Annotated in this window: 55 protein-coding genes (1 of these 55 running past the window's edge); 47 read left to right on the top strand and 8 right to left on the bottom strand. The window is 50.1% G+C overall.

From position 1 onward, the window contains the following. A protein-coding gene (locus tag HK25_RS08275) for a hypothetical protein (protein ID WP_143295980.1) crosses the window boundary here: on the top strand, nucleotides 1-382 show its 3' portion. It extends 179 nt beyond the left edge of the window; the window shows 382 of its 561 coding nt (coding positions 180-561); its start codon lies off the left edge, out of view; it ends in the stop codon at nucleotides 380-382. 9 nt (nucleotides 383-391) lie between these two features. Here the strand turns inward: HK25_RS08275 and HK25_RS08270 are convergent, their stop codons facing one another. Then, the gene (locus tag HK25_RS08270; protein ID WP_086635900.1) at nucleotides 392-3679 is read right to left on the bottom strand and encodes an AsmA-like C-terminal region-containing protein; all 3288 of its coding nucleotides are present in this window, start codon (nucleotides 3677-3679) and stop codon (nucleotides 392-394) included. Between the two features lie 38 nt (nucleotides 3680-3717). Here HK25_RS08270 and HK25_RS08265 point away from each other — a divergent pair, with 38 nt between their 5' ends. Continuing rightward, nucleotides 3718-6804, top strand: a complete 3087-nt coding sequence (locus tag HK25_RS08265) for a bifunctional [glutamine synthetase] adenylyltransferase/[glutamine synthetase]-adenylyl-L-tyrosine phosphorylase (protein WP_369824739.1) — start codon at nucleotides 3718-3720, stop codon at nucleotides 6802-6804. 27 nt (nucleotides 6805-6831) lie between these two features. Next, the gene (gene bcp / locus HK25_RS08260) at nucleotides 6832-7308 is read left to right on the top strand and encodes a thioredoxin-dependent thiol peroxidase (protein ID WP_086635899.1); all 477 of its coding nucleotides are present in this window, start codon (nucleotides 6832-6834) and stop codon (nucleotides 7306-7308) included. Nucleotides 7309-7333: 25 nt separating this feature from the next. On the opposite strand, the gene HK25_RS08255 is transcribed toward bcp, so the two are convergent. The 3 genes from HK25_RS08255 to HK25_RS08245 all read right to left on the bottom strand — a co-directional run bounded on the left by HK25_RS08255 (nucleotide 7334) and on the right by HK25_RS08245 (nucleotide 10414). Then, on the bottom strand, nucleotides 7334-7738 hold the full coding sequence (locus HK25_RS08255) for a hypothetical protein (RefSeq protein ID WP_086554412.1): 405 nt from the start codon (nucleotides 7736-7738) through the stop codon (nucleotides 7334-7336). Between the two features lie 110 nt (nucleotides 7739-7848). Then, nucleotides 7849-9129 (bottom strand): MFS transporter, encoded by a 1281-nt coding sequence (locus HK25_RS08250; RefSeq protein WP_086554411.1) that lies wholly within the window; start codon nucleotides 9127-9129, stop codon nucleotides 7849-7851. Nucleotides 9130-9151: 22 nt separating this feature from the next. Continuing rightward, nucleotides 9152-10414 carry a dicarboxylate/amino acid:cation symporter gene (locus HK25_RS08245; RefSeq protein WP_086635928.1) on the bottom strand — a complete coding sequence of 421 codons (1263 nt, stop codon included), beginning with the start codon at nucleotides 10412-10414 and terminating at the stop codon, nucleotides 9152-9154. A gap of 395 nt (nucleotides 10415-10809) precedes the next feature. Here HK25_RS08245 and HK25_RS08240 point away from each other — a divergent pair, with 395 nt between their 5' ends. The 44 genes from HK25_RS08240 to HK25_RS08025 all read left to right on the top strand — a co-directional run bounded on the left by HK25_RS08240 (nucleotide 10810) and on the right by HK25_RS08025 (nucleotide 48136). Further along, nucleotides 10810-13980, top strand: a complete 3171-nt coding sequence (locus tag HK25_RS08240; RefSeq protein WP_086554410.1) for an efflux RND transporter permease subunit — start codon at nucleotides 10810-10812, stop codon at nucleotides 13978-13980. Continuing rightward, complete coding sequence (locus tag HK25_RS08235; protein ID WP_086554409.1) at nucleotides 13980-15320, top strand: efflux RND transporter periplasmic adaptor subunit; 1341 nt, start codon at nucleotides 13980-13982, stop codon at nucleotides 15318-15320. The genes HK25_RS08240 and HK25_RS08235 overlap by 1 nt, the downstream gene beginning before the upstream one ends. 23 nt (nucleotides 15321-15343) lie before the next feature. Further along, a complete protein-coding gene (locus tag HK25_RS08230; protein ID WP_233127752.1) occupies nucleotides 15344-16888 on the top strand; it encodes an efflux transporter outer membrane subunit in 1545 nt (514 codons plus the stop codon). 128 nt (nucleotides 16889-17016) lie between these two features. After that, nucleotides 17017-17448: a 50S ribosomal protein L11 gene (gene rplK / locus HK25_RS08225; RefSeq protein WP_086635897.1), complete on the top strand. Its 432-nt coding sequence runs from the start codon at nucleotides 17017-17019 to the stop codon at nucleotides 17446-17448. 4 nt (nucleotides 17449-17452) lie between these two features. Further along, complete coding sequence (gene rplA, locus HK25_RS08220) at nucleotides 17453-18142, top strand: 50S ribosomal protein L1 (protein ID WP_244980436.1); 690 nt, start codon at nucleotides 17453-17455, stop codon at nucleotides 18140-18142. 280 nt (nucleotides 18143-18422) lie between these two features. Continuing rightward, nucleotides 18423-18947, top strand: coding sequence for a 50S ribosomal protein L10 (gene rplJ, locus HK25_RS08215; RefSeq protein WP_086554405.1), 525 nt, complete (start codon nucleotides 18423-18425; stop codon nucleotides 18945-18947). A 104-nt stretch (nucleotides 18948-19051) separates the two neighbouring features. Beyond that, nucleotides 19052-19423, top strand: a complete 372-nt coding sequence (gene rplL / locus HK25_RS08210) for a 50S ribosomal protein L7/L12 (RefSeq protein ID WP_086554404.1) — start codon at nucleotides 19052-19054, stop codon at nucleotides 19421-19423. Between the two features lie 211 nt (nucleotides 19424-19634). Next, nucleotides 19635-23813: a DNA-directed RNA polymerase subunit beta gene (gene rpoB / locus HK25_RS08205; RefSeq protein ID WP_086554403.1), complete on the top strand. Its 4179-nt coding sequence runs from the start codon at nucleotides 19635-19637 to the stop codon at nucleotides 23811-23813. A 102-nt stretch (nucleotides 23814-23915) separates the two neighbouring features. Beyond that, nucleotides 23916-28091 carry a DNA-directed RNA polymerase subunit beta' gene (rpoC, locus tag HK25_RS08200; protein WP_086635896.1) on the top strand — a complete coding sequence of 1392 codons (4176 nt, stop codon included), beginning with the start codon at nucleotides 23916-23918 and terminating at the stop codon, nucleotides 28089-28091. A gap of 337 nt (nucleotides 28092-28428) precedes the next feature. Beyond that, nucleotides 28429-28800 carry a 30S ribosomal protein S12 gene (gene rpsL / locus HK25_RS08195; protein WP_086554401.1) on the top strand — a complete coding sequence of 124 codons (372 nt, stop codon included), beginning with the start codon at nucleotides 28429-28431 and terminating at the stop codon, nucleotides 28798-28800. Nucleotides 28801-28814: 14 nt separating this feature from the next. Continuing rightward, nucleotides 28815-29291: a 30S ribosomal protein S7 gene (gene rpsG / locus HK25_RS08190; RefSeq protein WP_086554400.1), complete on the top strand. Its 477-nt coding sequence runs from the start codon at nucleotides 28815-28817 to the stop codon at nucleotides 29289-29291. 88 nt (nucleotides 29292-29379) lie between these two features. Continuing rightward, complete coding sequence (tuf, locus tag HK25_RS08185; protein WP_086554399.1) at nucleotides 29380-30570, top strand: elongation factor Tu; 1191 nt, start codon at nucleotides 29380-29382, stop codon at nucleotides 30568-30570. Between the two features lie 106 nt (nucleotides 30571-30676). Further along, on the top strand, nucleotides 30677-30985 hold the full coding sequence (rpsJ, locus tag HK25_RS08180) for a 30S ribosomal protein S10 (RefSeq protein WP_007282720.1): 309 nt from the start codon (nucleotides 30677-30679) through the stop codon (nucleotides 30983-30985). Between the two features lie 10 nt (nucleotides 30986-30995). Beyond that, a complete protein-coding gene (gene rplC / locus HK25_RS08175; RefSeq protein WP_086554398.1) occupies nucleotides 30996-31679 on the top strand; it encodes a 50S ribosomal protein L3 in 684 nt (227 codons plus the stop codon). A 4-nt stretch (nucleotides 31680-31683) separates the two neighbouring features. Further along, nucleotides 31684-32298: a 50S ribosomal protein L4 gene (gene rplD, locus HK25_RS08170; protein ID WP_086554397.1), complete on the top strand. Its 615-nt coding sequence runs from the start codon at nucleotides 31684-31686 to the stop codon at nucleotides 32296-32298. After that, the gene (locus tag HK25_RS08165) at nucleotides 32295-32630 is read left to right on the top strand and encodes a 50S ribosomal protein L23 (protein ID WP_086554396.1); all 336 of its coding nucleotides are present in this window, start codon (nucleotides 32295-32297) and stop codon (nucleotides 32628-32630) included. The genes rplD and HK25_RS08165 overlap by 4 nt, the downstream gene beginning before the upstream one ends. Before the next feature lie 16 nt (nucleotides 32631-32646). Further along, entirely contained in the window at nucleotides 32647-33477 is an 831-nt protein-coding gene (gene rplB, locus HK25_RS08160; RefSeq protein ID WP_086554395.1) for a 50S ribosomal protein L2, read from the top strand. A 13-nt stretch (nucleotides 33478-33490) separates the two neighbouring features. After that, entirely contained in the window at nucleotides 33491-33769 is a 279-nt protein-coding gene (rpsS, locus tag HK25_RS08155; RefSeq protein WP_025860199.1) for a 30S ribosomal protein S19, read from the top strand. Between the two features lies 1 nt (nucleotide 33770). Beyond that, on the top strand, nucleotides 33771-34181 hold the full coding sequence (rplV, locus tag HK25_RS08150; RefSeq protein WP_086554394.1) for a 50S ribosomal protein L22: 411 nt from the start codon (nucleotides 33771-33773) through the stop codon (nucleotides 34179-34181). Nucleotides 34182-34184: 3 nt separating this feature from the next. Further along, nucleotides 34185-34862: a 30S ribosomal protein S3 gene (rpsC, locus tag HK25_RS08145; protein WP_086554393.1), complete on the top strand. Its 678-nt coding sequence runs from the start codon at nucleotides 34185-34187 to the stop codon at nucleotides 34860-34862. Nucleotides 34863-34880: 18 nt separating this feature from the next. Then, nucleotides 34881-35297, top strand: a complete 417-nt coding sequence (gene rplP / locus HK25_RS08140; RefSeq protein ID WP_086554392.1) for a 50S ribosomal protein L16 — start codon at nucleotides 34881-34883, stop codon at nucleotides 35295-35297. A 1-nt stretch (nucleotide 35298) separates the two neighbouring features. Further along, nucleotides 35299-35535 carry a 50S ribosomal protein L29 gene (gene rpmC / locus HK25_RS08135; RefSeq protein ID WP_086554506.1) on the top strand — a complete coding sequence of 79 codons (237 nt, stop codon included), beginning with the start codon at nucleotides 35299-35301 and terminating at the stop codon, nucleotides 35533-35535. A gap of 13 nt (nucleotides 35536-35548) precedes the next feature. Then, a complete protein-coding gene (rpsQ, locus tag HK25_RS08130; protein ID WP_086554391.1) occupies nucleotides 35549-35821 on the top strand; it encodes a 30S ribosomal protein S17 in 273 nt (90 codons plus the stop codon). 18 nt (nucleotides 35822-35839) lie between these two features. Then, nucleotides 35840-36208: a 50S ribosomal protein L14 gene (rplN, locus tag HK25_RS08125; RefSeq protein ID WP_086554390.1), complete on the top strand. Its 369-nt coding sequence runs from the start codon at nucleotides 35840-35842 to the stop codon at nucleotides 36206-36208. Continuing rightward, nucleotides 36208-36528, top strand: coding sequence for a 50S ribosomal protein L24 (gene rplX, locus HK25_RS08120; RefSeq protein ID WP_086554389.1), 321 nt, complete (start codon nucleotides 36208-36210; stop codon nucleotides 36526-36528). Before rplN ends, rplX begins: the two co-directional genes overlap by 1 nt. A gap of 10 nt (nucleotides 36529-36538) precedes the next feature. Further along, nucleotides 36539-37108: a 50S ribosomal protein L5 gene (gene rplE / locus HK25_RS08115; RefSeq protein WP_086635895.1), complete on the top strand. Its 570-nt coding sequence runs from the start codon at nucleotides 36539-36541 to the stop codon at nucleotides 37106-37108. Between the two features lie 83 nt (nucleotides 37109-37191). Continuing rightward, complete coding sequence (gene rpsN, locus HK25_RS08110; RefSeq protein WP_086554387.1) at nucleotides 37192-37497, top strand: 30S ribosomal protein S14; 306 nt, start codon at nucleotides 37192-37194, stop codon at nucleotides 37495-37497. 9 nt (nucleotides 37498-37506) lie between these two features. Further along, the gene (rpsH, locus tag HK25_RS08105; protein WP_086554386.1) at nucleotides 37507-37905 is read left to right on the top strand and encodes a 30S ribosomal protein S8; all 399 of its coding nucleotides are present in this window, start codon (nucleotides 37507-37509) and stop codon (nucleotides 37903-37905) included. A gap of 10 nt (nucleotides 37906-37915) precedes the next feature. Continuing rightward, nucleotides 37916-38449 carry a 50S ribosomal protein L6 gene (gene rplF, locus HK25_RS08100; RefSeq protein WP_086554385.1) on the top strand — a complete coding sequence of 178 codons (534 nt, stop codon included), beginning with the start codon at nucleotides 37916-37918 and terminating at the stop codon, nucleotides 38447-38449. After that, on the top strand, nucleotides 38449-38811 hold the full coding sequence (rplR, locus tag HK25_RS08095; protein WP_086554384.1) for a 50S ribosomal protein L18: 363 nt from the start codon (nucleotides 38449-38451) through the stop codon (nucleotides 38809-38811). Before rplF ends, rplR begins: the two co-directional genes overlap by 1 nt. Before the next feature lie 15 nt (nucleotides 38812-38826). Next, nucleotides 38827-39405 (top strand): 30S ribosomal protein S5, encoded by a 579-nt coding sequence (gene rpsE / locus HK25_RS08090; RefSeq protein ID WP_086554383.1) that lies wholly within the window; start codon nucleotides 38827-38829, stop codon nucleotides 39403-39405. Beyond that, the gene (gene rpmD, locus HK25_RS08085) at nucleotides 39398-39583 is read left to right on the top strand and encodes a 50S ribosomal protein L30 (protein WP_206752255.1); all 186 of its coding nucleotides are present in this window, start codon (nucleotides 39398-39400) and stop codon (nucleotides 39581-39583) included. The genes rpsE and rpmD overlap by 8 nt, the downstream gene beginning before the upstream one ends. Nucleotide 39584: 1 nt before the next feature. Then, nucleotides 39585-40073 (top strand): 50S ribosomal protein L15, encoded by a 489-nt coding sequence (gene rplO / locus HK25_RS08080; RefSeq protein WP_086635894.1) that lies wholly within the window; start codon nucleotides 39585-39587, stop codon nucleotides 40071-40073. Nucleotides 40074-40220: 147 nt separating this feature from the next. Then, nucleotides 40221-41582, top strand: coding sequence for a preprotein translocase subunit SecY (secY, locus tag HK25_RS08075; protein WP_086554380.1), 1362 nt, complete (start codon nucleotides 40221-40223; stop codon nucleotides 41580-41582). Then, nucleotides 41579-42226 carry an adenylate kinase gene (locus HK25_RS08070; protein WP_086635893.1) on the top strand — a complete coding sequence of 216 codons (648 nt, stop codon included), beginning with the start codon at nucleotides 41579-41581 and terminating at the stop codon, nucleotides 42224-42226. Before secY ends, HK25_RS08070 begins: the two co-directional genes overlap by 4 nt. A gap of 144 nt (nucleotides 42227-42370) precedes the next feature. Next, nucleotides 42371-42748 (top strand): 30S ribosomal protein S13, encoded by a 378-nt coding sequence (gene rpsM / locus HK25_RS08065; RefSeq protein ID WP_086554378.1) that lies wholly within the window; start codon nucleotides 42371-42373, stop codon nucleotides 42746-42748. A 66-nt stretch (nucleotides 42749-42814) separates the two neighbouring features. Then, on the top strand, nucleotides 42815-43207 hold the full coding sequence (gene rpsK / locus HK25_RS08060) for a 30S ribosomal protein S11 (protein WP_086554377.1): 393 nt from the start codon (nucleotides 42815-42817) through the stop codon (nucleotides 43205-43207). Between the two features lie 108 nt (nucleotides 43208-43315). Continuing rightward, complete coding sequence (locus tag HK25_RS08055) at nucleotides 43316-44335, top strand: DNA-directed RNA polymerase subunit alpha (protein WP_086554376.1); 1020 nt, start codon at nucleotides 43316-43318, stop codon at nucleotides 44333-44335. A gap of 28 nt (nucleotides 44336-44363) precedes the next feature. Continuing rightward, nucleotides 44364-44789: a 50S ribosomal protein L17 gene (gene rplQ, locus HK25_RS08050; protein ID WP_086554375.1), complete on the top strand. Its 426-nt coding sequence runs from the start codon at nucleotides 44364-44366 to the stop codon at nucleotides 44787-44789. A 273-nt stretch (nucleotides 44790-45062) separates the two neighbouring features. Further along, a complete protein-coding gene (locus tag HK25_RS08045) occupies nucleotides 45063-46142 on the top strand; it encodes an ABC transporter substrate-binding protein (protein ID WP_369824738.1) in 1080 nt (359 codons plus the stop codon). Further along, nucleotides 46139-46903: an ABC transporter permease gene (locus HK25_RS08040; protein WP_086635926.1), complete on the top strand. Its 765-nt coding sequence runs from the start codon at nucleotides 46139-46141 to the stop codon at nucleotides 46901-46903. Before HK25_RS08045 ends, HK25_RS08040 begins: the two co-directional genes overlap by 4 nt. After that, on the top strand, nucleotides 46900-47664 hold the full coding sequence (locus tag HK25_RS08035; protein ID WP_086554504.1) for an ABC transporter ATP-binding protein: 765 nt from the start codon (nucleotides 46900-46902) through the stop codon (nucleotides 47662-47664). Before HK25_RS08040 ends, HK25_RS08035 begins: the two co-directional genes overlap by 4 nt. 13 nt (nucleotides 47665-47677) lie before the next feature. After that, complete coding sequence (locus tag HK25_RS08030) at nucleotides 47678-47905, top strand: hypothetical protein (protein ID WP_086554374.1); 228 nt, start codon at nucleotides 47678-47680, stop codon at nucleotides 47903-47905. Nucleotides 47906-47959: 54 nt separating this feature from the next. Further along, on the top strand, nucleotides 47960-48136 hold the full coding sequence (locus tag HK25_RS08025) for a DUF1328 domain-containing protein (RefSeq protein ID WP_086554373.1): 177 nt from the start codon (nucleotides 47960-47962) through the stop codon (nucleotides 48134-48136). Nucleotides 48137-48189: 53 nt separating this feature from the next. Here the strand turns inward: HK25_RS08025 and HK25_RS08020 are convergent, their stop codons facing one another. The 4 genes from HK25_RS08020 to HK25_RS08005 are packed head-to-tail and all read right to left on the bottom strand — an operon-like array spanning nucleotide 48190 to nucleotide 57504. After that, nucleotides 48190-49758: an efflux transporter outer membrane subunit gene (locus HK25_RS08020; protein WP_086554372.1), complete on the bottom strand. Its 1569-nt coding sequence runs from the start codon at nucleotides 49756-49758 to the stop codon at nucleotides 48190-48192. Nucleotides 49759-49784: 26 nt separating this feature from the next. Continuing rightward, a complete protein-coding gene (locus HK25_RS08015) occupies nucleotides 49785-53096 on the bottom strand; it encodes an efflux RND transporter permease subunit (protein ID WP_255406294.1) in 3312 nt (1103 codons plus the stop codon). Further along, entirely contained in the window at nucleotides 53093-56263 is a 3171-nt protein-coding gene (locus HK25_RS08010) for an efflux RND transporter permease subunit (RefSeq protein ID WP_086635892.1), read from the bottom strand. The genes HK25_RS08015 and HK25_RS08010 overlap by 4 nt, the downstream gene beginning before the upstream one ends. Then, nucleotides 56260-57504 (bottom strand): efflux RND transporter periplasmic adaptor subunit, encoded by a 1245-nt coding sequence (locus tag HK25_RS08005; protein WP_086635925.1) that lies wholly within the window; start codon nucleotides 57502-57504, stop codon nucleotides 56260-56262. The genes HK25_RS08010 and HK25_RS08005 overlap by 4 nt, the downstream gene beginning before the upstream one ends. Nucleotides 57505-57671 lie beyond the last annotated feature (167 nt).

Here is a 57671-nt window from a genome sequence, read left to right as displayed (position 1 = left end):
CCCTCTTATCATTCCTGCCGGTACAATATTTGCAGACGCAATATCCGACTACACTCCGGGTCAGGCATTTATTACAACACAGACTGTGGTGCTCACTGCTGACAGACCCTGTGACGTCGCCGATGCCTCTTCTGTCGTATCACATACGCGCCACTGGCTGACACCGCAGGTTCTTCCGCAGTTTGATACGCTGTTTCAGCCTGTGGGTGAAACAAGTGGCAATGGTGTTGATACAGGCTTTGAAGAGGAAGATATAGGTTTCCGCAGGCTTATTGCTTCAGGCGCTGTTACGGCGCATGTTCTTGATCGCCTGCATGATACAATTTATCTCACAGAAAGTAATGCCGACATAGAAGATCCGGATGCCCCTCCTGTTCCGTAAGGCATAATTTTAGTCAGGGAGAACCGCCCGCAGCGCGCCGGGTAACAGGATGGCATACGGGTTAACGTGGAAATCAGGGTTTTTAAGTTTCCCGGACAGTGAAAATGTTACTGCCAGCAGGCCGCCATTTTTTTCAGGGCTGAATAATTGTCCGATAGCCGGTATTTTACCAAGCAGACTGTTCAGGGCAAATAGCGGTACAACCGTACCATCAATATCCAGTGTACCCTGCTTCAGATTAATGTCTCCTTTCATCGTCGCCCCCAGTGCACCGTTACCAGCATTGGCATCATGAATATTGATAATGCCATCTGATAACGACACGGGCACCGAAAGGTGCGTAATTGCAAATGAAGAGGCCTTTTTACTATTAATCCAGCCATAGAGAGAGATGTTTCTCGCTGCGAGAACGATACCTGGTACTTTAGTTACTGAAAATGTGCTGACATTAATAACACCATCAAAAGGTGCTGCCGGCAAAGCGTCGTTAAATGTCCCTTCCAGGGTCGCATGTCCGCCCTCGACATCAGGAATAATGTTAAAGGCTTTGAGAAAACCACCGGCATCAGGGATATTCACAGATAAATGCCGGTTTTTAGGTGCGGGGGTCATCTGAATTGTAATGGGAGAGGGAGCTTTCATGGTGAAAAGCATTTTCTCAAGCCGCAGGCCATTATGAAAAAAACGAGCGTTAATGCTGTGCAGAGCAGGCTTGGTCTCATTATAAATCAGTGAGTCAGCCTGCAGATTTATTCTCCACGCATTCCCCGGAGGGCCATGTAATTTCCCATTCGCTGCTGTGGGGATAGAATATCCATCATTTTCTTTCTTTTTTGTATCAGGAGAAGAAGATGGCGCGGAGGCAAAAGCTGAGTCCAGCAGGGGGGAAAGATCCAGCTGTGAAGCAACAACGCTGACATCAATCGTTTTGTCTCTGGACAGAAAAGGAAGAGACAGTTCAGCGTGTCCTGAGGAACGCCCTATATGGAAAGAGGATACAACCAGCCTGGATGCTGTCTGAGAGCGCAGATTAATCTGCCCGCGAATATTCAGATCAGGTCCGTCCCCGGCGAGTTTATCGACACTGACCATATGACCATCAGCCATATTGAGTGTGGCAGAGAGTGTGGCAGGCTGCCCTGCGGCTTTATGCCACATGGGAATGAAGATGTTTGCATGTTTCAGGTCAAGGTTGAGGCTGACGATGGCGTGTTTATTAAAAAAACGCGTATAATCAACTTTCAGGTTAGCCATGCCCTCGAAATGGTTTCCCGTTACAACGCCCGCAGCCAGAGCAGAATCTGGTGTGATATGTGCATTCAGGTGGAGTGTTTCAGCAATATCAGTCGGGCTGCCAGGTACAAAATTCATCATGTAGGAAACGTCAGATGGCTGCTCACCAGCCAGTGCGTGCCCTGACAGGCTGAGTTTTTTTGTTGTGGCTTCGAGTTTAAACTGACCATCATTGACGGAGTGATGCAGCACAACGTTCTCAAGATGTACGTGTGACAGAGCTGCTCTGGCATCAACGATAAGCTGATCGGCTGTAATGTGACTTTCCAGAGGAAGACCCAGCATCAGCGAGATATCTGCACTGCCTGACGGGTGGCTGAAACTGAGCGGGTGGCGCGAGAGGAGGTGCATACGTGGCTCAGACAGCAGAGACAAAATATCCTGCACCTTGCCGTGCATACTGGCATTGATCACGCTCGTCTGATCTTTTTGATCAAGCCCGTTGATGACCATTGTACCGGAGTTAATTGTGATGCGTCCTGTTCCGGTTGTTGCCAGCGCTGCATTTTTGAGCGTTGCGATCTGGTAGCCCTGGGTAAACGTAATAGTGATGCTTTTAAGGTTATTAATTGCCAGATGTGCACTAACATCATGAAAAGGCGAAACCGGACGCAGCCAGTGAACAGTTAGCCCTGTGCCATCGACCCCGCCGTCAATATGTTTGACTTTCAGGGCACTCCAGCCGGTTTTGCTTTGTAAATCCAGAGAGACATGCAGGTTTCGGGCTGTGCCTGATGTAATATTTTTCATTACCCACAGGCGTCCGCCTTTGGCCGCACGTATAGGCCAGTAGTTACCTATCTGCGCAAATTGTAAGCCGGGGATAGAAAGCGTTGCTCCGCCTGACAGGCCTGTGGGACTTAACAGGTCGGAAATATCAAAATAACCCTGACCTGTGACCGTAAGGCCCTGATCGGGCTGGTCAGGTGCGGCAGGGTTAAGGAGGTTAAGGGTCAGTTCTTTTAATTTTAGTTTTGCTCCGACTGCGCTGGCTGAGTGATGAAGCAGGTCAGCATGCAGTGTGGCGGTACCGTGCGTGAGAAGATAAGGTAGTTTCTTTACTTCTATCGTGCCTGCACCAATATCAGTCGTCAGGTCAACTGCACCAGGTACTAGCCAGATGCTGTGCTTAACAGGTGAGAGAGTGATATCAGCACCCAGACTTACGGTGTTGTTAATCTGGGTCAGTTCTGGTGCAAGTGAAGCAAATGCCGAAGGACGGACCGGTGTGAGAGCAATATGCCATTTTGCATTATTATTTTTGGTAACAACGCCGCCTGCGTTTATAGCCAGGTGTGTCTGAGGTGTATCCTGACTGGTAATCTGTAAGGAGAGTGAACCGGTTACAGCGTTTTTTCCGTGCAGGGTTTGGACATTCAGATCGGCTTCTGCTGGGGAGAGTGTCCACCGTGTGTTTGTTTTATTGTCGTCGAGCTTAATAACAGTATCATGAAGCCTTACATGCCGGATGCTGCTGAAGCTGAATGAGTGTGAATGTTTTTTATTATGATGGTGTGTGCTGTTCGGTGCCCCGGTCAGGTTAATATCACCATCCGGTGTGCGGCTGAGATTCAGATGCGCACCTGTAACGGCAAGAGTATGTAATCTGATCTGACCATGTATTAATGATAGCGGGCTAAGTGTCGCTTCAGCCTCTTTAATAGTGTCGGCCGGTGCTGTCGGGGCACCGGGGATGAGACTGATGTTATAAATTTTAAGTCTGAGTGGAATGGCAAAACCATCGTGCAGGCTGTTCCACCTCAGCTCAATTCTGCCAAAGTCAAGGGTGGTTTTATTTTCAGGATGTGCTTTATCTTTTTGTAAGACCACAGGCAGAAAAGGTCTGGCCAGTGGTGTTATATTCAAAGGTTTAAAGAGCATATAGCACAGCAGGCTGGCCACTGCGCAGACCGGAGTAAGCAGGACAACAAGCGCTGTAACAAGCAGCGCAAAACGTAATTTTTTCTTTGCGGGACGAGGCAGGTCTTGACCAGTTGAAGTCAACGCAGCAACCCTTTGTTCTTCTCCAGGATGGTCATATGATACAACCCGCTCCACAAATTCTGTTTCATGATATCCGTCAGTTGCGTGGTTCCAGCGTCTGGCCCGATGCCAGGTGGCCGGCGGCAGCTGAACCGCAGGCCGCGGACCACTTTTGCACAGACATGGCTGATGCCCTGCGTGAGGCTGGTTATCAGGCTGTCCTTGATCAGCCGGGTGTCATGGCTTTGCTTGCCTGTCTTGGTGGCAACAGCCCCTACCTGTCTGATCTTGCCTTCCAGGATATCACATTCTTTGTGGCACTGATGCGGCAGGGGCCGGCAGAAAGTGCGGCACATGTTTTTGCTGAGCTCGATGCCTGTGACATTACCCGTGAGCGAGAGCATATTGCGGCTGTTCTGCGTCAGGCTAAGAAACGTATTGCGCTTCTGGCCGCAGTTGCTGATCTGGGTGGCTTCTGGTCGCTTGAAAAAGTTACTCAGACGCTGAGCCGTCTTGCAGACATGACTCTGGAGGTTGCTCTCAGGCATTTATTACGCGCTGCCCACTATTCAGGTCAGATAGAATTGAAAAACCCGGAGCGTCCGACCTTCCGCTGTGGAATTTTTGTTCTGGCAATGGGAAAACACGGAGCACGTGAACTTAATTTCTCCTCTGATATTGACCTTATGGTGCTGTATGATCCGTCATTATACAAGCAATCAGACGGTGTAAGACGCATTTTTATTCGCATGACCGGCGATTTAGTCAGTCTGATGGAAGCGCGCGATGCAAATGGCTATGTTTTTCGTACTGATTTACGTCTGAGACCCGATCCGGGATCAACGCCGCCTGCTGTGTCTGTGCAGGCCGCGATGGTCTATTATGAAAGCCTGGGGCAGACATGGGAGCGGGCGGCTATGATAAAAGCGCGCCCTGTTGCTGGTGACCTGGCTCTGGGGCGGTCATTTCTGGATGGGCTTCGTCCTTTTGTCTGGCGGCGCCATCTCGATTTCGCTCTGATTGATGATATTCACATCATGAAGGCCCGTATAGACCACTACCGCAAAACCGGGCGGACGGACCTTGCCTCACAGCCTGACACAATGATGGCAGATGCACAGGCAGGTATCAGCTGGCTGCTCGGGCACAACCTGAAACTGGGGCAGGGCGGTATTCGCGAAATTGAGTTTATTGTTCAGGCGATGCAGCTCGTCTGGGGCGGGCGGGACCCCGCCTTGCGGGATAAAACAACATTTGGTGCGCTTAAAAAGCTTGTGCGTTCGGCTTATCTGCCGCGTGAAGAGGCAGAGACACTGGCTCGTACCTATCGTCTGCTGCGTGACGCTGAGCACCGTCTGCAAATGCGCTCAGACCAGCAGACGCATTCTTTGCCAGATAAGCGTGAGGCGTTTGAGGCGTTCGCTATCTTTATGAATTACTCAGATGCTGAGACAATGGTGCTCGATCTGTTGCCACGCATGCGTGAAACGCGCCGTATTTTTGAACGCCACTTTGTGACGCATTCAGGAAGTCCCGAAGCGGAGGATGCACGTTTTCTGGTTGTTGACCCGAACGATCAAAAAACGGTTGATTATCTCAACCAGCAGGGCTTCAGTGCTGATCAGGCTGTTGAGGCTGCCCAGATTCTGGCGCGCTGGCAGAAACATAGTATGAGGGCTTTGCGCTCAGAGCGTGCCCAGGCGTTGCTGCGTAAGCTGCTGCCTGCTCTGCTGGGCAGCTTTGTAACCCGTAGCAACCCTCTGGCATGTCTGCGGCGTTTTGACACGTTGCTGGCGCGTCAGCATGCAGGGGTGCAGCTGCTTTCTCTTTTTGAGAAAAACCTTGTTCTGATTGATCGCATTGCAGACATATTTGATGCCTCGGCTTTTCTTGCTGATCATCTTGCCGATACCCCTTCTGCTCTTGAGGGTATACTGGAGCCTGAGCCTGAATCCGGGCGTAATGTTCGCGAGCGCCTGCATCAGCTGGCCCGTGAAGCAGAAGATACTGAAATGCTCGTGACAATGCTTCGTCCGCTTCTGCGTGGTGAGGAGTTTCGTCTTTCTGTTGCTGTTCTTGAAGGGCGGATGGATGAAGATGAGGGAGAGCGTATCCGCACTATTCTCGCTGATGCGGTGATGATTGCTTTGTGGCGTGCTGTAGAGAAAGACCATACTCGCCGGTATGGTCGTGTTCCCGGCGGCAGCATGGCAGTCATTGCAATGGGTAAAGCAGGCTCTCGTGAAATGATGCCTGGTTCAGACCTTGATCTGCTATTAGTCTTTGATCACCCGGAGGAAGAGCTAAACAGCATTATTCCTGAACGGGCTGCGGCAGCAGCAGAGGGTGCATTTTATTCTGCCCCCCGGAGTGTGACGGTATCACAATATTACACGAGGCTGGCCCACGCCTTTATTGCAGCACTGACAGCCCCGGGACCAGAGGGGCCGCTTTATGCTGTTGATATGCGGCTGCGCCCGTCAGGTGCCGCTGGTCCGGTTGCGGTGTCACGTGCTGCTTTTATGCGTTATCACCGTGAACAGGCATGGACATGGGAGCGTATGGCTTTAACCCGTGCACGCATTATCACGGCACCTCCGGCCCTGCGTCGTGTTTTGCAGGAGGACCTGAACCATATTCTTGATGGTTCGGTAAAGGAAACGCCATTCAGTGCGGGGAGTGTGCTTGAAGATGCACGGAGCATGCGGGCCAGGCTTGAGCGGGATTTGCCCGCATCAAGCCCATGGGACGTTAAAAGGCGTTCCGGCGGATTGATGGAAGTCGAGTTTCTGGCTCAGAGTCTGCAGCTGGAGGCAGTTGATTCGTCGGTAAGAGATACATGCACGCGACGTGCTTTGACACAGCTTGGTCGGGCAGGCGTATTGTCGCACGATGATGTGACACTTTTGCTGAAGGCTGACCGTATCTGGCGGCGTCTGCAGTGTCTGCTACGTCTGTTGTGTGGACCTGTGCCGCCACAGGATCTGGAAAAGGAACTTTCAGCCGGTGCTCAGGCTGTGTTGCTGCGTGCTTTACAGATGGGTAGTTTGTCTGATGTGCTGAGTGAAACCAGCGAACTGGCACATGCTGTCAGAGCATGTTTTGAGCGTATTGCTGGCATTGTAGGTGAAGAAAGCAGTCAGTAACGTATAGTGTCAAAAAAGGAGAGTGTTATGTCGCAGACGTATGTTTTGAAAGAGGGAGATACAGCTCCCGACTTTTCGATGGATGCTACGAACGGCCGGCACGTTAGCCTTCAGGGCCTTAAAGGGCAGGCTTTTGTTCTGTATTTCTATCCGAAAGCTGATACGCCAGGATGCACGAAGGAAGCCTGCGCTTTTAACGATGCTTTGCAGGCTTTTGATAAAACCGGACTTAATATTATTGGCGTTTCGCGCGACCCGATGAAAAAGCTCGAAAGCTTTTCAGAAAAATACGGGCTGGCTTTTCCTCTGGCATCAGATGCAGATGGTCAGGTGACTGAAGCCTATGGTACCTGGGTCGAAAAGTCGCTTTATGGCAAAACATATATGGGTATAGAGCGCACAACTTTCCTGATTAATGCTGAAGGAAAAATTGCGCGCATATGGCATAAAGTTAAAGTTGACGGCCATGCCGATGCAGTTGTGGAGGCTGTTTCGGCACTGTAAGTGCTCTGGCTGTTTGCCTGAAAGCTTAATAAGCGCCCGGAGCGTAGTAAGAGCCGGGTGCATAATACCCGCCCGGAGCATAATAAACGGGGCGCGGTGGCGGCGGTGGCGCTACCGGTACCACTGGCACAGCGTAGACTGGCGGTGCTGGTGGAATATAAGCAACCGGTGGAGCCGGCTGAGCTACGGGAGTACCGATCGCCGCTCCGGCGAGAGCGCCGACAGCAAGCCCGCCAATCAGAGCACCGGCTATAGCGCCGCCATTGCTATGGTGATGGTGGCGATAGGCACCCGGGCCGGGACCTCCCCATCCACCGCCGGGAGGAGGGCCGCCCCGGCCATAAGGATAAGCATGTGCAGCTGGCACGGTCGTCATCAGAGTTCCGATGACAGCAGGAAGAGCAATTAAGAGCTTTGTAACAGACCGCATGAGAACACTCCCTGTTCAGCGTTGTAACTGTTCTATGCGTATAGAAAAGACCTGACTCATGGCTTTTTGAAGGCCTGATTCTGACAGCATTTGCCTTTGTTATGAACTCTTCAGTTTTCCGTATTTTCCGGGTGTGTGTCGATCTGACTCCCTGAGGGAAGTGTCAGAACCGTCAGGAAAGTGACAAACGCACAGGCCGAAACATATACAGCAAACCAGGATTCGTGGCCGATCTGGCGAAACCACAGGGCAATATATTCTGTCGTGCCACCAAAGACCGATACAGTGATGGCGTATGGCAGAGCAACGCCAAGGGCTCTGACCTGTGTCGGAAAAAGCTCGGCTTTAACAATGGCATTGATAGACGTGTAGCCTGAGGCGATGCTCAGGGCGAAAACGATAAGGAGGAAGGCAAGCCAGGGGGATTTGATTTCTGACAGCATTGAAAAAACGGGAAGTGTGCAAAGGCTTGCCATAACACCAAAATAGATAAGCAGGGGTTTACGGCCTATGCGGTCAGATAAGGCACCAAAGGCAGGTTGCAGAAGAGAGAATACGACAAGCGAAGCTGAGGAGATCAGAGTTGCTGTGTCTTTTGGAAAGCCTACCGTATTTGCAAGGTATTTTTGCATGTAAATTGTGTAGGTATAAAAAATGACCGTGCCGCCCAGCGTCATGCCACATACGGTCATAATAGCCCGTTTGTATTTCCAGAGTACCTTCAGGCCACCTTTTTCTTTCTTCTTGTGGCTGGATTTAAAGTTTTCACTTTCTTCCATGTTTCGCCGCATCCAGAAAATCAGCAGGCCGCCAACAGCGCCAAGAAAAAACGGCACGCGCCAGCCCCATGCGGAAATCTGCTCTGGTGTCAGAAAAACATATTGCATGAGCAGCAGGATAATAAGAGCCAGCAGTTGCCCCATCACCAGCGTGACGTAGAGAAAGCCTGACCAGAAGCCTTTGTTATGTGCAGATGACATTTCAGCCAGATAGGTGGCAGAAGCCCCGTATTCACCACCAAGGCTGAGCCCCTGAACGAGGCGGGCAATGAGCAGAACAGCAGGTGCCATAAGGCCGATCTGATCATAGGTAGGGCAGAAGGCTATAATAAGCGAACTGGCGCACATTGCTGTGACTGAAACAGTCAGGGCTGTTCGTCTGCCATAACGGTCAGCAGCAGAGCCAAGAAGCCAGCCCCCGACAGGGCGCATAAAAAAGCCAATGGCAAATACTGCAGCACTCTTTAAAAGTTCAGCGGTCTGATCCCCATGGGGAAAGAAAGCATGGGCAAAATAAATTGCGAAAGATGAATAAACGTACCAGTCATAATACTCCAGAAGGTTGCCGGCTGATCCCGCAATAATACCTCTTATGCGTTGCACTGTATTCATCACATACTGTTCCGTTTTAATCTCAGTAAATTTCAGGTGCCTGGTGGGATATTTTTTTATTTTCAAGCGCATTGCGCAGTTGTTGTTTGTCGAGACTGTTTTCCCATCGTGAAACAACAATCGCGGCGACAGCATTGCCAATCAGGTTTGTCAGTGACCGGCACTCTGACATGAAGCGATCAATACCTAAAATCAGCGCCATACCAGCAACGGGAACAGAAGGTACGACAGAAAGTGTTGCGGCAAGAGTAATAAATCCCGCACCAGTAACGCCGGCGGCTCCTTTTGAGCTGACCATAGCGACAAGCAAAAGAGCAACCTGCTCACCCAGGCCAAGATGAACATTTGTCGCCTGAGCGATGAACAGGGCAGATAAGGTCATGTAGATATTGGTGCCATCAAGGTTGAAGGAATACCCCATAGGCACGACCAGCCCCACAATACCCTGCGGACAGCCTGCATTTTCGAGTTTTGAGATCAGGCCGGGGAGGGCTGATTCAGATGAGCTGGTACCCAGAACAATTAACAGCTCTTCTTTAAGGTAACGCAGCAGACTGAAAATGTTAAAGCCCACCAGGCGGGCAACAACACCGAGAATGAGGACAATAAATAAAATAGCCGTCAGGTAGAAGGTGAGGATAAGCAGCACAAGGTTGCCAATAGAGCTGACGCCAAAACGACCAACTGTAAAAGCCATTGCCCCGAAAGCACCAACAGGAGCAGCGTACATCACCAGTCTGACGACGCCAAAGACCAGCTCGGTCAGACTTTTGAAAAAATCGAGTATTTTTTCGCCGGCTTTGCCCATTTGCGCGAGGCTGATCCCAAAAAGAATGGAAATGAGCAGCACCTGCAAAATTTCGCCTGACGTGAAGGCTCCCGCCGTTGTGGTGGGAATAATGTGCATCAGAAATTCGGTAAATGTGTGAGAGTGTGCCTCAGTAACAAATGATCTGATGCTGCTGGCATCAAGAGATGCCGGGTCGATGTTGAGGCCGCTGCCCGGGCGGACAACATTGGCCACAATCATGCCAATAATCAGTGCTAGCGTGGAAAAGAGCAGGAAATAGCTCATAGCTTTGCCGGCAACGCGCCCGGTTTGTTTCAGGTCTGCCATGCCGGCAATGCCGGTGCTGACCGTCAGAAAAATGACAGGGGCGATCACCATTTTGATGAGTTTAACAAATCCGTCACCCAGCGGCCGCAATGATGTGCCAAAACCGGGAAAAAAGTAGCCAACAACGATACCGGCTATCACAGCTGCGACAACCTGAAGGTAAAGCATTTTATGACGAGACGAAGACGGTGCCGAAAGAGCGGCGGGGTCAGGCAGATGCACGCGGAAAGTTCCTGTTGTGAATTGTTATTGTTGTTGAACGGTTCTGTGCCGGATGGTTCAGTATAATCTCTAAAAAAATCCCTGTCATTGCATGGTATCATTTCACGCGGAAATGTGTGTTAATTTCGTTGTGAGCGAATACGTTTGTTAAGGGTAATGAACTGTTCTGAGAAAAGGTACGTAAGTATCAGGTGTGGAGTAATTATGTCCTGCTTTTACAGGGAATATGAACGTAAGTTTAGGCCTGTTAAAGGTATTTTTATTTGCGTCATCACAGGATAGCTGTATGCGAGGGAAGGATGTCTGTTGTTTGTTAGTGATCATCTGAGGATAGGCGCGCAATGAATGAAATCGTCGTTACGGCGCTTAAAAAGCCATATACTTTTGTTGTGCTCTCTATTCTCATTGTTGTTTTTGGTATAAGGGGAATTTTCAAAACCCCTACTGACGTTTTTCCAAGTATTAACATCCCGGTTGTTGCAGTTGTCTGGACATATACCGGCTTAATGCCTGAAGATATGTCGGGTCGTGTCGTGTATTATTACGAGCGTGCGCTGACTGCTACCGTTAACAATATTGAGCACATAGAGAGTCAGTCCTATTACGGGCGTGGTATTGTTAAAATTTTCTTCCAGCCCGGAACAGATACTGCCGTTGCACAAACGCAGATTACTTCCGTCTCGCAGACTGTGATTAAGCAGATGCCGACGGGGTCAACGCCCCCATTGATTCTGACGTATAATGCGTCTTCGGTGCCGGTTATTACCCTTCAGGTTGCCTCAACCTCGATGACGGCGTCAGAAATTTACAATATGGCGTCAAACTATATCCGTCCGGCTCTGGTGTCGGTGGCGGGTGCAGCTATTCCCAATCCCTATGGTGGTCAGCCAGCCAATATAATGGTTGACCTCGACCCGATTAAGCTGCTGGCTCATAAGCTTTCGCCGGTTGACGTTTCAAAAGCTCTGGGTAGTCAGAATATTGTGCTGCCTGCAGGTGATCAGCGTATCGGGCCATTTGACTGGATGGTTCAGACTAACGCGTCCCCCCGTGAGCTTGATGAACTTAATATGATACCGATCAAGCAGGTCGGAAACGCTGTAGTGCGCCTGCAGGATGTTGCCTGGGTTCATTCAGGTGGTCCGCCTCAGACCAACCTGGTGCTTGTTAAAGGGCAGCAGGGTGTTCTGATCGTTATTATGAAAAGTGGTGATGCTTCTACGCTTGAGGTGGTTGCGGGTGTAAAGGCCCTGCTGCCGGGTATTGTCAAAACCCTGCCGCCGGGTGTCAGTATCAAAATCCTTAATGACGCCTCTACATTTGTGAAGGAATCTGTTCAGGATGTGTTGCGTGAAATGTTCACAGCAGCGTGTCTGACAGGTCTTGTGGTATTGCTGTTCCTCGGATCGTGGCGTTCGACAGTGATTATTGCCACGTCAATTCCGCTGGCAATGCTGTGCTCGATTATCTGCCTTGGCTGGGCCGGGCAGACCATTAACGTTATGACGCTTGGCGGTCTGGCGCTCGCGGTCGGTATTCTTGTCGATGATGCCACCGTGATGATTGAGAATATTGATGCGCATCTTGAAATGAATAAAGATCTGGAAACCGCTATTATCGACGCGGCTAACCAGATTGTTATTCCGACATTCGTTTCGACATTGTGTATTTGTATTGTGTGGACACCGCTGTTCCAGCTGACGGGGGTTGCCGGCTGGCTGTTTATGCCAATGGCTGAAGCCATTGTGTTTGCCATGATCGCCTCGTTCATTCTGTCCAGAACGCTGGTGCCAACTATGGCAAAGTTCATGCTGGCGGCTCAGGTTGAAGCCCACCGTGCACATGCGGGTGAAGCGCCGAAAACATTTTTCGGTCGTTTTCAGAAGGGCTTTGAGCGTCGTTTTGAAGCTTTTCGTCACGCCTATTACCGCCTGCTGAAATATCTGGTGAGTGTGCGTACCAGTTTTATACCGATCTTTGTTTTGTGCTCTGTGCTGTCAATGGGGCTTTTGCTGGCTGTCGGGCAGGACTTCTTCCCTGAAGTGAACTCTGACGCGCTGGCTATTCATATGCGTGCGCCGCTGGGCACAAGGCTGATGGAAGCCGGCAAAATTTCCGAGCTTATTAATCAGGAGATCGAGCGCACACTGCCTGGTCAGGTTGAGGGTATCGTTGATAACTGCGGTCTTCCCTTCAGTGCGCTGAACCAGGCATTTATCCCTACACCTACGGTTGGTACACAGGACTGTGACCTGACGGTATCACTGAAAAACTCTGAGGCCCCGGTCGCTGAGTATCGTCGTCTGATCCGTCGTAATCTTATGGAGAAATTTCCAGGTACACAAATTTCTTTCATGCCTGGTGATCTGACCTCAAAAATTCTGAATTTTGGTTTGCCATCACCTATTGATGTGCAGATCGTCGGTCGTAATCTGACGGATAATTTTAAGTTTGCTAACCGGCTGGCTGAGCGTTTGCGCCATGTTACAGGGCTGACGGATATTTCGGTGCAGCAGCCTATGACAACGCCTACACTGCGCATTAACGCACGGCGTACATATGCGCTTGGTACAGGGATTACGGAATCTGATGTCGCTAACAATGCGCTGGTGTCACTCTCAGGCAGTTCACAGGTCGGTCAGGTTTACTGGCTTGATGTTACGACTGGTGTCTCGCATCTGATTGATATTCAGACGCCGGCTGCATTTTTGCAGACCATGAATGACCTGGAGCTTACACCGGTTGATAAAGGTGACGGTAACCCTTCAGGTAAAAATATGCAGATTCTGGGGGGGCTGAGCCATATTGAGCAGACAGGCACCCCGGGTGAGGTTGCGCATTATAATATTATGCCCGTCTTTGATATTTATGCCTCAAATGAGGGAGTTGATCTGGGTAAAGCCTCGCGTGATGTCGAGCAGATTGTTGACCAGGAGCGGATCAATCTGCCTCATGGTTCGTCTCTTGTCGTGCGTGGGCAGGCAGTTACAATGAACAGTGCATATGTGCAGCTGATTGCTGGTCTGGCGATGTCCATTCTGCTGGTTTATCTGCTGATCGTTGTTAACTTTCAGTCATGGCTTGATCCGTTTATCATCATCATGGCCCTCCCGGGGGCGCTGGCTGGCATTTCATGGAGCCTGTTTCTCACGCATACAACATTGTCTGTGCCGGCTCTGACCGGGGCGATTATGTGCATGGGCACGGCCACCGCAAATGCTATTCTGGTTGTAGCGTTTGCCCGTGAAAGGCTTGATGAGCATGGTGATGCGGTTAAGGCTGCTCTCGAAGCCGGGTATGAGCGTATTCGCCCTGTGCTGATGACTGCACTGGCCATGATTATCGGTATGTTGCCGATGTCTATGAGTAATTCACAAAATGCGCCTTTAGGTAAAGCCGTTATGGGCGGGCTGATTGTTGCAACTGTTGCGACATTACTGTTCGTCCCCTGCGTTTTTGCCTTGTTACACAATCATAAAAAGACAGAGCTGAAGAGCGAGGGAGAGAGCTGATGAGTGCGCATGATCAGGGGCCGCACGGCAGGCATGACTCAAACCCGGGGCAGCATTCAGTTTCCCCTGCAAAACGCCGGCTCTGGGTGTTTGTTGTCGGGGGTGTTGCTGTGGGGCTGGTCGTTATCGGCCTTGTGCAGCGGCATATGCAGTATTCAAAACTGATTGATGAAACAATTCATCAGGCTGTGCCGGCTATACAGGTTATTTACCCGCAGGAGGGGCCGTCAGAGCGTACGTTGTCTCTGCCCGCTAATGTTTCGGCCTGGTATCAGGCTCCTATTTATGCCCAGGTCTCGGGCTACGTGAAAATGTGGTATAAGGACTTTGGTGCTGTTGTGAAGGCAGGTGACGTACTTGCCGAAATTAACACGCCAGGCCTTGATGCGCAGTATTCCGCAGCGCAGGCCCGGCTGAATGTTGCCAAAGCCCGGTATAAACTTGCTGAAATTACAGCTGCCCGCTGGAAGGCTCTTCAGGGTACGCAGGCCGTCTCACGTCAGGAGGTTGACGTGCAGGCCGCGAATGCTGCGGCTGAAAAAGCTGAGATGGAGGCCGCGGGCTTCGATGTCGAGCGCTTTGCTGCGCTGGAGAACTTTAAGCGTATTGTCGCCCCGTTTGATGGTGTCGTTACATCGCGTTTTGCTAACGTAGGTGACTATGTTAATGCCGGCCGCGGTGATGTGGATTCACAGGGGCAGGCGACAGAACTTTTCAGTGTTGCTGATGTGCATGCTATGCGTGTTTTTGTCGCTGTCCCGCAGGATTACGCTGATGTTATAGGGCCAGGCCTTCAGGCTGATCTGGTTCTGCCGCAGTATCCTGATAAAGTGTTTAAAGCAAAATATCTCACAGCAGCGACGGCGTTTAATTCTTCTACCCGTACCGTGACCACTGAGCTCACAATTGATAATAAAACCCGTGAACTGTGGCCTAATTCATATGCGACAGCGACATTCCGTGCCCCGGGAGATTCAAATATTCTGATCCTGCCGCTGGGTGCGCTTATTTTCCGCGCGGAGGGTACGCAGGTTGCGCTGGTTGATGATACCAACCATGTGCATCTTGTGAGCGTTACAGTGGGTACAAATCTTGGATCTACCCTGCAGATTTTACGCGGTGTTAAAAAGACCGATCGTGTCATTAATAATCCTTCTGCCGGCATTCTTGACGGTCAGGAGGTGCGTGTTGTTCAGGGCACGCCAGGGTATAATGCTCCTCCGGTTAAGCCCGTGGCGGCCTCCGCTGCAGCAAAGGCTAATGCGGCAAAGCAGACAGAAAATGTAAGAGCTCTGCCTGATGATAATGCACCAGTACCTGAAGCCGGAGGTCGTCAATGAAATGGGGCGGAAGGTCATATAAAATGATGCGGTGGGGGCTTGCTGCTCTGTCACTGACAACGGCTTTGTCTGGCTGTGACCTTGCTCCCCGTTATAAGCCTGAACCTCTGAAGCTGCCGGCAGGCTGGGGGGATGCGAAGTTTTTAACGGATGCCCGCCCGTCTGACGCAGCTCTTCGTTCTGACTGGTGGGTCATGTTTGGTGACCCGCAGCTGGATGAACTTGAGGCTCAGGCTATGCGCCTTAACCCTGATCTGCAGGCGCAGGCTGAGGCTTTTTTGCAGGCGCGTGACGCTGTTGCTGAGGCTAAATCGCATTTGTACCCGCAGCTCAATGGCAGTGCGAGTGCACAGAAAAACAAAAGCTCTCATCACAGGCTCTGGCGTGGTGGAACTGCCACCGGTCCTACCTATATGTCGTCTGAGCAATATTCAGCTGTGGCGACATGGGAGCCTGATTTCTGGTCGGCTATCCGTAACAGAACCCGGGTTGCCAAGCAGCGCGCGCAGGCTATAGCCGCAGATTATGCGCTGGCACGTCTCAGCCTTCAGGCTGAACTGGCCAGTGATTATGTTCTGTTGCGCGGGCTTGATGTGCAGGATGCGGTGTACAGGGATTCGATAGGTTACTATAAAACAGCGGTGCAGATTACTAAGCTGCGTCTTGTTGGTTCTATCGCTCCTGGTATGGATGTGTCACGTGCTGAGACGCAGCTTTTCACGACCCAGGCGCAGGAGACAGACATTCTCACTCAGCGTGAGATCGTTGAGCATGCTATAGCCGTACTTGTGAATAAGGCTCCGGCAACGTTTCATATTGCGCCGGTGAATAAGTTTGCTTTTGCTGATGTTGAACTACCCGTTGCCTTGCCTGCAACACTGCTGGAGCGTCGTCCCGATGTCGCCTCAGCTGAGCGGGGCATGGCCCAGGCGAACAGGGCGATTGGTATTTCAAGGGCTGCATTTTATCCTGATGTGTCATTTAACGCGATGACCGGATTTATGGATAACGGGTTTGATCTCGCGTCTCTGTCTAACTCTATGTACCAGTATGCTGTGCAGGCATTGCTACCTTTGTTTACCGGCGGGGCGCGGCGGGCTGAGCTGCAGCGTAGCTGGTCGCAGTATCGCCAGCAGGAAGATCTGTACAGAAGCGTTGTGCTGAGCGCTTTTCAGGAAGTGCAGGATAATCTTTCCAGGACAACGCGCCTGAAGGTGCAGCAGCAGCAGCAGAGTGGCGCGGTTAATGCCGCGTTGCGCACGCAGACGATGACAATGGCGCTTTATACAGGTGGCCTTACAAACTATCTGGATGCAGTGGTCGCGCAGATTGCAGCACTTGAGGCGCGTATTAAACTTGTGCAGGTTCAGACCCGGGCCTTTGATGCGCGTGTAGAGTTAATTCGTGCGCTGGGCGGGGGCTGGTCACGGAGCGAACTGCCTGGCTCTCATGAGCTGATGCCATTTGGCGTTTTGCAGTATGAAAAGCTTCATCACGCAACGCCCGTCGGCGGTATTGGCACGCAGACAGATGCACGCTCTGCTGATCTTACTGGTGAAAAAAAATAGCAGATTTGCTTGACCTGTTTTCAAAAAGCCGCTAAGGGCGGCACTCTCAACGGAACGTGGGAGGCTCGTGCGCGGTATGCGCTGAGCCGCTGACCACGGTTCGGGTTCAACGATAAGGAGTCCCGGATATGGCCAAAAAAGTTGTTGGCTACATCAAGCTTCAGATTCCTGCTGGTAAGGCTAATCCTTCACCGCCAGTAGGTCCAGCGCTCGGTCAGCGCGGTCTGAACATCATGCAGTTCTGTAAAGAGTTCAACGCCAAGACACAGGGTCTTGAGCCAGGTATGCCGATCCCGGTTGTTATTACAGCCTATGCAGACCGTACGTTCAGCTTTATTACAAAAACACCGCCAAACACATACTTCCTGCTGAAAGCTGCAAAGGTTTCAAAAGGTAGCCAGACTGTTGGTAAATCAGCCAACGTTGGTAAAGTGACGATGGCGCAGCTTCGTGAAATTGCGGAGCAGAAGTTTAAAGACATGAACGCTAATGACATCGATGGTGCAGTAAGCATGCTTGCTGGTTCTGCTCGTTCCATTGGTCTGACGGTGGAGGGCTGAGATTATGGCTAATAAGCGTCTCAAAGCTGCTCAGGCAAAAGTAAACGGCGATCAGGCTTATGGTCTGGATGAAGCTATTGCTCTCGTAAAAGGCAATGCAACAGCTAAGTTTGACGAAACAATTGAGATCTCCCTGAATCTGGGGATTGATCCGCGTCATGCTGATCAGATGGTCCGTGGTTTTGTTTCTCTGCCAAATGGCACAGGTAAAACGCTGCGCGTTGGTGTTTTTGCCCGTGGTGCAAAAGCAGAAGAAGCTCAGGCTGCCGGTGCTGACGTTGTCGGTGCAGAAGACCTGATGGAAAAAGTGCAGGCTGGCGAAATTGCTTTCGACCGCTGCATTGCAACGCCTGACATGATGGCTCTGGTTGGCCGTCTTGGTAAAATCCTCGGTCCACGTGGTCTGATGCCAAACCCAAAGCTGGGTACGGTTACCATGGACGTTAAAGGTGCTATTGAAGCTGTTAAAGCTGGTCAGGTTGAATACCGTGCTGAGAAAGCTGGTATTGTTCATGCTGGCGTTGGTAAAGCATCTTTTGATGCAGCGAAGCTTGCTGAAAACGTTCGTGCATTTGTTGATGCCGTTCAGAAAGCACGTCCGTCAGGCGCTAAAGGCACATACCTTAAGAAGGCAGGTCTGTCTTCTACAATGGGTCCTGGTGTCAGCCTTGATGTTTCAGCTTTCGCTGGCTGAGTAAAAGAATGACGTTGCGTCGGTATATCTGGCGTGACATCTCAGGGAAGCTGGTATATTCAGCTTCCTGACCTGTCCGAGACCGCATGTGGTTAGACCTTAATAGGCCCTGAGGCCTGCAGGTGGTAAGACGGGGATGCTGGTTGTCTATCGTTTTTTACGGTAGCTCCGGGATTCCGTTTAGAGGGCAGGCGAGCAGAGCTTTGCGGTGGTCGTAAAGCTCTATGGGCAACCCGTTCTGACTGAACATGTGTCAGGCGGAACAAGACGGAGACGGGATTTGAACCGTACGGAAAAGCGGGACTTCGTTGCTTCCCTCGCCACCGTGTTTGCCGAAACGTCAATGGTTGTGGTCACCGAAAATAAAGGTCTGACCGTAGCCGATGTGACTGATCTGCGACGCAAGGTGCGTGAAGTGGGTGCTTCGTACAAAGTCACGAAGAACCGGCTGACAAAACTCGCCCTGGCTGGTACCCAATTCGACGGAATCAGCTCGCTGCTGAAGGGTCCTACCGCGCTTGCGTGGTCAGAAGATCCGGTCGCTGTAGCGAAGGTGATCGTTGAGTTCGCCAAAACCAATGACAAGCTTGTGGTGCTTGGTGGATCACTTGGTTCTCAGGTCCTTGGGGCCGATGGAATCAAGGCTCTTGCTGAGCTGCCATCTCTGGATGTGCTGCGTGCACAGCTCGTGGGTCTTATCTCCACGCCTGCTACACGTATTGCTGGTGTCACTCAGGCACCGGCTGGCCAGCTTGCTCGGGTTTTTGGGGCCTATGCCAAAACGGGTGAGGCGGAAGCTGCCTGAAATTACACGCCGTCTGGTGTGTGATGTCTTTTTTCTGAAGTGTGGCCTCCCTCATGCTGAGGTCGCATTTTGTAAACCAGTATTTATATAGAGAGTCTAAATCTATGGCTGATCTTAACAAGATTGTTGACGAACTGTCAGCTCTGACCGTTCTCGAAGCTGCTGAACTGTCAAAACTCCTCGAAGAAAAATGGGGCGTTTCTGCTGCTGCTCCGGTTGCAGTTGCTGCTGCTGCTGCTGCTCCTGCCGCTGCTGCTGAAGAAAAAACAGAATTCGACGTAATTCTGACCAAAGCTGGCGACAAAAAAATTAACGTCATTAAAGAAATCCGTGGTATCACGGGTCTCGGTCTGAAAGAAGCTAAAGACCTGGTTGAAGGTGCTCCTAAAACCATTAAAGAAGGCGCTAACAAAGACGAAGCCGAAAAAATCAAGAAACTTCTTGAAGACAACGGCGCAAGCGTCGAAATTAAATAATTTCCTGTATTTTACTTTCTCTGAAAGTAAAGTAACTGGAAAAGACTTTCGGGTGGGGGCTTTGGCCTCTGCCCGTTTGCCTGTTCAGATCTTTATTGAGTCTGATTGGGTATGGTAGTTCTTTTTGTGGTAACACAAGGGCGGTCGGACCCTCTGATCTGTCTTCGGGGCAGATCTGATGATCCGAGAGCAACGGCGGGCAGGAGCGAAGATGAACGCAATTACTAAATCGTTCACAGGACGGAAGAGGATTCGCAAGAGTTTCGGGCGGATTCCCGAAGTCGCTCCGATGCCGAATCTGATCGACATACAGCGTGCGTCCTATGAAGCATTTCTTCAGGCTAATGTGTCGCCTGATTCGCGCACACCGACTGGTTTGCAGGAAGTTTTCCGGTCGGTATTTCCGATCAATGACTTCGCAGGTCGGGGGCGTCTTGAGTTTGTAAATTACGAATTTGAAGAACCAAAATATGATGTTGAAGAGTGCATTCAGCGTGGCCTGACTTATGCAGCGCCCCTGAAAGTTATTCTGCGTCTTATTGTCTGGGATCTTGATGAAGATACCGGCTCACGTTCTATTCGTGATATTAAAGAGCAGCCCGTGTATATGGGTGACATGCCGCTGATGACCGATAACGGTACGTTTATCGTAAACGGTACAGAGCGTGTTATCGTCAGTCAGATGCACCGTTCACCAGGTGTGTTCTTTGATCACGATAAAGGTAAAACGCACTCTTCAGGTAAATATCTGTTTGCAGCGCGTGTTATTCCTTACCGTGGTTCATGGCTTGACTTCGAATTTGACGCAAAAGATCTGATTTACGTTCGTATTGACCGTAAACGTAAGCTGCCTGTTACCACGCTGCTTTATGCGCTTGAGAGCGATCGTTCTGTTGCTGCACGTGAAGCTAAGCTGGCTGAAGGTGGTGATGTTGACATTCTCGATATCAAGGGGATGGACGACAACGAGATCCTGGCAAGCTTCTATGGTACGGTGAAATTCACCAAAACCCCTAAAGGCTGGGCACGTCCTTTCGATGCGGAATCATTCCGTGGTCTTAAGCTGCTTGCACCGCTGGTTGACGCCGAGACGGGTGAGGTTGTTGCTGAGGCAGAAGCTAAGCTGACAGCCCGTGCTGTTCGTAAAATTGCTGAAAAAACACGTGAAGTTCTTGTCGGTGACATTGATCTGATCGGTCGTTTTATCGCCAGTGATATCGTCAATTACGAAACCGGTGAAATTTACGGCGAAGCCGGTGAAGAAATCACCGAGGCACGTCTCGCAGCTCTTGAGGAAGCCGGGATTACCGAATTCCCTGTGCTGGCAATTGATGCAGCGAATGGTCCGTGGATCCGCAACACGCTCACAGTTGACAAAAACAGTTCACGTGATGAAGCGTTGATCGATATTTATCGTGTTATGCGTCCAGGTGAGCCGCCGACGGCTGAAACCGCTGAGGCTATGTTCCGTGGTCTCTTCTTTGATGCTGATCGCTATGACCTGTCATCTGTTGGTCGTGTAAAACTCAACATGCGCCTTGATCTGGATGCTCCGGATGATCTGCGTGTGCTGCGTAAAGAAGATATTCTGCGCACCATTAAAGTGATGTGCGACCTTAAAGACGGTCGCGGTCAGATTGATGATATTGATAATCTGGGTAACCGTCGTGTTCGCTCTGTTGGCGAGCTTATGGAAAACCAGTATCGTATCGGCCTGCTTCGTATGGAGCGCGCGATCCGTGAGCGTATGGGCTCAGTCGATATTGACACTGTTATGCCGCATGACCTTATTAACGCAAAGCCAGCTGCGGCTGCTGTGCGTGAGTTCTTTGGGTCATCGCAGCTCAGTCAGTTTATGGATCAGACCAACCCGCTGTCAGAAGTAACGCACAAGCGTCGTCTTTCAGCGCTTGGCCCGGGCGGTCTTACCCGTGAGCGTGCCGGCTTTGAGGTGCGTGACGTTCATCCAACACATTACGGTCGTATCTGCCCGATTGAAACGCCTGAAGGCCCGAATATTGGTCTGATTAACTCTCTGGCAACTTATGCCAAAGTGAACAAGTACGGCTTCATTGAAACACCTTATCGTCTTGTTAAAGATGGCGTTCTTCAGGATGGCTGGAAATATCTTTCCGCTATGGAAGAAGAGAAGCTGGTCGTTGCACAGGCTGATGCGAAGCAGGATGCTGCTGGTGCACTGACTGATGAGCTGGTTTCTGTTCGTCGTGGTGGTGACTTCCGTCTGGTGGCGCCAACTGACGTGACAGCCTGTGACGTTTCACCAAAACAGCTGGTTTCAGTTGCTGCTGCGCTCATTCCGTTCCTTGAGAACGATGACGCAAACCGTGCACTGATGGGCTCAAACATGCAGCGTCAGGCTGTGCCGCTGGTGCGCTCTGATGCGCCTCTGGTTGGTACGGGTATGGAAGCTGCTGTAGCTCATGACTCAGGTGCCACGATCGTTGCAAAACGTGATGGTATCGTTGACCAGATTGATGGTGCCCGTATCGTTGTGCGTGCAACAGATTCTTCTGGTGCGACACAGGGTGTAGATATTTACCGTCTGCGCAAATACTCGCGCTCTAACCAGTCAACCTGCATTAACCAGCGTCCGCTGGTGCACGTAGGTAATCTGGTAAAAGCCGGTGATATTATTGCTGACGGTCCGTCAACCGAGCTTGGTGAACTGGCTTTGGGTCGTAATATTCTGGTCGCGTTTATGCCCTGGAATGGTTACAACTTCGAAGATTCAATTCTGATCTCCGAGCGTATTGCGAAAGATGACGTTTTCACCTCGATTCATATCGAGGAATTTGAAGTCATGGCTCGTGATACGAAGCTGGGTCAGGAAGAGATTACCCGCGATATTCCTAACGTTGGTGAAGAAGCGCTCCGCAATCTTGACGAGGCAGGCATTGTATATGTCGGTGCTGAGGTTAACCCTGGCGATATTCTGATCGGCAAGGTAACACCAAAGGGTGAAAGCCCGATGACACCAGAAGAAAAACTTCTGCGTGCGATCTTTGGTGAAAAAGCTTCTGACGTCCGTGATACGTCTCTGCGTCTGCCGCCAGGTACGACGGGTACGGTTGTTGATGTGCGTGTGTTCTCTCGCCGTGGCGTTGATAAAGACGAGCGTGCGATGGCAATCGAGCGCGCAGAAATTGAACGTCTGTCTAAAGATCGTGATGATGAGCGTGGTATTCAGGAGCGTTCATTCTACAGCCGTCTGAGCGAAAAGCTTGTCGGTCAGGTAGCTGGTGCGGGCTATAAAGGCATTCGTTCTGGCACGGAAATTACAGCTGAGGTTCTGGCTGAGCATCCTCGTGGTGCATGGCGTCACATCGTCGTTGATTCTGATACGGTTATGGCTGAGCTGGAAGTGCTGCGTCGTGAGTTCGATGCATCAATTCAGAAAATTCAGGCACGTTTCGAAAGCAAGGTCGAGAAGCTTCAGCGCGGTGATGAGCTGCTCCCTGGCGTTATGAAAATGGCTAAAGTCTTTGTTGCTGTGAAGCGTAAGCTTCAGCCTGGTGACAAAATGGCCGGCCGTCATGGTAACAAAGGTGTGGTTTCCCGGGTTGTTCCGGTTGAGGATATGCCGTTCCTTGAGGATGGTACTTCGGTCGATATCGTTCTGAACCCGCTGGGTGTGCCTTCACGTATGAACGTGGGGCAGATTCTCGAAACACATCTTGGCTGGGCATGTGCTAATATTGGCCGCGGCATTGGTGATCTGGTTGATGAATACCAGCGCACAGGTGAGAAACGCCAGGAACTGCTTGATTCACTCAAAGATGTTTATGGCGAGAAAGTCTATGATGACGCTATTGCCAATATGAACAATAATGAGCTGATAGAGCTGTCGAATAACCTGCGTAAGGGCGTTCCAATAGCAACACCTGTGTTTGACGGTGCGTCTATCCCTGATATCGAAGCGATGCTTGAAAAAGCAGGCCTTGATAAATCAGGTCAGTCTCAGCTGATTGATGGTCGTACAGGTGAACCGTTTGAGCGTAAAACCACAGTTGGTTATATTTACATGCTTAAACTGCATCACCTTGTCGATGATAAGATCCATGCCCGTTCTATTGGTCCATACTCTCTGGTAACGCAGCAGCCTCTGGGTGGTAAAGCTCAGTTTGGTGGCCAGCGCTTCGGTGAGATGGAGGTCTGGGCACTTGAGGCTTATGGTGCTGCTTACACACTTCAGGAAATGCTGACGGTGAAATCGGATGACGTCTCCGGTCGAACCAAAGTGTATGAAGCGATTGTGCGTGAGCAGGATGACTTTGAAGCGGGTATCCCTGAAAGCTTTAACGTTCTGATCAAAGAGCTCAAATCTCTGGGTCTGAATGTTGAGCTGGAGCAGGGGGCTGAGTCAGAGTGAGCGCACCAGCTTTAACAGCCGCTATTCTCAGTTTTTGTTTTGCAGAAGTAGCCGGGGCAAACACCCCGGCTGCTTTCACTTTCCCTCTGGGGGCTTCAGCACATGAATGAACTCATGAAAATCCTTGGTCAGACCGGCCAGGCGATGACCTTCGATCAGATTAAAATTCAGCTGGCATCACCGGAGCAGATCCGCTCCTGGTCTTACGGTGAAATTAAGAAGCCCGAGACGATTAACTATCGTACGTTCAAGCCTGAGCGTGATGGCCTTTTTTGTGCCCGTATTTTTGGTCCTATTAAGGACTATGAGTGCCTTTGCGGTAAATATAAACGCATGAAGTTTCGCGGTATTATCTGCGAAAAATGTGGTGTTGAAGTTACTCTGGCAAAAGTACGCCGTGAGCGTATGGGCCATATCCAGCTGGCCAGCCCTGTTGCACATATCTGGTTTTTAAAATCTCTGCCTAGCCGTATCGGTCTTATGGTCGATATGACGCTGAAAGATCTTGAAAAAGTTCTTTATTTCGAAAACTATCTTGTTCTTGAGCCAGGTACATCACCACTGAAGCAGTACTCTCTGCTGACTGAAGACCAGTACCTTGATGTTCTTGATGAATATAGTGAAGAAGGCATTGAGGTTGGTATCGGTGCTGAGGTTATTAAGAAGGTTCTTGAGCGTATTGACTGTGATGCCGAAAAGGTACACCTGCGTCAGGAACTGAAAGAAACCTCCTCAGAAGCAAAACGCAAAAAACTCGTTAAGCGTCTGAAACTGGTTGAAGCTTTTGCAGAAAGCGGTTCACGTCCTGAGTGGATGGTGCTTGACTATGTTCCGGTTATTTCACCTGAGCTGCGTCCACTGGTACCACTTGATGGTGGCCGTTTCGCAACATCAGATCTGAATGACCTGTATCGTCGTGTTATCAACCGTAATAACCGTCTGAAACGCCTTATGGAGCTGCGTGCGCCCGATATTATCGTGCGTAACGAAAAACGTATGCTTCAGGAAGCCGTTGACGCTCTGTTTGATAACGGTCGACGTGGCCGTGCCATTACTGGTGCGAACAAACGTCCGCTGAAATCTCTTTCAGATATGCTGAAGGGTAAGCAGGGTCGTTTCCGTCAGAACCTTCTTGGTAAGCGCGTCGATTATTCAGGCCGTTCAGTTATTGTGGTTGGTCCGGAGCTGAAGCTTTATCAGTGCGGCCTGCCCAAAAAGATGGCGCTGGAGCTGTTTAAGCCCTTTATTTACTCCAAGCTGGAGAAATATGGTCACGCGACAACCATTAAAGCTGCAAAGCGTATGGTTGAGAAAGAGCGTCCGGAAGTGTGGGATATCCTTGAAGAGGTTATCCGTGAACATCCTGTTATGCTTAACCGTGCACCAACATTGCATCGTCTTGGTATTCAGGCGTTCGAACCGATCCTGGTCGAAGGTAAAGCTATCCAGCTTCATCCGCTCGTCTGTACAGCGTTTAACGCTGACTTTGACGGTGACCAGATGGCTGTGCATGTGCCACTGAGCCTCGAAGCTCAGCTTGAAGCACGCGTACTGATGATGTCGACCAACAACATTCTCAGTCCGGCAAACGGTAAGCCAATTATCGTGCCGTCTCAGGATATTGTTCTGGGTCTGTATTATCTCAGTCTTGAGCTGCCGGAATACGCGCTGACACCAGATAAAAACACCTATGATGAAACAACGGGTGAAATTCTGGTTAAGGGTGCACCATCATTTTCTTCCATTAGTGAAGTTGAGTATGCGCTCAATGATGGTGCTCTGAAGCTGCATGATAAAATCCGTGCCCGCTTTGAGACGATAAAAGACGGCAAAACTGTCTATCAGACTGTTGTGACCACACCTGGTCGCGTACTGATTGCGCAGATTCTGCCCAAAAATGAAGCTATTCCGTTCTCTCTCATCAATAAACAGCTGACAAAGAAAGCTGTTTCTGACGTAATTGATACGGTTTACCGTCACTGTGGTCAGAAAGAAGCTGTTATATTCTGTGACCGTCTGATGGCTCTTGGTTTCAGGCACGCTGCTAAAGCTGGTATTTCCTTCGGTAAAGATGACATGATCATCCCTGAAGAGAAGAAAGTTCTGGTAGAGCGTACAGCAGCTGAAGTGAAAGAGTTCGAACAGCAGTATCAGGATGGTCTGATTACCGCCGGCGAACGCTATAACAAAGTGGTTGATGCCTGGTCACGTTGCACTGACGAAGTGCAGGCTGCAATGACCAAAGAAATTTCCCGTCAGGAAGTTGGTAAGCCAATTAACTCTGTGTGGATGATGAGCCACTCCGGTGCTCGTGGGTCACCGGCACAGATGAAACAGCTTGCTGGTATGCGTGGTCTGATGGCGAAACCATCAGGTGAAATTATCGAACAGCCGATTATTGCTAACTTTAAAGAAGGCCTGTCGGTTCTCGATTACTTCACATCAACCCATGGTGCCCGTAAAGGTCTGGCTGATACAGCGCTTAAAACAGCTAACTCAGGATATTTGACCCGCCGTCTGGTTGACGTTGCGCAGGACAGCATCATTATCGAGGAAGATTGTGGTACAGAGCGTGGTCTGACTGTTCGTGCGGTTATGGACAGCGGTGAGATCGTAGCGTCTCTGTCCGAGCGTATTCTTGGTCGTACGGCAGCTGTTGATATTGCTGACCCGACATCAGGAGAGGTCATTGTGCCTCGTAACAGCCTGATTGAAGAAGCTGAGGCAGAGCGGATTGAGAAAGCAGGTATTGAATCTGTCTTTATCCGTTCCGTGCTGACCTGTGACAGTCGCGTTGGTGTTTGTGGTCATTGCTATGGCCGTGACCTTGCACGCGGCACACCGGTTAACATTGGTGAAGCCGTTGGTGTTATCGCCGCTCAGTCTATTGGTGAGCCAGGCACGCAGCTGACAATGCGTACCTTCCATATTGGTGGTGCAGCGCAGCGTGGTGCTGAGCAGTCAATGATTGAAGCATCACGTGATGGTAAGGTTGTGATCCGTAACCGTAACGTGGTTCATAACTCTCAGAACGTTCCGATTGTTATGGCGCGTAACTGTGAAATTCTGCTGACAGATGATGCAGGCGTTGAAAGAGCGCGCTACCGTGTGCCTTACGGTGCCCGTCTGCTGACAGTAGAAGGTGAAGCCGTTGCCCGTGGTCAGAAGCTGGTAGAGTGGGACCCTTACACACTGCCAATCATCACAGAAAAAGCCGGTAAGATTGAATATCTTGACCTGATTGACTCCATTACACTCGTTGAGCGTATGGACGAAGTGACCGGTCTGACATCTAAAGTGGTGGTGGACTATAAGCAGGCAGGGAAGGGCGTTGATCTGCGTCCGCGTCTGCAGCTGACAGGTCCAAACGGTGAAGTGATTAAACTGGCAAATGGTAATGACGCCCGTTACTTCCTGTCACCTGAAACACTGCTTTCAGTTGAGAATGGTGCAGAAGTTCATGCTGGTGACGTGCTTGCCCGTCTGCCACGTGAAGGGTCTAAAACCCGTGATATTACGGGTGGTCTGCCACGTGTTGCTGAACTGTTCGAGGCTCGCCGTCCAAAAGACCATGCGATCATTGCAGAAATGGAAGGTCGCGTTGAGTTCGGGAAGGATTATAAGTCTAAACGCCGTATTATCGTTAAAAACGACGAGACAGGCGAAGAGACAGAATATCTGATCCCCAAAGGCAAGCACGTTTCCGTTCAGGAAGGTGACTTTGTCGAGAAGGGCGATCCGCTGGTTGATGGTCCTCGTGTGCCACATGACATTCTTAAAGTCATGGGTGTAGAGGCGCTGTCTGACTATCTGGTGAACGAGATTCAGGATGTGTATCGTCTTCAGGGTGTGAAGATTAACGATAAGCATATTGAGGTTATCGTGCGTCAGATGCTTCAGAAAGTTGAGATTCTGGAGCCAGGCGACACAACTTATCTTATCGGTGAGACGGTAGATCGTATTGAGTTTGATATTGAAAATACGAAATGCCTGAACGCTGGTGAGCGTCCGGCTCTTGCGATGCCTGTTCTTCAGGGTATTACAAAAGCCTCTCTGCAGACGCAGTCGTTCATCTCTGCCGCTTCCTTTCAGGAGACCACACGAGTGCTCACGGAAGCAGCGACAGCTGGCAAGGTTGATCGTCTGAATGGCCTTAAAGAGAACGTCATTGTCGGTCGTCTGATCCCGGCCGGTACGGGTAGTGTTATGAATCGCCTTCGTGCGATTGCAGCATCTCAGGACCGTCAGCGTGTAGGGCGTTCTTCAGCAGCTGAGTGATTCGCCTTTACAGTGTGCGTTAAAGATAAAAACCGGGGTTTGCGCCCCGGTTTTTTTTGTCGGTTAAGTAAAATGGGAGAAAGCTTAGAGGAATCGGCCGTATTGTCTTGACTTCATCTGGTCAAGGCGTTACGAAACAGCCCTCGGCTCCGCTCTGCCTGTGAGAGCGGGGTATGTCGAATTCACTTGTAAAACATGCGACTGGCTTCTGTAAGAAGCGGGGTCGGATGTTAACATAGCCCCATACGGGTGTTTTGCCTGATGGGATTTTTAAATGACAGTCGGTGGCCGATAAAAAGGCCTTCCGGCTCAATTGTGTAAGGATCGGGAAAGGCGCATGCCGACCATCAACCAGCTCATTGCCAAGGGGCGTAAGCCCGCAGTCAAGCGCAACAAAGTGCCTGCACTGCAGGCATGCCCGCAAAAGCGCGGTGTTTGCACCCGCGTTTATACAACGACACCAAAGAAGCCTAATTCTGCACTGCGTAAAGTTGCTAAGGTGCGTTTAACGAATGGCTATGAGGTGGTGAGCTATATTCCTGGTGAAGGTCATAACCTTCAGGAACATAGCGTTGTGTTAATTCGTGGCGGTCGTGTAAAAGACCTTCCGGGTGTGCGTTACCATATCCTTCGTGGTGTACTTGATACCCAGGGTATCGCGAAGCGTCGCCAGCGTCGTTCGCTTTATGGCGCTAAGCGTCCGAAGTAAGGGAAAGTTAAGGTATGAGCCGCCGTCACCGCGCTGTTAAGCGCGAAATTCTTCCCGATCCGAAGTTCGGAGATATTGTCATCACGCGTTTCATGAATGCGCTTATGTATGATGGCAAGAAATCCACTGCGGAAGGGATTGTCTATGGAGCTCTCGAGGCGCTTGTGCGTCGTAGTGGAGCTTCTGCTGATCCGGTTGCATTGTTCCACAATGCTCTGGATAACGTTAAGCCTGCAGTAGAGGTTCGTTCACGCCGCGTTGGTGGTGCGACGTACCAGGTTCCTGTGGAAGTCCGTGCAGAACGCCGTCAGGCGCTGGCCATTCGCTGGGTGATTGATGCCTCCCGCAAACGGGGAGAAAACACCATGCAGGACCGGTTGTCTAATGAGCTGCTTGATGCGGTTAACAATCGTGGATCTGCTGTAAAAAAGCGTGAAGATACCCATCGTATGGCTGAAGCAAACAAAGCTTTCAGTCATTATCGCTGGTAACTGTTTGCGTGCGCTGACTCCCTGGTGGAGTTCAGTGAAGTGTATTTTGAAACGGCTTCCGGTTTAACCGGGAGTGTGGAGTGGAAAAATGGCTAAGGCTAAATTTGAGCGGAATAAACCGCACTGTAACATTGGTACCATTGGTCACGTTGATCATGGCAAAACCTCTCTGACAGCTGCTATTACAAAGACCCTGGCGAAAGCTGGTGGTGCTGAGTTTAAAGCATATGATCAGATCGACGCTGCACCTGAAGAACGCGCTCGTGGAATCACCATTTCTACAGCTCACGTTGAATACGAAACAGCGAAGCGTCACTACGCTCACGTTGACTGCCCCGGACACGCTGACTATGTGAAAAACATGATCACCGGTGCTGCTCAGATGGACGGCGCAATTCTGGTTGTTTCTGCTGCTGACGGTCCAATGCCTCAGACACGTGAGCACATCCTGCTTGCTCGTCAGGTTGGTGTGCCTGCTCTGGTTGTGTTCCTGAACAAAGTTGATCAGGTTGATGATCCTGAGCTGCTCGAGCTCGTAGAAATGGAAGTTCGTGAGCTTCTGTCTTCTTACCAGTTCCCTGGCGACGATATCCCCATAATCAAAGGGTCTGCTCTGGTTACCCTCGAAGATGGTGATGCAGAAGTTGGCGAAAATCGCGTTCTTGAGCTGATGGAAGCGGTTGACGCATACATCCCTCAGCCAGAGCGTCCGATTGATCGTCCGTTCCTGATGCCAATCGAAGACGTATTCTCAATTTCTGGTCGTGGTACAGTTGTTACCGGCCGTGTTGAGCGTGGCGCAGTTAACGTTGGTGACGAAGTAGAAATCGTTGGTCTGCGTGACACTGTTAAAACCACCGTTACCGGTGTTGAAATGTTCCGTAAGCTGCTTGATCGCGGTGAAGCTGGCGACAACATTGGTGCGCTTCTGCGTGGCACAAAACGTGAAGACGTTGAGCGTGGTCAGGTTCTGGCAAAGCCAGGCTCAATTACGCCGCACAAAAAATTCAAAGCTGAAGCTTACATCCTGACGAAAGAAGAGGGTGGTCGTCATACACCATTCTTCACAAACTATCGTCCTCAGTTCTATTTCCGTACAACTGACGTAACAGGTGTTGTTCACCTGCCAGAAGGTACAGAAATGGTAATGCCAGGCGATAACTGTGCTATGGACGTTGAGCTAATTGCACCTATTGCTATGGACGAAGGTCTGCGTTTCGCTATTCGTGAAGGCGGCCGTACCGTTGGTGCAGGTGTAGTGGCTTCTATCACCGAGTAATTCGGAAAAAGCCAAAGACTGTAGGGCCCCGGCTAATTGTTTAGCTGGGGTCTTATTTGGCGGCCCGGGTTACTCCGGACAAGTAAGGTGTTGGACTAGAAAATAAATGGACAACCAGAACATCCGCATTCGCCTGAAGGCGTATGATCATCGGGTGCTTGACAACAGCACAAAAGAGATCGTAAACACGGCGAAGCGTACGGGTGCGCGGGTTCGGGGTCCTATCCCGCTGCCGACGCATATTGAACGGTTTACGGTTAACCGTTCCCCCCACGTGGATAAGAAAAGTCGCGAACAGTTCGAGATCAGAACTCATCGCCGCCTGCTCGACATTGTTGAGCCAACTCCGCAGACCGTGGACGCCCTCATGAAACTCGACCTCGCCGCTGGCGTGGATGTCGAGATCAAACTTTAAGGTCCAGACGATGCGCACCGGATTAATTGCAAAAAAGTTGGGAATGTCCCGACTTTTCAAGGAAGACGGCACTCATGTGCCCGTTACAGTCCTGCATGTGGATGCACTGCAGGTTGTTGATGTCCGTACTCAGGAACGGGATGGCTATACGGCTGTTCAGCTTGGTATGGGCAACGCCAAGGTAAAAAATGTTACCAAACCAAATCGTGGTCATTTTGCCCGCACAAAAGTAGAGCCTAAAAAGGTTGTACGTGAATTTCGTGTTGCTGAAGATGCAGCACTTGAAGTTGGCGCAACACTTTCTGCTTCTCATTTTGTTGTTGGTCAGAAAGTCGACGTCACTGGTACCAGTAAGGGTAAAGGTTTCGCAGGTGCTATGAAGCGCTGGAACTTTGCTGGTCTGGAAGCAACGCATGGTGTTTCCATCTCCCATCGTTCTCATGGTTCTACCGGTAACCGTCAGGATCCTGGTAAAACTTTTAAGAATAAAAAGATGGCTGGTCATCTTGGCGATGAACGCGTGACGACCCTCAATCTTGAAATTGCAGCAATTGATCCGGAAAAGAATCTGATCATGGTGCGCGGCTCTATTCCAGGAGCTAAAAACGGCACTGTTCTGATTCGTGATGCGATCAAAAAAGCCCGCCATGCGGATGCGCCTTACCCGGCTGCTCTCGTGACGGCGGAGGCCTGAAGTCATGGAAATTGAAATCAAAACTCTCGATAATGGCAGCGCCGGTTCTGTGACGCTTCCTGCTGAGTTGTTTGCTGTTGCCCCACGTGCTGACATCATGGCACGCGTTGTGCACTGGCAGCTGGCAAAACGCCGCGCTGGTACGCACAAAGTTAAAGGCATGAGCGAAGTCTCAGGTACAACCAAGAAGCCTTATCGTCAGAAAGGTACCGGTAGTGCACGTCAGGGCTCACTCCGTGCGCCTCAGTACCGCACCGGTGGTGTTGTTCATGGTCCGGTTGTTCGCGACCATGGCTATGATCTGCCGAAAAAAGTACGTCGTCTGGGTCTGATCTCTGTTCTTTCTCAGAAAGCACAGGAAGGTAAGCTTGTTGTTCTGCAGTCTGCTTCTGGCGTGACTCGCACAAGCGAACTGGCTGTTAAGCTGAAAAACCTCGGTCTGAAATCTGCTCTCATTGTTGATGCAGCAGTTGATGAAGGTTTTGTTCGTGCAGCCCGCAATCTGCCCAAGATTGATGTTCTGCCAACGATTGGTGCCAACGTTTATGATATCCTGAATCATGAAGTTCTGGCAATTACACAAGCTGGCCTTGAAGGCCTGAAGGAGCGTCTGGTATGACCAACGTTCTAGCAATTCGTAAGAAGGCTGAGCGTCTTTCACGTGAAGCGCTGTACGACATCATTCGTACGCCGCATATCACAGAGAAAGCGACAGCTCTTTCAGAGAAAAATCAGGTTGTTTTCAAGGTTGCAATGACAGCCACGAAGCCTGAAATCAAGGTGGCTGTAGAGACGCTTTTTGGTGTTAAAGTCGTTGACGTGAACACTCTTGTTCAGAAGGGTAAGGCTAAACGCTTTAAAGGTCGTCTGGGACAGCGTTCCGATATTAAGAAAGCGTTCGTTCAGCTCGCAGAAGGTCAGTCTATCGATCTGACCACCAGCCTGACGTGACGTGAGGTAGAAACAGATGGCATTGAAGCACTTTAATCCCGTTACACCGAGCCTTCGTGGCACGGTTCTGATTGACCGCGCCGACCTCTGGAAAGGCAAGCCGGTTAAGCAGCTGACCGAAGGTAAAAACAAAACGGGTGGCCGTAACAATAACGGTCGTACAACCTCTCGTTTTCGTGGTGGTGGTCATAAACAGTCTTATCGCTATATCGACTTTAAGCGTCGTAAATTCGACGTTCAGGGTGTAGTTGAGCGTCTGGAATATGATCCGAACCGTACAGCATTTATTGCGCTGATTAAGTACGAAGATGGTGAGCTGAATTATATTCTGGCTCCGCAGCGTCTGAAGGTTGGCGATAATGTTATCGCTGGTCATCGCGTTGATATCAAACCAGGCAATGCTATGCCGCTGGCATCTATTCCGGTTGGTACGATCGTACACAATATTGAACTGAAGCAGGCTGCCGGTGGCAAGCTGGCTCGTTCAGCCGGAACCTATGCGCAGCTGGTTGGTAAAGATGCCGGTTATGCACAGATCAAACTGCAGTCTGGTGAACTGCGTGTTGTTCGTGGTGAATGCATGGCAACAGTTGGTGCTGTGTCTAACCCTGACAACATGAACCAGCACCTTGGTAAAGCCGGCCGTGCACGCTGGCTGGGTCGTCGCCCACATAACCGTGGCGTTGTGATGAACCCGGTTGATCACCCACATGGTGGTGGTGAAGGCCGTACATCTGGTGGTCGTCATCCGGTTACACCATGGGGCAAACCTACCAAAGGTTATAAAACTCGGGTCAATAAGCGTACGGACAGTCTGATTATCCGTCGTCGCAAGACCGGCAAGTAAGGGGCAATAGAAGATGGCACGTTCCGTCTGGAAAGGCCCGTTCGTCGACGGGTATCTGCTGAATAAGGCTGAAGCGTCTCGCGCTTCAGGCCGTAACGAAGTGATCAAAATCTGGTCACGTCGTTCAACAATTCTTCCGCAGTTCGTTGGGCTGACGTTCGGTGTTTATAATGGTCAGAAGTTCCTGCCTGTGCAGGTAACGGAAAACATGGTGGGACATAAGTTTGGTGAGTTCTCACCAACCCGTACGTTCCATGGTCATGGGGCCGACAAGAAGTCAAAGCGGGGCTAAAATGAGCAAGCCTAATCACCCGCGCATGCTCGCGGAAACAGAAGCGCAAGCAATTACGCGTAATATCCGGGTTAGTCCCCGTAAACTGAATCTTGTTGCTGCCCTTATTCGTAATAAGCCAGCATCACAGGCTGTTGCGACACTGACGTTTTCTAAACGTCGTATCGCTCAGCAGGTGAAACAGACTCTGGAAAGCGCAATCGCAAACGCAGAAAATAACCATCAGCTTGATGTTGATCAGCTGGTAGTTAAGATTGTGGAAGTTGGAAAAGCTACGGTTATGCGGCGTTTTCACGCACGTGGTCGTGGTCGTTCCGCTCGTGTGGAAAAATTCTTCAGCCATCTGAAGATTGTTGTTGCTGAACGGGCTGCGGAACCTGAGGCAGCTGCTAGCGAACAGAAGGCGGCCTGACGTATGGGACATAAAGTCAATCCAATCGGGCTCCGGCTCGGCATTAATCGCACATGGGATAGTCGTTGGTACGCTGACGCAGACTATTCTCGTCTGCTGCATGAAGACCTGAAACTGCGTGCTTTCCTTCGTCGTAAGCTTGCAGGTGCTGGTGTTGCTCGTGTTGTTATCGAACGTCCTGCTAAAAAGCCTCGCGTTACGATTTACGCAGCACGTCCAGGTGTTGTTATTGGTAAAAAAGGTCAGGATATTGACGCTCTGCGCAAAGAGCTGACCCGCATGGCGGGTACAGAAGTAGCGCTGAATATCGTTGAGATCCGTAAACCTGAAATCGATGCAACTCTGGTAGCTGACAACATTGCTCAGCAGCTGGAACGTCGTGTTGCTTTCCGTCGTGCTATGAAGCGTGCTGTTCAGTCAGCTATGCGTCTTGGCGCACAGGGTATTCGTATTAACTGCTCCGGTCGTCTGGGCGGCGCAGAAATTGCACGTATCGAGTGGTATCGTGAAGGCCGCGTGCCATTGCACACTCTGCGTGCTGATATCGATTACGGGACAGCAACAGCTCATACCACATACGGTACCTGTGGTGTGAAGGTCTGGATCTTCAAAGGCGAGATCCTTGCGCATGACCCGATGGCTCTGGATCGCCGGGCGGCCGAACAGGCCCCTCAGCGCTGAGGCGAAGGATAGAATATAATGCTTTCTCCAAAGCGTACAAAATTCCGTAAGGCACATAAAGGTCGTATTCACGGCCTTGCCAAAAGCGGGACTACGCTCAATTTTGGAACATTCGGCCTGAAGGCTCTTCAGCCCGAACGTATTACTGCACGTCAGATCGAAGCATCACGTCGTGCCATTACTCGTGCTATGAAACGTGCCGGTCGCGTATGGATTCGTATTTTTCCTGACCTTCCGGTCTCGACAAAGCCAGCAGAAGTGCGTATGGGATCTGGTAAAGGATCCCCCGAGTACTGGGTTGCCCGTGTAAAGCCAGGTCGTATTATCTTCGAAATCGAAGGTGTACCGCCAGAAGTTGCACGTGAAGCGCTCGCTCTCGGTGCAGCGAAGCTGCCGATCAAAACGAAGTTTGTGACCCGAATCGGAGATGCGTGAGATGGCAAAGGCAACAAAGCCAGCTGACCTGCGTGCCAAAACATCAGACGAACTGAATGCGCTTCTTCTTGATCTGAAGCGTGAGCAGCTTAATCTGCGTTTCCAGCAGGCTACCGGACAAAACGAAGGCCAGAGCCGCATTCGTGTCGTTCGTCGTGAGATTGCGCGCATCAAAACGATCGTGTCGCAGAATGAGAAGTCCGCAGCAGGTGCAAAAACATCTGCTGCCATTTCCTGAAGGGAGTTGGACGATGCCAAGGCGCGTCCTTACCGGACGTGTAACCAGTGACAAGATGGACAAGACCGTAACGGTTCTTGTCGATCGTCGGGTTATGCATCCGCTGTATAAGAAATTCATTCGTCGTTCTAAAAAATATGCGGCGCATGATGAAGAAAATATCTGTAAAATCGGTGATACCGTCCGTATCATCGAGTGTACACCGATCTCCCGTCGTAAGACATGGGCTGTCGTTTCTCGTAACGGCGAAGTTGTTGACGCATCTGTCGTCGGCGTGTCGGTGTAAGGTAAGGGTATCTAGAAAATGATCCATCCCGAGACCAACCTTGACGTGGCAGATAATTCCGGTGCCCGTCAGGTGCAGTGCATTAAGGTGCTGGGCGGTTCCAAGCGGAAGTCTGCCTCGGTCGGCGACGTGATCGTCGTTTCCGTTAAGGAAGCCATTCCCCGTGGGAAGGTAAAAAAGGGCGACGTCCACCAAGCTGTTATCGTTCGTACATCATATCCGGTTCGCCGCGCCGACGGCAGTGCGATCCGTTTTGATAAGAACGCTGCTGTTCTGATTAACAAACAGCAGGAACCGATTGGCACACGTATTTTTGGCCCGGTTGTTCGTGAACTGCGTGCGCGTAAGTTCATGAAAATTATCTCTCTGGCACCGGAGGTGCTGTAATGGCTGCGCGTATTAAAAAAGGCGATACAGTCGTTGTTATCACCGGTTCTTCAAAAGGCGTGCAGGGCGAAGTTCTCTCTGTTCGTCCGGCTGAAAACCGCGCTGTTGTTCGTGGCGTAGCGATTGCAAAGCGTCACCGTCGTGCAACACGTATGGGTGAAGAAGGCGGTATCATTGCTCGTGAAGCTCCGATTCACCTTTCCAACCTCAAGCTGATTGATCCTGCATCGAAAAAACCAACCCGCGTTGGTTTCCGTGTTCTGGAAAATGGCCAGAAAGCGCGTGTTGCTAAGGCAACTGGCGAAGTGATCGAAGGCTGAGGGGGTAAGAATGACTGGATCTACAGGTGTTCGTTCCGTTCCCCGTTTTCAGGAACGTTATCAGAATGAACTGCGTACCAAGCTTCGTGAGCAGTTTGGTTACAAAAACATCATGCAGGTACCTCGCCTTGAAAAAATCGTCCTGAATATGGGCGTAGGTGAGGCTGCTGGCGATCAGAAAAAACTTGACGCTGCAGTTGCTGAAATGACACTGATTGCTGGCCAGAAGCCAGTTAAGACAGTGGCTAAAAAAGCTATTGCGGGCTTCAAGATTCGTGAAGGTCTGCCGATTGGTTGTAAAGTTACTCTGCGTCGCGTTCAGATGTATGAGTTCCTCGACCGTCTGGTAACCATTGCTATGCCTCGCATCCGTGACTTCCGTGGTCTGCCTGCTAATAAGGGTTTCGACGGTCGCGGTAATTTTGCGCTGGGCCTGAAAGAGCAGATCGTTTTCCCGGAAATCGATTATGATAAAATCGAAGACATCCGTGGTATGGACGTTGTGTTTGTGACGAGTGCTAAGACAGATGCTGAAGCCAAAGCGCTTCTTAAAGCATTTGATCTTCCCTTTGTTGCTTAAGGGAAATTCTTTACCTGGTTTCAGGTGTTGTTGTCTTGGAAAACCGTCGAAGGTTTTCGAAGGGTTCCGGAGGATAGAATTATATGGCTAAAACTTCTGCCATCACGCGGAATGCCAGACGTACTCGTCTGGCTGCACGTGACAAGGATAAGCGTGCGGCGCTGAAAAATATCATTATGGACCGCACTCTTCCTGTAGAAGATCGTTTTGATGCGTCTCTCAAGCTTGCTGAGCTGCCTCGCAACGGTTCACGGGTTCGTGTCCGTCTGCGTTGCAAGCTGACAGGTCGTTCACGCGGTAACTATCGTAAATTCGAGCTGTGCCGTATCGCACTGCGTGATCTGGCTTCAAGTGGTCAGATCCCAGGTCTGGTTAAAGCAAGCTGGTAAGGGCGCGTAATGTCACTTTCTGATCCGTTGGGTGATATGCTCACCCGCATCCGTAACGCACAGCGTGCGCGTCATGCCTCCTGTGTGTCTCCGGCTTCTAATTTGCGTCTGAACGTGCTTGAAGCACTTCAGCGCGAAGGCTACATCCGTGGCTACAAACGTGAAGAAGTCCGTAAAGGTGTTGCTCAGCTTCATATTGAGCTGAAATACTCCGAAGGCGAACCGGTTATTAAAGAAATTAACCGTGTTTCCCGTCCTGGACGTCGCGTTTATTCGAAAATTAAAGAGCTGCCACGTGTTCGTGCAGGTCTTGGTGTTTCGATTTTGTCTACTCCACGTGGTGTTCTTTCTGACGTAGAGGCTCGCGCTGCCAATGTTGGCGGCGAAGTTCTCTGCCGCGTATTCTGAGGAGGGATACATGTCACGTGTAGGCAAATATCCTGTCACTGTTCCTGGCGGGGTCACCGTTTCTATTGCTGACGGTGTTTTCAAAGCGAAAGGAAAGCTCGGCGAACTTACGCTGCCGCTTTCTTCTCACATTGAAGCGAAAATTGAAGGCGACCAGATCGCAGTCTCTCCGGTGGGAACCGCTGCTCAGGCGCGTATGATGTGGGGTACAACCCGTGCGCTGATCGCAAGTCTCATTAAAGGTGTTTCTGAAGGGTTTTCAAAAACTCTTGAAATCAGCGGAACGGGTTACCGTGCTGCTGTTCAGGGATCCAACCTTGTGATGAATCTCGGTTTTTCTCATGATGTGGTTTATCCGATCCCGCAGGGTATCAAGATTTCCACACCACGTCCGACCGCGATTGTCGTTGAAGGTATCGACAAACAGCGTGTAGGGCAGGTTGCTCTTGATATTCGCAGCTACCGCAAACCAGAGCCTTATAAAGGTAAAGGTGTACGGTACGAAACGGAAACCATTCGTCGTAAGGAAGGCAAGAAGAAATAATGAGCACTCAGCAGGAACTGCGGAACCGGCGGCGCGCCCGTCTCCGTTACCAGCTCCGTCACAAGGCTGGTGGTCGCCCGCGCTTGTCGGTTTTCCGTTCTGGAAAAAACATTTATGCGCAGGTTATCGACGATGTGCAGGGACGTACACTCGCCTCTGCTTCCAGTCTTGATAAAGAGCTGCGTGAGACCCTGAAAACAGGGGCAACTAAAGAGAGTGCTAACGTTGTTGGCAAACTCGTTGCTCAGCGTGCAGTCGCAGCAGGCGTTTCTCAGGTTGTATTTGACCGTGGAGAATATTTTTATCATGGGCGCGTGAAAGCCCTGGCGGAGGCTGCCCGCGAGGGTGGTCTCTCCTTCTGAGGAAAGGATCACGTAATGGCTCGTGAACCAAGAGAAGGCGGTCGTGGCGGCCGTGATCGCGAACGTGAAGGCGATGAACTGATCGACAAGCTGGTCACGATCAACCGCGTTGCAAAAGTTGTTAAGGGCGGTCGTCGCTTTGCTTTTGCTGCGCTGGTTGTTGTTGGTGATCAGAAAGGTCGCGTCGGTTACGGTGCAGGTAAGGCACGTGAAGTGCCTGAAGCTATCCGTAAAGCAACTGAGCGTGCAAAACGTGCAATGATTCGTGTGCCGATGAAAGAAGGTCGCACACTGCATCATGACGTTTCTGGTCACTTTGGTGCTGGTAAAGTTATCCTGCGTTCGGCTGAAGCCGGTACAGGTATCATTGCTGGTGGTCCAATGCGTGCAGTGTTCGAAAGCCTGGGAATTAACGACGTTGTCGCTAAATCTCTCGGCACTCGTAACCCGCATAACATGGTTAAAGCGACGTTTGACGCTCTGACCCGTTGTGCAAGCCCACGCTCTATTGCTAACCGTCGTGGTAAGAAGGTTGCTGAAATTTTCGGCAAGCGTGATCAGAATGCACCGGCAGGAGAAACTGCAGATGTCTGATACGAAAACTTTCAAAGTTATCCAGATCGCATCTGGTAACGGTCGTAAACCTGGCCAGCAGGCAACTCTGGTCGGTCTCGGTCTGAATAAAATCGGTCGTGAACGGGTTCTGGAAGATACTCCTTCAACACGTGGTATGGTCCGTAAAGTGGCGCACCTTGTGAAGGTGGAGGATTGATATGAACTTGAATGAGCTTCGCGATAATGAGGGTTCTCGTTACCGCAAAAAACGCCTGGGGCGTGGTATCGGCTCTGGCAAAGGCAAAACTTCAGGCCGAGGCGTAAAAGGTCAGAAAGCACGTGAAGGCGTGTCTCTGAACGGCTTTGAGGGTGGTCAGCTTCCGCTGTATCGTCGTTTGCCTAAGCGCGGCTTTAAGAACATCTTCCGCAAAGTTTACGCACCGGTTAACCTCGGTGCAGTAGAAAAAGCTATTGCAGAAGGTAAAATTGAAGCTGGTGCAACTGTGACAGAAGAGCTGCTGAAAAATGCAGGTCTTGTTGGTACAGGTAAATATGCTGGTGTGCGTATTCTGAGTGAAGGTGAACTGACACGTGCAGTAACTTTCGAAGTTTCTGGTGCTTCTGTTGCTGCTATTGCAGCAATTGAAAAAGCCGGTGGCTCTGTTAAAGTTCTTGCTGCTAAGGCACCTGAAGTTAGCGCTTCCTGACACATAAGAAAGGGGAAGGGGGTATTTCTCTCTTCTCCTTTCGGTCTGTTTCTCAGAAAGTTTTCTGACTTAAACTTTTCAGACGATTATCATACCAGCGTCCCGCATTAAATTGTGGTGGCGCTGTTTGTGTGAAAGGACGGATGCATGGCTTCCGCGGCCGAACAACTGGCTGCCAACTTTAATGTGGGCTCCTTTGCAAAAGCTACAGAACTCAAAAAACGGATCTGGTTTACGCTTGGTGCGCTGATTATTTATCGCCTGGGAACCTATATTCCTGTTCCTGGTGTTGATGCGACGGTGATGGGGCAGCTTCTTGCTCAGAATCAGGGTGGCATTCTGGGCATGTTTAACATGTTCTCAGGTGGGGCTCTTGGTCGTATGACCGTTTTTGCTCTGAACATCATGCCCTACATATCAGCTTCTATTATTGTTCAGCTGATGTCGACGGCTTTACCTTCTCTTGAAGCTTTGAAGAAAGAGGGTGAGCAGGGTCGTAAAAAGCTTAATGAGTATACTCGTTATCTGACAGTGTTAATTGCTGTTTTTCAGGCTTATGGCATTGCCATCGGGCTGGAGACAATGCGTACAGCGACTGGTGCAGCTGCGGTTGTGCATCCTGGCGTTTTCTTTCTGGTTTCCTGTGTCATTACGCTTGTCGGCGGCACAATGTTCCTGATGTGGCTTGGGGAGCAGATTACGTCACGTGGTGTTGGTAACGGGATATCCCTCATTATTTTTGCTGGTATCGTAGCTAACCTTCCACAGGCAATGATGTCTCTGTTTCAGCTGGGTTATACCGGGGCACGTTCTCCTGTATTCGTCCCGCTTTTCTTACTGCTTGCAGCAGCGACAATTACCTTCATTGTCTTTATGGAACAGGCACAGCGCCGGGTTGTTATTCAGTATCCTAAGCGCCAGATGGGGCAGAGGATGTTTGGTGGTGACTCCACGCATATGCCACTAAAGGTCAACACGGCAGGGGTTATCCCTCCTATTTTTGCTTCTTCAGTTCTTCTGGTGCCGGCCACCGTTTCTGGTTTTATGAACGGTAAAAATATGCCGCACTGGCTCTCATTTCTTGGAGATGCACTGGGGCAGGGTCAGCCTCTTTATTTATTCATTTATGCAGCGATGATTGTGTTTTTCTCCTATTTTTATGCAGCAGTTACGTTTAATCCGCCGGAAACGGCTGATAATCTGCGTAAACAGGGAGGGTTTATTCCAGGTATTCGTCCCGGGGCCGCAACAGCTACATATTTTGACAAAATTTTGACTCGACTGACGACTATCGGCGCCGCCTATATGGTGCTTGTCTGTTTATTGCCGCAAATTCTGATTAGTCGTTACAATGTGCCTTTCTACTTTGGTGGAACAAGTCTGATCATTATTGTTTCTGTGACAATTGATACTGTAACTCAGGTTCAGTCTCATCTGGTGGCACACCAGTATCAGGGACTTATGAAACGTTCTCGCGGCGGAAGAAAACAAAGGATCTCTCGTCGATGAATATTATCTTTCTTGGCCCTCCCGGAGCAGGGAAAGGCACTCAGGCTAAACGTCTTGAAGAACGCCACGGGCTGGTGCAGATTTCTACCGGTGATATGCTGCGTGCAGAAGTTGCAAAAAATTCAGAGACCGGAAAACAGGCTAAGGCTCTTATGGAAGCCGGTAAACTTGTTCCCGATGCTCTGATCATTTCAATGCTGCAAAGCAGAATTGAGCAGCCTGATTGTCGTCATGGGTTTATCCTTGATGGATTTCCCCGTACTGCCGGGCAGGCAGAAGCACTTGATGCTATGCTGGCAGCTGACAACAAGGCGATAGATGTCGTTCTGTTTCTCGACGTTGACGAAAATACACTGGCTGATCGTATAGCCGGGCGTTACACTTGCGTTAATTGTGGTACTACTTATAACGAAGTTTCCAGCCCTCCTGCAAAGGAAGGCACATGTGATGTATGTGGAAGTCATGACTTTAAAAGACGTTCTGACGACACGCGGGAAACTGTCGTAAAACGTGTTCAGGAATACCGTAATCTGACAGCACCGATTCTGCCTTTTTACCGGGAGAGCAGGCGTTTGCGGACCGTTAACGGCATGGCGCCTGCAGCGGAAGTTGCGGCACAAATTGAACAGTTTGTGACTAAATAGAAGCTTATCACGAAAAAGTGATCAGCTTTCGTTGACTTATTGTGGTGGCCGGTATATTTCGCGGCCACTAAGTGAAATCTGCTTTCCTGGTGAAAGCGCATGGGAATCTGTCTGTGAGGGCAGATTTTTACAGGAGTATAAGGCGTGGCACGTATTGCCGGCGTGAATGTCCCTAGCAACAAACGTGTTGTTATCGGGCTTCAGTACATATACGGGATTGGCGCAACTAAAGCTCAGCAGATCTGCTCTGCTGCTGGTGTTGCTGATGCAAAACGCGTTAATGAGCTGAGTGATGACGAAATCACAAAGCTGCGTGAACTGATTGATACCCAGTATCGCGTTGAAGGTGATCTTCGTCGTGAAGTCGCTATGAACATCAAGCGTCTGATGGATCTGGGCTGCTACCGCGGTCTGCGTCATCGTCGCGGTCTGCCGGTTCGTGGTCAGCGTACGCATACCAACGCTCGTACCCGTAAGGGTAAAGCTGTTGCGATTGCAGGTAAGAAAAAAGTTACACGCTAATCCGATTTGTTGAAAAACTCCGGATGGCTTTAGAGGGCTTCTGGGCAGGGACTGAGGTAAAAAAATATGGCGAAAGCCGCAGTGCAGCGCATTCGTAAAAAAGAGCGCAAGAACATTATTTCTGGCGTGGCACATGTTCTGTCCACGTTTAACAACACAATGATCACCATTTCTGACTCTCAGGGAAATGCTATTTCCTGGTCTTCAGCCGGTGCTCAGGGCTTCAAAGGCTCACGTAAATCTACACCTTATGCTGCACAGGTTGCTGCTGAGGATGCAGGTCGTAAGGCCCGTGAACACGGTATGGAAACGCTGGAAATCGAAGTTTCCGGTCCTGGGTCAGGTCGTGAAAGTGCACTGCGCGCGCTTCAGGCTGTCGGGTTCTCCATTACCTCTATTCGTGACATGACACCGGTTCCCCATAACGGGTGCCGTCCGCGTAAGCGTCGTCGCGTCTGAGAGTTGAAAAATCGGTGGCTGCCTGTTCAGCCACCATTTTTTCGGTTTGTGTGTAAGCTAGAGAAACTTCTGTTTAGCAGTTGTTCCTCCTATTGAAAGGCCGGTACCTTGGTCCTTCAGAAAAACTGGCAATCTCTGATCAAGCCTGAAAAACTTGAGGTTGAACCTGGAGTTGAACCAGCACGTATTGCAACAGTTGTTGCTGAGCCGCTTGAACGCGGTTTTGGTATGACACTGGGCAATGCACTGCGTCGTGTTCTGCTGTCCTCTCTTCAGGGCGCCGCCGTGACCGGCATTCAGATTGATGGCGTGTTGCATGAGTTCTCTTCAGTCGCAGGTGTTCGTGAAGATGTTACAGACATCGTTCTGAACATTAAGCAGCTCGCTCTGCGTATGCATGGCGAGGGCCCAAAGCGTATGGTGCTGACGGCTACTGGCCCTGGCGAAGTACGTGCAAGCCAGATCCAGACAGGTCATGATATTGAAATCATGAACCCTGACCTGGTTATCTGTACGCTTGATGAAGGTGTTAAACTGGGCATGCAGTTCCTGGTCGGAATGGGCAAAGGCTACGTTCCTGCTGCGGCTAACCGTCCGGAAGATGCACCGATTGGTCTGATTCCTGTTGATGCGATTTACTCTCCTGTTAAGCGTGTGTCTTACAAGGTTGAGCCAACCCGCGTTGGTCAGGTAACAGACTTTGATAAGCTGCTTCTGACAGTTGAAACTAACGGAGCGATCTCTCCGGAAGATTCAGTTGCTCTGGCAGCTCGTATTCTTCAGGATCAGCTGCAGCTGTTTATCAATTTTGATGAGCCACGCCGCGTACAGCCTGAAGAGCCGCAGGATGATCTTCCCTTTAACCGGAATCTGCTGCGTAAGGTTGATGAGCTTGAGCTTTCTGTTCGTAGTGCAAACTGCCTTAAGAACGATAACATCATCTATATCGGTGATCTCGTTCAGAAGAGCGAACAGGAAATGCTGCGCACGCCTAACTTTGGCCGCAAATCATTGAATGAAATCAAGGAAGTTCTGACGTCTATGGGGCTTTCTCTGGGTATGAATGTGCCGGCCTGGCCACCGGAAAATATTGAAGATATGGCTAAACGGCTTGATGAGTCGTTTTAAGCCGTCTTCTTACGACTAGGAATAAACTATGCGTCATCGTATTGCCGGCCGTAAACTCGGCGTAACCTCAACTCACCGTGCAGCTATGTTTCGCAACATGGCTGTCGCACTGATCAAACATGAGCAGATTTCTACAACACTGCCAAAAGCGAAAGAACTTCGCCCGGTTGTAGAAAAACTGATCACGCTTGGTAAACGTGGTGATCTTCATGCTCGTCGTCAGGCATTCGCTATGCTGCGTGACGATGCAATCGTGAAAAAACTGTTTTCTACAATTGCTGATCGCTATAAAGGCCGCACAGGTGGGTATTCCCGCGTTATGCGTGCTGGCGTACGCTATGGTGACGCAGCAGATATGGCTGTTATTGAGCTGGTTGATCGTGATGTCAGCGCAAAAGGCCAGGACAGCGGTCCTCGTCCTGAAGTAACAGAAGATCAGGACATCGCAGCCTGATTTAAGGTTTTTATCACCAGAGGCTTTCAGTCTCTGGTGAGACCCTGCCGGTTGATCGTGTTTTCCGTAATCTGGTGATTATTAAAAATACTTTTTATCCCCTTTTGACTATCAATAAAAAATATATGCGTTTTTAACGCAGGTTTCCTGTAATATTTAATACAGAAGCTCAACGTGTTAATAATGTTCTGCTATGGGCATTTTTCATGTTTCACGAGTTATTATTTTTATAAAATTTTAGTATAATCGTTTTATCACAGACAAATTTGTGTAATGTCTCTGCAACACACAATGAATGGTCGTGAAAAAATGAAGCGATTTTCTTTAAAAGCGATACTGCTATGTGTTTTTACCGTGCAGATTTTCGCGTTTTCTGCCCGTGCAGCAGAACCAATCCGTATAGGCTATATACCTGTTATAGGCTCTTCCGCTCTTTTCGTAATTGATGGAAAGGGATGGGCGCATGATGCCGGTCTGACCCTGCAGCCTGTACGCTTCACTTCTGGCCCACAGGCTTTACAGGCTTTGGTCTCTGGTCGGATAGATGCCTATGTGGCCGGTGTCCTGCCATTGCTTCAGGCGCGCGCTCATGGTGTGGATGTTAAGGTAATTACAGCGGCTTCAGTCGAAGAGCTTGAAGTTATTTCACGGGGCTCTCTGGCTGCATTACTGACGCAAAATGAAGAAAAAACACCAGCTTCTTCTGATGTAAAAACGCTTTTTGAAACATTTAAAAAGCAACAGTCTCGAAATGTGCGTATCGCAGCTCAGCCTCCCGGGTCTGTGCCTGATACCGTTTTGCGGTACTGGCTGCTTCAGCAGGTAAAGATATCACCGCCTCTTACAAACAGTGTTTCTGTTGTCGGTGTCGATATTGATGCGGCACAGCAGGCTTTTCTGGCAGGGGCTGTTGATGCGGCTATTTTGCGTGAGCCAGCTTTGACCGTTATTCGTAATCGGTTGCCTGAGAGTAAAATTTTAGCCACCGGCCATGATCTGATGCCAGATCAGCCAGGTTCAGTGCTGGCCGTGGTTGCACCTGAAGACCCGGCACATCGTGACTGGGCACTGAAGCTTGGTCAGCTTTTTGTGCGCGCAACAACATTTTTATCTGAGCATCCTGAGGAGGCCGCACCTTTTGTGACGAAAGTACTGGGTGGGGGGCTTCTGAGCGAGAGCATTATGACACAGGCTCTCACTCATGCCTCATCGCACTTTATCAGTGATCCGCAACGCATTGTTAAAGGTGTGGCAGAGCTTCAGAACTTTGAAGCAGAGCAGGGGCTGCTTCGTAAGACTGAGCCTGTTGATGCGCTTTTTGACCTCGATATGTGGCGGCAGATTCAAAAGTGATCAGAAAAGTTTCGCACAGACGGCATATTTTACTTTCAGCAGTCGGACTTATTGTTTTTTTTTCTGGCTGGCAGTTCGCCGTTACAAGTGGCGTCTTACCTTCCGGCATGGTGCCTGCTCCGGGCACACTCTGGCCCGCATGGCTTGATGAGGTGCGTAGCGGGTTCTGGCAGCAGGCGATTGGCGATAGTTTAACGCATTATGTTCTTGGTCTTCTGATCGGTTCAGTCTTTGGGGCTTTCCTTGGCATCTTGTGCGGTATGCTTGAGGTGCTTGATGGTCTTCTTGAAGGGGTTATCCGCCTGTTGCGCCCGGTGCCTGGCCTTGCATGGGTGCCATTTGCCATTTTATGGTTTGGCCTTAATACGGCTGGCGCAACATTTGTTATCGCTATTTCAGTGTTCTGGATCAATTTTTATGCGGCATATGGTGCCGTCAAGAGCGTTGATCCTGAACTTTACGAGCTTGCTGCCGCATTTGGTCATGGTCGCTTTCTGGCAGGTTTATTTAAGATCACGTTACCCGCTTCAGCACCTGGTATCATGGCTGGCTTGCGTACAGGCCTCGGGCAGGGGTGGATGTCAGTAGTAGCGGCCGAGCTGTTTGGTGTGCCGGGTATTGGTGCGCGTATGATGCAGGCTTCGAGTTTGCTCGCTACCGATGTTGTTGTTGTTTATATGCTGACAATGGCTCTGCTTTATGCCTTAACAGATTTTCTGTTTGGTTTTGTAAGAAGATACGTGCTTCGGTGGCAGGTATGAATGATGATCTGGTTGCTTCCCTCGACAATATAGGTTTGTCCTACGATCAGGGGGCACATTTTATTCTGCGTAACGTAACACTTTCTCTCAGAAGAGGTGAGTTTGTCGCGCTGCTTGGCCCCTCAGGTGTTGGTAAGTCAACATTATTACGGGTTGTCATGGGGCTTACGGTCCCTCTGGAGGGAGCTGTTCATGAGGTCTCTGCCGCCCCCGATCCCAGGCGGCGTAAGAATGCTCTGGTTTTTCAGGATGCCCGTCTTATCCCCTGGCGTAGTGTCGCTGCAAATGTGGCTTTTGGCCTGGAGGGGCTTGCTCTGACCAGGCAGGAAAAGCAGGATCGTATTGAGAGTGCTTTGCGTCTGGTTGGTCTGACGGCTGAGGCTGATCGCTGGCCACGTAAGCTTTCAGGTGGCCAGCGGCAACGTGTCGGGGTTGCGCGGGCTTTGACCGTTGACCCGGATCTTTTGTTAATGGATGAACCTTTTGGTGCTCTTGATCCGATTACACGCCATACTTTGCAGGATGAGCTTCTGAAAATCTGGGAGCAGACACATAAAACAATTTTGTTTGTTACCCATGATATAGAAGAAGCCTTAAAGCTTGCTACGCGTATTGTTGTTCTGGCCGGAGCTCCGGCAAAAATTGCTGGTTGTCTCAATGTTACGGCAGAAATGAAGGAAGCAGAGTCTGTTCCTTTCAAACAGGCCGTGTTGCAGTTGCGTTCTATGATTGCCGGTGTATCAGTTAACACAGCTAGATAAGAGGATCTGTAAAATGACTGTAAAAAGTGAAACGGCACAGTTTAAACTTGAAGAAGGGGTGGGCCGCCTTCAGGATGGTGCTGAGGGTTTGTTCAGCCAGGCCGGAGGCGGTAATGAAGCATCTGATAAATTTCCTTTTGCTGACGCAGTAAGAGATGTTGTCGTTGACAGACCCTTTGTGAGTCTGGCGGCAGCTGCATTTATTGTATTTTTTACAGGCCGTCTCTTACGTCGGCGCTGATCTGTTTTCTTTAGTTCTCTTTTTTACTTTTCTCTTTTGTTGGGATCATAAGATATGCTCAGGCTGGCACTTTTCTTTTTTATAGTCTCTCTTATCGCGGGTTTGTTTGGTTTTACCGGCATTTCGGCTGCGACAGCAGGTGTCGCTAAAATACTGTTCTTTATAGCCATTATCTTGTTTGTGGTGTTTCTTGTCGCCGCTTTGCTTTTTGGTCGGGCTATGGTGAAATAACCCTCCTTTCTTTTCATAAGAAGTCTCTGTCTTAAAAAAAGACAGAGACTTTTTTATTTCTGCTTCTTCACTGCCGCTTTTTGTTGTTCTTTATCGTTAGGCAGATAATTTTTGTCTTTCTGAATAAAGCTGGGCAGAAGAGGGATATCCCGTTGCATTGAATCTTTGTCGGGAATTTCTGAAGCGTCCCATCCTCCTCCCAGATTTTCGATCAGAGATACGCTGTCAATAATGCGTCCCTGCTGAATTTGCAGGGCAGTCTGGTCATTTGAAAGTGCAGTTGCTTCAGCAGTTACGACGCTGGTGTAGATTTGTGTACCCGCCATATACTGGTTAAGAGAGACCTGTACGGCACGGTTAGCGGCTTCAACTGCCATCTGCTGCTGATCGGCCTGCTGGGCGAGAAGTCGCAGGTTAGAAAGCTGATCTTCTACATTTTGCAAGGCTGTCAGAACGGTCTGACGATAATTCGCAACATAGTAATCATAGTTGGCTTCGGCCTGACGTACGTCAGCCGTACGACTTCCGCCGGCAAAAAGTGTTTCAGAGGCAGATGCACCGAGAGACCATGCGCGGTTGGCTACCTGAATGAGCGAACCAATAGGATCGCCTGCATAGCTGTAAGACGCACTTAATGTGACCTGTGGGTAAAAAGCTGCTTCAGCCGCACCTATCTGCGCATTATATTCCTCCATACGGCGCTCAGCTGCAGCAATATCCGGACGACGCTCAAGGAGCTGAGATGGCATGTAAACCGGTATTGCCGGCACCTCACGTGTCAGCGCACCGTGAGGAATGGATAAGTCGGCAGGGGCTTTCCCTATAAAGACAGCAATCGCGTGTTCATATTGCGCACGGGCAATTTTTGTGGCCGTGGTTTGAGCACGTGTTTGTTCCAGCTGTGTTTTTGACTGAAACAATGTTGTAGGGTCAGCCGTGCCGGCTTCATACTGGTTGTGAGTGATCTCGTATGAGCGCTGATAAAACTTTGTATTGCGGTCAAGAAGGTCAAAGAGACTGTCCTGATAACGCATATTAAAATAAGCGCTGGCAAGCTGAGCCTGGTATGAGAGTTTGGCATTTGCAAGGTCAGCTGCTGAGGCCTGGGTTTCTGAAACCTGTCCTTCGATCTGACGACGAATTCTTCCCCACAAATCAAGGTCCCATGAGGCAGAAGGACCAAGGCTATAGTTGTTCTTGGTTGTATTTGATGGCAGGGCCGCGACACTGTCAGACGTTCCACGCCCTGTACTCTGGCGGTTAAACGCAGCAGATGAACTCAGGGTTGGGTAGAGCTGTGCTTTAACAGCGTTAATATAAGCCCTGGCAGAACGATATCGTGCTTCATACTGCTTAACGTTCTGGTTATTAATGGCAACCTGTTCCTCCAGTTCGTTAAGAACCGGGTCGTGATACATTGTCCACCATGCCCCTTTAGGAATTTCAGCCGCACCAGGTGCCGCATATTTCCACCCTTCAGAGGGTTGCAGTTCTTTAAATTTAGCTGAGACAATGGCTTTAGGACGTTTATAGTCCGGTCCTACCATACAGCCCGCAAGGACCAGTGGGCCCAGAAGAAGGTATAGACGGCGAGAAAGCAGGTGGGAGAATAGAGGCTTCATCTTGTGTGTCTCAGCTGGCTTGCCTGTCATGATGATACGGGCCGCGGTTTAGTTTTGGGTTTTGGTCGCATACGGAGTTTATCAAGAAGGAGGTAAACAACCGGTGTTGTGTACAGAGTAAGTGCCTGACTGAGGATTAGCCCCCCCATAAGGGCGATGCCGACCGGGCGGCGGATTTCATAACCATACCCATGTGCAAGGGCGAGCGGTAAAGCGCCACAGGCTGCAGCCAGTGTCGTCATAAAGATAGGACGAAAACGTAAAAGGCACGCCATTTTTATAGCCTGCAGAGCTGGCGTACCATCAGTGCGTTCGGTGTCGAGAGCAAAGTCGACCAGCATAATAGCATTTTTCTTTACAATGCCGATCAGGATAATAATTGCCAGCCCCGCGACTAAAGAAAGTTCCTGGCCAAATAATCGTAATGCAATAAGGGCACCTAAGCTGGCAGAAGGAAGTGTTGAAAGAATAGTCAGTGGGTGAATATAGCTTTCATATAAAATACCAAGAGTTATATAGACAGCAGCCAGAGCTGCTATCAGAGTAAGAGACTGGGTAACGCCAGATTTTTTAAGTTGTGCAGCATTGCCGATAAAACTTCCCCGGATAGTGTGGGGCATGTGCATTCTGAGCTCGGCCCGGCGAATAATATGGATTGCCTGGCTGAGTGAAGTATGATCTGCCAGATTAAACGAAATGGTTGTCGCCACAGATTGCCCCAGATGGTTAACCGTCAGGGGAGCAATTGTGTCATTAATCTGAGAGACAAAGGTTAAAGGAAGCATTGCTTCTTTTGATGTAGAAACAGCAGAACCATTTGATGCCCCGGTGCCACCGGCCAGAGAGTTCGCAATCTGGTTTTTAAAGGAGGCCTGGCTGAGATCAGCCTCTGTCGTACCACTGCCACCAGATGAGCTTGTTACGCTCGCTTTTCTGACACGAATAGTGTTTGATTTTGTACCACCACCGGCTGAACCACCAGAAACACTGACCCATACCTGTTTAAGCATTTCAGGTGAGGACCAGTAGAGCGGATTAGCCTCCATGATCACACGGTACTGATTCATAGAGTTATAAATAATAGAGACCGCACGCTGCCCAAAAGCGTCATATAATGTATTAGAAATCATTTGCGGGGTCAGATTAAAGCGGGCTGCTGTATCACGTGCTATGTGCACACCGATAGCAGGAGCACCTTCATCGACGTCTGATGAGATGGACTGAAGCTGTTTATGGCGCTGAAGTTCAGCCGTTAGTTTCTTAGTCCACTGGTAAAGCTCCTGAGCATCCCCTCCCTGGAGCGTATACTGATACGATCCGTCGCTTTGCCTGGCGCTTGAGTGAATTGTACCAGGCTCTACCAGAAATAGCTCTGCCCCTACGAGGTTTTTAAGCTTTTTTTCTATGCGGGTTATCATGTGGGCCCCCGTGTCGGGGCGTAATGTTTTATCTTTCAGGCGTAAAAACATAGTTGCGGCATTGAGGGCGTCATGTTGTCCACCCACAAAACTTGCAACGTCCTCAACATCCGGATCTTCGCCAATGATTTTCTGAATATAGAGCAGTTTTTGTGAAAGCTGGGCAAAAGATATGCTCTGGCTTCCCTTAACATGACCAATAACCAGACCAGTATCTGAGGTAGGAATAAACCCTTTCGGCAGACTGACTAAAAGAATAGCAATTAAAATAAATGATGCCGGCAGGGACCAGAGTGTAATGCGCCTGTGTTGCAGGGCGATTTCGAGTGTTGAGGCATACACTCTTTCAATCCAGTTCAGAGGGCAGAGAATAATATCAATAAATTTTTGTAGTGGCGGGCTGAGTTTTTTCCCGGTTTCATCGTGTGCTTTAAGCAGCTGAGACGCCATCATTGGTGTCAGCGTTAATGACAAAATCATGGAGATAAAAATAGACACAGTCAGTGTCATTGTGAATTCATGAAACAGACGGCCTGAAAGTCCGCTCAGGAACATAATCGGTATAAAAACGGCAATGAGAGAGATAGAAATAGACACAACAGTAAAAGCGACCTCATCACATCCTTTCTGCGATGCCTCCCGGGGGGAGAAGCCCTTTTCAAGGTAGCGTGCAATATTTTCGACAACGACAATGGCATCATCAACAACAAAGCCGGTTGAAACCGTAAGCGCCATGAGGGACATGTTGTTGAGTGAATAGCCCAGCAGCCACATGACAGCGAATGTTGAGATAATAGAAGTAGGTACGACGAGTGCCGGAATAAGCGTCATACGAAGAGAGTTAAGGAACGCCAGAACAACAAGCGTGACAAGAATAACTGAAATAATCAGCGTAAACTCTGTGTCCGCCAGCGCGGCTCTGATTGTCAGAGAGCGGTCAAGCCCGATATGCAGATCAACACCGCCGGGCAGAGCACTGCGCATGAGTGGGATTTTTTGTCGTATTTTATCGATAAGCTCAATGACATTGGCATTAGCCTGAGGTAAAACCAGCGCAATGACAGAGTGAGCCTGACCAAAAAACCCGCTGTTGTGAATGTCCTCAACATTATTTTCTACGGTTGCGACGTCGGCCAGTCTGACCGGGCGGTTATTGCGCCAGGCAATAATAAGGTCACGGTAAGCTTTGGCATCGCGTGCCTGGTCGTTGGTTTGCAGGGTAAAGCGCACGCCATTATTATCTATAACACCTTTGGGGGTGTTCGCATTGGCTGAGGCCAGTGCTGCGCGAATATCCTCAAAACCGATACCATACTGAAAAAGTGGTTTGGGATTAAGCTCAACACGCACGGCTGGCAGAGAGCTGCCGCCAATATCAACCTGTCCTACTCCCTCAATCTGTGAGATCTGCTGCACCAGAACATTAGAGGCATATTCATACATCTGTGCCTGTGTATGTATATCAGAGGTCAGTGCCAGAACGTACACAGGTGCTGCGTTGGGGTTGGCTTTATAGTAATACGGGTTTGAACGCAGAGAGGTCGGCAGGTCGGCGTGGGAGGCCTGTAAAGCTGCCTGAATGTCTCTTGCTGCGCCATTAATGTCGCGAGACAGGTCAAACTGAAGAATAATACGGACTTCACCCTCAGATGATCGGGAGGTCATTTCTGAAAGTCCGGCGATCTGCCCCAGATGACGCTCAAGGGGGGCCGCGACAGAACTTGCAATTTCTTCGGGAGACCCGCCAGGCTGACTGGCCTGTACAACAATAACCGGAAAATCAACATTCGGCAGGTCGGCAACAGGCAGGCGAACAAACCCCATAATGCCTGTCAGGACCATAGCCAGTGCCAGAAGGACCGTTGCAACAGGCCTTTCAATAAAAACACGGCATACGCTGAATGGTTTTTCTGAGCTCACGGTGCTTCTGGCTCCGGCATGCTTTTGCCATTACGCCAGGCTTTCCAGCGGTTACTCAATCCGTCGAGAGCCAGATAAATTACCGGAGTGGTAAACAGTGTCAGTATCTGTGACATAGCCAGACCGGCGATAATCGACAGACCCAGCGGATAGCGCAGTTCTGCTCCGTTACCGTGTACAAGCACCATAGGCAATGCGCCGAGCATTGCGGCAAGTGTGGTCATCAGAATAGGACGAAAACGCAGGAGAGCAGCCTGTCTGATCGCCTGCAGAGAGTCCATGCCGTATACACGGCTGGCTTCTAAAGCAAAGTCAATCATCATGATGGCGTTTTTCTTTACAATGCCTATCAGCAGGACAATACCAATAATACCCATGATATCGAGCCCAGCCCCTGAGATCATGAGAGCCAGAAGTGCGCCGATAGCAGCAGAAGGCAGAGTAGAAAGAATAGTAACCGGGTGGATAAAACTTTCGTAGAGTACGCCAAGTACAATATAGACCGCCACAAGTGCTGCACCGATCAGAAAAAGCTCATTTCCCAGGGAGCCTTCAAAAGCTGCTGCTGTGCCCTGAAATGATGTCTGAAAAGACGGAGGGAGCTTAATGTCTTTTTCTACTCTGCGGATAGCGGCTGTAGCATCCCCCAGCGAGTATCCGTCCGACAGGTTGAACGAAATAGTCGTGGCCGGAAACTGGCCAAAATGTGTGATCAGTAAGGGTGCAGTCTTATGCTGAATTTGTGTTACCGCAGGTAAGGGCACCAGGCCGGATGTTGGTGAACGGGTCGGGCCCGATACGCTCTCACCAGAATTGCCACTAATGCCAGGCAGATAAAGCTGGTTGAGAGATTTCTGGCTGGTTTGAAGCAGGGGGTCTGCTTCCATAATCACACGGTACTGGTTGGCTTGTGTGTAAATGGTTGAAATCTGGCGCTGGCCAAAAGAATCATAAAGAATATTATCAATTGTCTGGGGAGTAATTGAGTAACGCGCGGCCGTTGTACGGTCGAGCACAACCTTAACAACCAGCCCCTGTGCCTGAAGATCTGACGTGACTTCAGAAAGTGCCGGCTCCTTACGCAGACGTTGCAGCAGAAGCGGGATCCAGGTGTCGAACAGCTTTGGATCGGGGTTTTCAAGCAGAAACTGATATTGTGTGGCAGTTACAGTTGTATCCAGTGTCAGATCCTGAACCGGCTGCATATACAGTTTAATACCAACAACTTTCGCTGTGGTTTGTGACAGGCGACTGGCAATTTCTGCTGCACTGCCGGAGCGTTGCCCCCGATCTTTAAGATTGATCAGAAAACGCCCCTGATTAAGGGTAGAGTTTTGTCCGTCAATGCCAACAAAAGAGGAGAGGGAGGCGACATCAGGGTCTTTAAGGATGATACGTGCCAGTTCCTGCTGGTGCTGTTTCATACTTTCAAAAGAAATGCTCTGAGAGGCCACCGAAACGCCCTGAATAACACCGGTATCCTGATCAGGGAAAAAACCCTTGGGAATAATAATTGCCAGCACGCATGTCAGAACGACCGTAGCTGTGGCGACACATAATGTGAGGCCACGATGTTCAAGAACGATATCCAGCCCGCGACCATAGAAAGCAATGAGGCGCTCAGTTGCATTTTCAACACTCTGAGACCAGCGCTGAAAGGCCGTTTGGGGGAGGTGAGGGTTATGAATGCGCTCACTGAGAATATAAGCACACATCATGGGGACAAGTGTCAGAGACACGATGGCTGAGAGTATGATGGTCACAGCCAGTGTCATGGCGAATTCATGAAAAAGCCGTCCGACAACATCTCCCATAAACAGCAGCGGAATAAGAACTGCCACCAGTGAAATTGTGAGTGATATAATAGTAAAACCGATCTCACCGGCGCCTCTTATAGCGGCGGTCATACGGTCTTCACCCAGCTCGATATAGCGCGAGATATTTTCGATCATTACGATGGCATCATCGACAACAAAACCCGTTGCTATTGTCAGAGCCATGAGAGAAAGATTATCGAGCGAGAAGCCCATCAGGTACATCACAGCAAATGTGCCGACGATTGACAGGGGAACAGACAGGCTGGGGATAATTGTTGCTGGGATATTACGCAAAAAGATAAAAATGACGCCCACTACGAGGAGCAGAGCCAGAAACAGCTCAAATTCAACGTCTGCGACTGAAGCCCTGATCGTGGTCGTACGGTCAGTGAGGGGTGTAATATCAATGCCGGGAGGTAATGACAGACGGAGCTGAGGGAGGGCTGCTTTAATATTATCGACAACATCAATGACATTTGCTCCGGGCTGACGCTGTACGTTCATAATCAGAGCAGGAGTCAGATTGGCCCATGCTGCCAGCTGGCTATTTTCAGCACCGATGACAACGCTGGCGATATCCCGTACGCGAACCGGTCCGCTGTTCTGATAGGCGATAACCTGGTTAAGCAGCATATCCACTGAAGAAATCTGGCCATCTACGCGTAATGTAACAGCCCGTTCCTGACCGTTAAATGTGCCGGTCGGAGAGTTAACGTTGACGTTGCCAATGGTGGTACGCAGTGTATCCATGTCCACACCATAAGAGGTGAGTTTTGGCACATTAACGCGCACACGAATGGCCTTGCGGTTGCCTCCTGACAGAGTTACGAGACCAACGCCCGAAATCTGGCTGATTTTTTGAGACAGACGTGTATCCACATAGTCTTCAACTTCAGGCAAGGGAATTGTCGCTGACGTAATGCCCAGAGTGATAACCGGGGTATCAGCAGGGTTAACTTTTGCATAAACCGGGGGCGCAGGCAGGTCGGAGGGCAGAAGTGAGTTGGCGTTATTAATTGCGGCCTGTACTTCCTGCTCAGCAACATCCATTGTCATCGACAGGCTGAAGCGCATCGTAATGATGGATGCGCCACCTGAGGAACGTGAGGTGATCTGATCAACACCTGACATCTGCCCGAACTGTGTTTCCAGCGGAGCCGTGATTGATGTGGCCATAACCTCCGGTCCGGCCCCGGGATAGAAGGTCTCGACTGTGATAGTCGGGTAATCAACCTGCGGTAGTGCTGAAACAGGCAGAAAATAATACCCCAGCATCCCCGCCATCATAATGGCGATCATCAGAAGAGTCGTGGCAACCGGTTTGCGTATGAAGAGAGCTGAAGGGTTCACGGTGTTGAAGAGCCTGGAGAGAGGTCAGTTTTCTCAGCGACCGGAATAGTCACATGCGTACCAATACGCAGGTGGTCAGTTCCATCAGTGACGACACGCTCCCCGCCTCTCAGACCTGAGCTGATAACCGTTGTGGTTTCGTTTGAAACGCCGGGAACAACTCTTCGAATATCAACGGTGTCATTATTATTGACAATATAGACAAAACGTCCTGAAGGGCCGGTTTGTAAAGCATTTGACGGCACAAGAACGACATTATCGAGGGTTTTAACCAGGAGATGAGCATTCACAAACTGGTTGGGAAATAAATGTTCATTTTCATTGGCAAAAATGGCGCGCAGGCGCACTGTGCCTGTTGAGGTATCAATCTGACTATCGAGAGCGCTAACAATACCATCGGCAATTTTATGTGTGTTAGAGCTGTCCCATGCAGCAACCTTCAGCTCTCTTTTCTCTCTTAGCTGGGTTGCAACCTCAGGCAGCTGCTCCTGCGGGAGTGTAAAGACAACCGAGATGGGCTGCATCTGTGTCAGAATGGCCAGTCCGCCTGATTGCCCGGCAGACAGAAAATTCCCCCGGTCAACTGCACGGATACCAATACGACCATCAACAGGTGCAACAATATGACAGTAAATAAGCTGTAGCTTTTCACTATCAACCTGAGCCTGGTCAGCCTTTACTGTTCCCTCAAGCTGTTCAACCTGAAATTGCTGATCACGTGCTGTTTTTGCATCGATACTGTCCTGTTTAATCAGGCGCTGGTAGCGGGCATTATCAACGCGAGCCTGGCCAAGCTGGGCCTGATCACGTGCAAGCTGTCCTTCATATTGCTCGAGCTGAACCTGGTAAGGGCGCGGATCAATAATTGCCAGAAGGTCCCCTTTATGTACGTGCTGCCCTTCAGTGAACAGAACATCAGTCAGGTACCCTTCGACACGTGTCTGAACAGTGACGTTTGTAATGGGGACAACCGTACCCAGTTCAATCAGGTTGACAGGGATCGACCCGCGCCTTGCAGCGGTCACAGCTACAGGCTGAGTATCATCATTTTCAGGAGAGGTATTACCTGGCTGATTCTTTGGGTGTGAGGGTGCGTGAAAAAAGCAGGATTTCACACCCAGAGCCAGCAGGCATACAACGGCAATAATAATAATCGTCCGCACCGTGATCCGCTTATCTGAAGATGGCGGCTCTGGTGGCGGTGACATATGTTGAGGGTAATCTGTGAGATCATTATCCATAAGAGGGTCAGTGTCATCCGCCAAAGTTATTGTTGCCCGCCTCAGTGCAGGAGTGCTTCCCTGAGGAAGGGCCGGGTATTTCACTGATGTGAAATTCAGTATCAAAATACCATTCTCGTTTAAACATAAAGCATACGTATCGTTGTTTCGCAACTATTACTTTGATA

The organism is Acetobacter sp. DsW_059, from assembly GCF_002153695.1.
GTDB lineage: Bacteria > Pseudomonadota > Alphaproteobacteria > Acetobacterales > Acetobacteraceae > Acetobacter > Acetobacter thailandicus.
The sequence above is the reverse complement of the archived record's forward strand: the minus strand, read 5'-3'. Positions and strand labels throughout refer to the sequence as shown.

Excerpts from the sequence above, each read along its gene's own strand:
- bcp (WP_086635899.1), top strand. The coding sequence starts at position 6,832 with ATGTCGCAGACGTATGTTTTGAAAGAGGGAGATACAGCTCCCGACTTT.
- HK25_RS08255 (WP_086554412.1), bottom strand. The coding sequence starts at position 7,738 with ATGCGGTCTGTTACAAAGCTCTTAATTGCTCTTCCTGCTGTCATCGGA.
- HK25_RS08250 (WP_086554411.1), bottom strand. The coding sequence starts at position 9,129 with ATGAATACAGTGCAACGCATAAGAGGTATTATTGCGGGATCAGCCGGC.
- HK25_RS08245 (WP_086635928.1), bottom strand. The coding sequence starts at position 10,414 with ATGCTTTACCTTCAGGTTGTCGCAGCTGTGATAGCCGGTATCGTTGTT.
- HK25_RS08240 (WP_086554410.1), top strand. The coding sequence starts at position 10,810 with ATGAATGAAATCGTCGTTACGGCGCTTAAAAAGCCATATACTTTTGTT.
- HK25_RS08235 (WP_086554409.1), top strand. The coding sequence starts at position 13,980 with ATGAGTGCGCATGATCAGGGGCCGCACGGCAGGCATGACTCAAACCCG.
- HK25_RS08230 (WP_233127752.1), top strand. The coding sequence starts at position 15,344 with ATGATGCGGTGGGGGCTTGCTGCTCTGTCACTGACAACGGCTTTGTCT.
- rplK (WP_086635897.1), top strand. The coding sequence starts at position 17,017 with ATGGCCAAAAAAGTTGTTGGCTACATCAAGCTTCAGATTCCTGCTGGT.
- rplA (WP_244980436.1), top strand. The coding sequence starts at position 17,453 with ATGGCTAATAAGCGTCTCAAAGCTGCTCAGGCAAAAGTAAACGGCGAT.
- rplL (WP_086554404.1), top strand. The coding sequence starts at position 19,052 with ATGGCTGATCTTAACAAGATTGTTGACGAACTGTCAGCTCTGACCGTT.
- rpoB (WP_086554403.1), top strand. The coding sequence starts at position 19,635 with ATGAACGCAATTACTAAATCGTTCACAGGACGGAAGAGGATTCGCAAG.
- rpoC (WP_086635896.1), top strand. The coding sequence starts at position 23,916 with ATGAATGAACTCATGAAAATCCTTGGTCAGACCGGCCAGGCGATGACC.
- rpsL (WP_086554401.1), top strand. The coding sequence starts at position 28,429 with ATGCCGACCATCAACCAGCTCATTGCCAAGGGGCGTAAGCCCGCAGTC.
- rpsG (WP_086554400.1), top strand. The coding sequence starts at position 28,815 with ATGAGCCGCCGTCACCGCGCTGTTAAGCGCGAAATTCTTCCCGATCCG.
- tuf (WP_086554399.1), top strand. The coding sequence starts at position 29,380 with ATGGCTAAGGCTAAATTTGAGCGGAATAAACCGCACTGTAACATTGGT.
- rpsJ (WP_007282720.1), top strand. The coding sequence starts at position 30,677 with ATGGACAACCAGAACATCCGCATTCGCCTGAAGGCGTATGATCATCGG.
- rplC (WP_086554398.1), top strand. The coding sequence starts at position 30,996 with ATGCGCACCGGATTAATTGCAAAAAAGTTGGGAATGTCCCGACTTTTC.
- rplD (WP_086554397.1), top strand. The coding sequence starts at position 31,684 with ATGGAAATTGAAATCAAAACTCTCGATAATGGCAGCGCCGGTTCTGTG.
- HK25_RS08165 (WP_086554396.1), top strand. The coding sequence starts at position 32,295 with ATGACCAACGTTCTAGCAATTCGTAAGAAGGCTGAGCGTCTTTCACGT.
- rplB (WP_086554395.1), top strand. The coding sequence starts at position 32,647 with ATGGCATTGAAGCACTTTAATCCCGTTACACCGAGCCTTCGTGGCACG.
- rpsS (WP_025860199.1), top strand. The coding sequence starts at position 33,491 with ATGGCACGTTCCGTCTGGAAAGGCCCGTTCGTCGACGGGTATCTGCTG.
- rplV (WP_086554394.1), top strand. The coding sequence starts at position 33,771 with ATGAGCAAGCCTAATCACCCGCGCATGCTCGCGGAAACAGAAGCGCAA.
- rpsC (WP_086554393.1), top strand. The coding sequence starts at position 34,185 with ATGGGACATAAAGTCAATCCAATCGGGCTCCGGCTCGGCATTAATCGC.
- rplP (WP_086554392.1), top strand. The coding sequence starts at position 34,881 with ATGCTTTCTCCAAAGCGTACAAAATTCCGTAAGGCACATAAAGGTCGT.
- rpmC (WP_086554506.1), top strand. The coding sequence starts at position 35,299 with ATGGCAAAGGCAACAAAGCCAGCTGACCTGCGTGCCAAAACATCAGAC.
- rpsQ (WP_086554391.1), top strand. The coding sequence starts at position 35,549 with ATGCCAAGGCGCGTCCTTACCGGACGTGTAACCAGTGACAAGATGGAC.
- rplN (WP_086554390.1), top strand. The coding sequence starts at position 35,840 with ATGATCCATCCCGAGACCAACCTTGACGTGGCAGATAATTCCGGTGCC.
- rplX (WP_086554389.1), top strand. The coding sequence starts at position 36,208 with ATGGCTGCGCGTATTAAAAAAGGCGATACAGTCGTTGTTATCACCGGT.
- rplE (WP_086635895.1), top strand. The coding sequence starts at position 36,539 with ATGACTGGATCTACAGGTGTTCGTTCCGTTCCCCGTTTTCAGGAACGT.
- rpsN (WP_086554387.1), top strand. The coding sequence starts at position 37,192 with ATGGCTAAAACTTCTGCCATCACGCGGAATGCCAGACGTACTCGTCTG.
- rpsH (WP_086554386.1), top strand. The coding sequence starts at position 37,507 with ATGTCACTTTCTGATCCGTTGGGTGATATGCTCACCCGCATCCGTAAC.
- rplF (WP_086554385.1), top strand. The coding sequence starts at position 37,916 with ATGTCACGTGTAGGCAAATATCCTGTCACTGTTCCTGGCGGGGTCACC.
- rplR (WP_086554384.1), top strand. The coding sequence starts at position 38,449 with ATGAGCACTCAGCAGGAACTGCGGAACCGGCGGCGCGCCCGTCTCCGT.
- rpsE (WP_086554383.1), top strand. The coding sequence starts at position 38,827 with ATGGCTCGTGAACCAAGAGAAGGCGGTCGTGGCGGCCGTGATCGCGAA.
- rpmD (WP_206752255.1), top strand. The coding sequence starts at position 39,398 with ATGTCTGATACGAAAACTTTCAAAGTTATCCAGATCGCATCTGGTAAC.
- rplO (WP_086635894.1), top strand. The coding sequence starts at position 39,585 with ATGAACTTGAATGAGCTTCGCGATAATGAGGGTTCTCGTTACCGCAAA.
- secY (WP_086554380.1), top strand. The coding sequence starts at position 40,221 with ATGGCTTCCGCGGCCGAACAACTGGCTGCCAACTTTAATGTGGGCTCC.
- HK25_RS08070 (WP_086635893.1), top strand. The coding sequence starts at position 41,579 with ATGAATATTATCTTTCTTGGCCCTCCCGGAGCAGGGAAAGGCACTCAG.
- rpsK (WP_086554377.1), top strand. The coding sequence starts at position 42,815 with ATGGCGAAAGCCGCAGTGCAGCGCATTCGTAAAAAAGAGCGCAAGAAC.
- rplQ (WP_086554375.1), top strand. The coding sequence starts at position 44,364 with ATGCGTCATCGTATTGCCGGCCGTAAACTCGGCGTAACCTCAACTCAC.
- HK25_RS08045 (WP_369824738.1), top strand. The coding sequence starts at position 45,063 with ATGTCTCTGCAACACACAATGAATGGTCGTGAAAAAATGAAGCGATTT.
- HK25_RS08035 (WP_086554504.1), top strand. The coding sequence starts at position 46,900 with ATGAATGATGATCTGGTTGCTTCCCTCGACAATATAGGTTTGTCCTAC.
- HK25_RS08030 (WP_086554374.1), top strand. The coding sequence starts at position 47,678 with ATGACTGTAAAAAGTGAAACGGCACAGTTTAAACTTGAAGAAGGGGTG.
- HK25_RS08025 (WP_086554373.1), top strand. The coding sequence starts at position 47,960 with ATGCTCAGGCTGGCACTTTTCTTTTTTATAGTCTCTCTTATCGCGGGT.
- HK25_RS08020 (WP_086554372.1), bottom strand. The coding sequence starts at position 49,758 with ATGAAGCCTCTATTCTCCCACCTGCTTTCTCGCCGTCTATACCTTCTT.
- HK25_RS08005 (WP_086635925.1), bottom strand. The coding sequence starts at position 57,504 with ATGGATAATGATCTCACAGATTACCCTCAACATATGTCACCGCCACCA.